44 protein-coding genes, 2 pseudogenes and 1 other annotated feature (1 of these 47 only partly in view) are annotated in these 42,608 nt (G+C 34.2%); of the genes and pseudogenes, 8 read left to right on the top strand and 38 right to left on the bottom strand.

From position 1 onward, the window contains the following. The 16 genes and pseudogenes from IEV35_RS12985 to IEV35_RS13055 all read right to left on the bottom strand — a co-directional run. Window positions 1-157, bottom strand: the 5' portion of a protein-coding gene (locus IEV35_RS12985; protein WP_188385084.1) for a hypothetical protein. The gene continues 11 nt to the left of window position 1, outside the view; the window shows 157 of its 168 coding nt (coding positions 1-157); its start codon is at window positions 155-157; its stop codon lies beyond the left edge, outside the window. A 74-nt stretch (window positions 158-231) separates the two neighbouring features. Then, a complete protein-coding gene (locus tag IEV35_RS12990; RefSeq protein ID WP_188385085.1) occupies window positions 232-918 on the bottom strand; it encodes an OmpA family protein in 687 nt (228 codons plus the stop codon). Continuing rightward, on the bottom strand, window positions 908-2,737 hold the full coding sequence (locus tag IEV35_RS12995) for a MotA/TolQ/ExbB proton channel family protein (protein ID WP_188385086.1): 1,830 nt from the start codon (window positions 2,735-2,737) through the stop codon (window positions 908-910). Before IEV35_RS12995 ends, IEV35_RS12990 begins: the two co-directional genes overlap by 11 nt. A 156-nt stretch (window positions 2,738-2,893) precedes the next feature. Next, on the bottom strand, window positions 2,894-4,102 hold the full coding sequence (locus IEV35_RS13000) for an alanyl-tRNA editing protein (protein WP_188385087.1): 1,209 nt from the start codon (window positions 4,100-4,102) through the stop codon (window positions 2,894-2,896). Window positions 4,103-4,296: 194 nt separating this feature from the next. Continuing rightward, window positions 4,297-4,437 (bottom strand): annotated as a pseudogene (locus tag IEV35_RS20465) (mechanosensitive ion channel protein); the annotation flags it as partial. Next, entirely contained in the window at window positions 4,391-4,660 is a 270-nt protein-coding gene (locus IEV35_RS13005) for a hypothetical protein (protein WP_188385088.1), read from the bottom strand. The pseudogene IEV35_RS20465 and the gene IEV35_RS13005, both read right to left, overlap by 47 nt. A gap of 141 nt (window positions 4,661-4,801) precedes the next feature. After that, window positions 4,802-5,335 carry an STM3941 family protein gene (locus IEV35_RS13010; protein WP_188385089.1) on the bottom strand — a complete coding sequence of 178 codons (534 nt, stop codon included), beginning with the start codon at window positions 5,333-5,335 and terminating at the stop codon, window positions 4,802-4,804. A 102-nt stretch (window positions 5,336-5,437) separates the two neighbouring features. After that, the gene (locus IEV35_RS13015; protein WP_188385090.1) at window positions 5,438-5,890 is read right to left on the bottom strand and encodes an NUDIX hydrolase; all 453 of its coding nucleotides are present in this window, start codon (window positions 5,888-5,890) and stop codon (window positions 5,438-5,440) included. A gap of 93 nt (window positions 5,891-5,983) precedes the next feature. Continuing rightward, on the bottom strand, window positions 5,984-6,181 hold the full coding sequence (locus IEV35_RS13020) for a PepSY domain-containing protein (RefSeq protein ID WP_188385091.1): 198 nt from the start codon (window positions 6,179-6,181) through the stop codon (window positions 5,984-5,986). Between the two features lie 159 nt (window positions 6,182-6,340). Next, the gene (locus IEV35_RS13025) at window positions 6,341-6,481 is read right to left on the bottom strand and encodes a YpzI family protein (RefSeq protein ID WP_188385092.1); all 141 of its coding nucleotides are present in this window, start codon (window positions 6,479-6,481) and stop codon (window positions 6,341-6,343) included. A gap of 108 nt (window positions 6,482-6,589) precedes the next feature. Beyond that, the gene (locus IEV35_RS13030) at window positions 6,590-7,348 is read right to left on the bottom strand and encodes a MerR family transcriptional regulator (protein WP_188385093.1); all 759 of its coding nucleotides are present in this window, start codon (window positions 7,346-7,348) and stop codon (window positions 6,590-6,592) included. Between the two features lie 222 nt (window positions 7,349-7,570). Next, complete coding sequence (locus IEV35_RS13035) at window positions 7,571-8,635, bottom strand: hypothetical protein (RefSeq protein WP_188385094.1); 1,065 nt, start codon at window positions 8,633-8,635, stop codon at window positions 7,571-7,573. A gap of 1 nt (window position 8,636) precedes the next feature. Continuing rightward, window positions 8,637-9,485, bottom strand: a complete 849-nt coding sequence (locus IEV35_RS13040) for a hypothetical protein (protein ID WP_188385095.1) — start codon at window positions 9,483-9,485, stop codon at window positions 8,637-8,639. Between the two features lie 483 nt (window positions 9,486-9,968). Next, window positions 9,969-10,700, bottom strand: a complete 732-nt coding sequence (locus IEV35_RS13045) for a metallophosphoesterase family protein (RefSeq protein WP_188385096.1) — start codon at window positions 10,698-10,700, stop codon at window positions 9,969-9,971. 10 nt (window positions 10,701-10,710) lie between these two features. Beyond that, window positions 10,711-11,094 (bottom strand): ribbon-helix-helix domain-containing protein, encoded by a 384-nt coding sequence (locus IEV35_RS13050; RefSeq protein ID WP_188385097.1) that lies wholly within the window; start codon window positions 11,092-11,094, stop codon window positions 10,711-10,713. 135 nt (window positions 11,095-11,229) lie between these two features. Then, window positions 11,230-11,703 (bottom strand): DinB family protein, encoded by a 474-nt coding sequence (locus IEV35_RS13055; protein ID WP_188385098.1) that lies wholly within the window; start codon window positions 11,701-11,703, stop codon window positions 11,230-11,232. Window positions 11,704-11,815: 112 nt separating this feature from the next. On the opposite strand from IEV35_RS13055, the gene IEV35_RS13060 reads away from it, so the two are divergent. After that, the gene (locus IEV35_RS13060; protein WP_188385099.1) at window positions 11,816-12,124 is read left to right on the top strand and encodes a hypothetical protein; all 309 of its coding nucleotides are present in this window, start codon (window positions 11,816-11,818) and stop codon (window positions 12,122-12,124) included. Window positions 12,125-12,171: 47 nt separating this feature from the next. Here the strand turns inward: IEV35_RS13060 and fakB are convergent, their stop codons facing one another. Next, complete coding sequence (gene fakB / locus IEV35_RS13065) at window positions 12,172-13,020, bottom strand: DegV family protein (RefSeq protein WP_188385100.1); 849 nt, start codon at window positions 13,018-13,020, stop codon at window positions 12,172-12,174. A 186-nt stretch (window positions 13,021-13,206) separates the two neighbouring features. Between fakB and IEV35_RS13070 the strand changes: the two genes are divergently transcribed. Further along, a complete protein-coding gene (locus IEV35_RS13070; protein ID WP_188385101.1) occupies window positions 13,207-14,763 on the top strand; it encodes an ABC-F family ATP-binding cassette domain-containing protein in 1,557 nt (518 codons plus the stop codon). A gap of 48 nt (window positions 14,764-14,811) precedes the next feature. Here the strand turns inward: IEV35_RS13070 and IEV35_RS13075 are convergent, their stop codons facing one another. From IEV35_RS13075 to argS, 4 genes are all read right to left on the bottom strand, one after another. Next, the gene (locus tag IEV35_RS13075; RefSeq protein WP_188385102.1) at window positions 14,812-15,147 is read right to left on the bottom strand and encodes an MGMT family protein; all 336 of its coding nucleotides are present in this window, start codon (window positions 15,145-15,147) and stop codon (window positions 14,812-14,814) included. Window positions 15,148-15,187: 40 nt separating this feature from the next. Beyond that, window positions 15,188-15,799 (bottom strand): class I SAM-dependent methyltransferase, encoded by a 612-nt coding sequence (locus IEV35_RS13080; RefSeq protein ID WP_188385103.1) that lies wholly within the window; start codon window positions 15,797-15,799, stop codon window positions 15,188-15,190. A gap of 153 nt (window positions 15,800-15,952) precedes the next feature. Further along, the gene (gene trhA, locus IEV35_RS13085) at window positions 15,953-16,591 is read right to left on the bottom strand and encodes a PAQR family membrane homeostasis protein TrhA (protein ID WP_188385104.1); all 639 of its coding nucleotides are present in this window, start codon (window positions 16,589-16,591) and stop codon (window positions 15,953-15,955) included. Between the two features lie 84 nt (window positions 16,592-16,675). Continuing rightward, entirely contained in the window at window positions 16,676-18,352 is a 1,677-nt protein-coding gene (gene argS, locus IEV35_RS13090; protein ID WP_188385105.1) for an arginine--tRNA ligase, read from the bottom strand. A gap of 41 nt (window positions 18,353-18,393) precedes the next feature. Further along, window positions 18,394-18,620, bottom strand: a binding site (T-box leader). A 109-nt stretch (window positions 18,621-18,729) separates the two neighbouring features. Between argS and brfA the strand changes: the two genes are divergently transcribed. Next, window positions 18,730-18,996 (top strand): ribosome rescue factor BrfA, encoded by a 267-nt coding sequence (brfA, locus tag IEV35_RS13095; RefSeq protein WP_188385106.1) that lies wholly within the window; start codon window positions 18,730-18,732, stop codon window positions 18,994-18,996. Here the strand turns inward: brfA and IEV35_RS13100 are convergent. Beyond that, window positions 18,923-19,399: a hypothetical protein gene (locus IEV35_RS13100; protein WP_188385107.1), complete on the bottom strand. Its 477-nt coding sequence runs from the start codon at window positions 19,397-19,399 to the stop codon at window positions 18,923-18,925. The two genes, brfA and IEV35_RS13100, sit on opposite strands and share 74 nt — an antisense overlap. Window positions 19,400-19,487: 88 nt before the next feature. Between IEV35_RS13100 and IEV35_RS13105 the strand changes: the two genes are divergently transcribed. Then, entirely contained in the window at window positions 19,488-20,990 is a 1,503-nt protein-coding gene (locus IEV35_RS13105) for a nitrate/nitrite transporter (protein ID WP_188385108.1), read from the top strand. A 53-nt stretch (window positions 20,991-21,043) separates the two neighbouring features. Here the strand turns inward: IEV35_RS13105 and narI are convergent, their stop codons facing one another. Genes narI through IEV35_RS13140 form a run of 7 tightly spaced genes read right to left on the bottom strand, consistent with a single transcriptional unit; the run spans window position 21,044 to window position 28,657 of the window. Continuing rightward, window positions 21,044-21,739 carry a respiratory nitrate reductase subunit gamma gene (gene narI, locus IEV35_RS13110; protein WP_188385109.1) on the bottom strand — a complete coding sequence of 232 codons (696 nt, stop codon included), beginning with the start codon at window positions 21,737-21,739 and terminating at the stop codon, window positions 21,044-21,046. Window positions 21,740-21,779: 40 nt separating this feature from the next. Beyond that, a complete protein-coding gene (gene narJ / locus IEV35_RS13115) occupies window positions 21,780-22,382 on the bottom strand; it encodes a nitrate reductase molybdenum cofactor assembly chaperone (protein WP_188385110.1) in 603 nt (200 codons plus the stop codon). Next, window positions 22,379-23,887: a nitrate reductase subunit beta gene (gene narH / locus IEV35_RS13120; protein WP_188385111.1), complete on the bottom strand. Its 1,509-nt coding sequence runs from the start codon at window positions 23,885-23,887 to the stop codon at window positions 22,379-22,381. Before narH ends, narJ begins: the two co-directional genes overlap by 4 nt. Then, window positions 23,877-27,554, bottom strand: a complete 3,678-nt coding sequence (locus tag IEV35_RS13125) for a nitrate reductase subunit alpha (protein ID WP_188385112.1) — start codon at window positions 27,552-27,554, stop codon at window positions 23,877-23,879. Before IEV35_RS13125 ends, narH begins: the two co-directional genes overlap by 11 nt. A 1-nt stretch (window position 27,555) precedes the next feature. Continuing rightward, on the bottom strand, window positions 27,556-27,825 hold the full coding sequence (locus tag IEV35_RS13130) for a hypothetical protein (protein WP_188385113.1): 270 nt from the start codon (window positions 27,823-27,825) through the stop codon (window positions 27,556-27,558). A gap of 47 nt (window positions 27,826-27,872) precedes the next feature. Beyond that, complete coding sequence (locus IEV35_RS13135; RefSeq protein WP_188385114.1) at window positions 27,873-28,190, bottom strand: hypothetical protein; 318 nt, start codon at window positions 28,188-28,190, stop codon at window positions 27,873-27,875. Window positions 28,191-28,240: 50 nt separating this feature from the next. Then, window positions 28,241-28,657 carry a hemerythrin domain-containing protein gene (locus IEV35_RS13140; RefSeq protein ID WP_188385115.1) on the bottom strand — a complete coding sequence of 139 codons (417 nt, stop codon included), beginning with the start codon at window positions 28,655-28,657 and terminating at the stop codon, window positions 28,241-28,243. 340 nt (window positions 28,658-28,997) lie between these two features. Between IEV35_RS13140 and IEV35_RS13145 the strand changes: the two genes are divergently transcribed. Next, the gene (locus IEV35_RS13145; protein ID WP_188385116.1) at window positions 28,998-29,585 is read left to right on the top strand and encodes a cell wall hydrolase; all 588 of its coding nucleotides are present in this window, start codon (window positions 28,998-29,000) and stop codon (window positions 29,583-29,585) included. A gap of 56 nt (window positions 29,586-29,641) precedes the next feature. Here the strand turns inward: IEV35_RS13145 and IEV35_RS13150 are convergent, their stop codons facing one another. From IEV35_RS13150 to IEV35_RS13160, 3 genes are all read right to left on the bottom strand, one after another. Then, window positions 29,642-29,953 (bottom strand): DMT family transporter, encoded by a 312-nt coding sequence (locus IEV35_RS13150; protein WP_188385117.1) that lies wholly within the window; start codon window positions 29,951-29,953, stop codon window positions 29,642-29,644. Next, window positions 29,953-30,294, bottom strand: a complete 342-nt coding sequence (locus IEV35_RS13155; protein ID WP_188385118.1) for a DMT family transporter — start codon at window positions 30,292-30,294, stop codon at window positions 29,953-29,955. The genes IEV35_RS13150 and IEV35_RS13155 overlap by 1 nt, the downstream gene beginning before the upstream one ends. Window positions 30,295-30,426: 132 nt before the next feature. Continuing rightward, window positions 30,427-31,008 carry a TetR/AcrR family transcriptional regulator gene (locus IEV35_RS13160; protein WP_188385119.1) on the bottom strand — a complete coding sequence of 194 codons (582 nt, stop codon included), beginning with the start codon at window positions 31,006-31,008 and terminating at the stop codon, window positions 30,427-30,429. A 179-nt stretch (window positions 31,009-31,187) separates the two neighbouring features. Here IEV35_RS13160 and IEV35_RS13165 point away from each other — a divergent pair, with 179 nt between their 5' ends. Next, window positions 31,188-31,655, top strand: coding sequence for a CBO0543 family protein (locus IEV35_RS13165; RefSeq protein WP_188385120.1), 468 nt, complete (start codon window positions 31,188-31,190; stop codon window positions 31,653-31,655). Between the two features lie 17 nt (window positions 31,656-31,672). Next, window positions 31,673-32,134 (top strand): CBO0543 family protein, encoded by a 462-nt coding sequence (locus IEV35_RS20470; protein WP_373284757.1) that lies wholly within the window; start codon window positions 31,673-31,675, stop codon window positions 32,132-32,134. A gap of 81 nt (window positions 32,135-32,215) precedes the next feature. Here the strand turns inward: IEV35_RS20470 and IEV35_RS13170 are convergent, their stop codons facing one another. Further along, window positions 32,216-32,641 (bottom strand): OsmC family protein, encoded by a 426-nt coding sequence (locus IEV35_RS13170; protein ID WP_188385121.1) that lies wholly within the window; start codon window positions 32,639-32,641, stop codon window positions 32,216-32,218. A 119-nt stretch (window positions 32,642-32,760) separates the two neighbouring features. Between IEV35_RS13170 and IEV35_RS13175 the strand changes: the two genes are divergently transcribed. Continuing rightward, the gene (locus IEV35_RS13175) at window positions 32,761-33,546 is read left to right on the top strand and encodes a nucleotidyltransferase domain-containing protein (RefSeq protein WP_188385122.1); all 786 of its coding nucleotides are present in this window, start codon (window positions 32,761-32,763) and stop codon (window positions 33,544-33,546) included. Window positions 33,547-33,659: 113 nt separating this feature from the next. Here the strand turns inward: IEV35_RS13175 and IEV35_RS13180 are convergent, their stop codons facing one another. The 5 genes and pseudogenes from IEV35_RS13180 to IEV35_RS20510 all read right to left on the bottom strand — a co-directional run. Then, on the bottom strand, window positions 33,660-34,520 hold the full coding sequence (locus tag IEV35_RS13180) for a CheR family methyltransferase (RefSeq protein WP_188385123.1): 861 nt from the start codon (window positions 34,518-34,520) through the stop codon (window positions 33,660-33,662). A 3-nt stretch (window positions 34,521-34,523) separates the two neighbouring features. Further along, the gene (locus IEV35_RS13185) at window positions 34,524-37,754 is read right to left on the bottom strand and encodes a response regulator (RefSeq protein WP_188385124.1); all 3,231 of its coding nucleotides are present in this window, start codon (window positions 37,752-37,754) and stop codon (window positions 34,524-34,526) included. Continuing rightward, window positions 37,751-40,228, bottom strand: a complete 2,478-nt coding sequence (locus IEV35_RS13190) for an EAL domain-containing protein (protein ID WP_188385125.1) — start codon at window positions 40,226-40,228, stop codon at window positions 37,751-37,753. Before IEV35_RS13190 ends, IEV35_RS13185 begins: the two co-directional genes overlap by 4 nt. Window positions 40,229-40,385: 157 nt before the next feature. Beyond that, window positions 40,386-42,212, bottom strand: a complete 1,827-nt coding sequence (locus IEV35_RS13195) for an EAL domain-containing protein (RefSeq protein WP_188385126.1) — start codon at window positions 42,210-42,212, stop codon at window positions 40,386-40,388. Window positions 42,213-42,535: 323 nt separating this feature from the next. Next, a pseudogene (locus IEV35_RS20510) lies at window positions 42,536-42,608 on the bottom strand (IS200/IS605 family transposase); the annotation flags it as partial.

Consider the following 42,608-nt stretch of genomic DNA (forward strand, 5'->3'; position numbering starts at 1 on the left):
CGCGATTACTTTTACGAGCTTTTTTTGCTTTTTCTTTATGTGCTTGATTTGCCTTAGCACTTCCAAATTCGGTTGAAAACTCTGTATCCTGCTTACTAGAATCAAACCCTTGTTTGTTTTTTTGATCAGGTTTATTTTTCTTTGTTCGTTTAGCCATCCCTTTCCCTCCTTTTTATTTAGTATGGAAAGGGAATTCTATAATATACAGTTAGGTAAAATCACATTAATAAATTACTCTCCTAGTAGCTCTCTAGTTCTATTTAATATTTCTTCATCTTTTAGACGAAACTTAAATTCCACTCTACGCGAAGCTTCTGGACTATACTCTCCATTTTCACCGGTTCGAGAATCTGTATATGATTTACTATTCACTGTTAATTTCTCTTCTAATTCAGACTGTATATTTTTATAGGGAAAATTATCTCCTAAAATATACGAAGCAACACTATAGGCACGGTTTTGAGCTAGTTCTAAATTATATAAGTACCCACCCGCTCTGTCTGTATGCCCCTCAATAATTATTTCAGCAACATACTCTTCATATTCACTTCCTAATAGTACATCCAAATATTTCGGAACAAATTCATCCAAAAACTGGAAAGATTCTTGTTTTAATTCAGCTTTATCAAATTCAAACAAAATATCTGTTTCAAATATGATTGCTCCAGTTTTTTCATCGACTTTAATACCAGTACCACTAAATTCTGTTTTTAAATCATTCACTAAATTTACCCTTACCCCCATTATTTGATCAATTGTTCGTTTCATTTCCTCAATTTGAAATGATTTAATGACCATCATTACAATAAAAATTAGTATAAAACAAAGTAATATTACCGTTAATACATCCGTAAAAGATGGCCAAAATTGACCTTCATCGCTCTCCTTTTTAAATAAACGTTGATATTTAGTATCCATTGTCATTCATCCCTATACCTGGTTGTCTAGTTGGAACTTGATTACTTACGACACTTAATTGTCTTATTAATGCTTGCATTTCTCTTGCTAACTCTTGTACCATTCTTTGAGTATATTGAGCATTGCCTTGTTGAATCTGTTCATTAATACGCTTAATGTCCATGAATTCACGTTTCATATTGTCATTTATTTGATCCATTACACTAGAAATATTTCGGACTACTTGGTCCATCCGATTACTAAACGAACCTTCAAAACTGGATACGTAATTTGAAAGTGTATCCTTTAAAATTCCAACACTTGTTTCAATTTGATTTTCTCTATGATTAAATCCTTGATTCATTTGCGATATTTTCGAATCCAGTTCTTGCATTAATTGATTATTTTTTATACTCACTTGTTCAAAAGTCTTCGTTACATCCCGTAAATTTCTTTCAAATGTCATTGACTCTGTTGTATGTTCTTTTAAATGATTACTAAATGTCCGATTAAAATGTTTCAGTTCTTCAAATCGATCAGAAAGTAAATGCTTATATTCATTTTGAGTTTGATTGATAATGGTAAGTGCTTCAGGTAAATTAGATATTGTTCCCCCAAGCCGATCAAAATCTCTCGATAGTTCAGCTAAATAATTCGAAATATCTCCCATTCTTGAAGATAAATCTGAACCAAAGATGGCTTTTAATTCACTATTATTAGTCTCCATTCTCTTTACTAACTGATTAGTTTGACTCATAATTTTACTGTAAGAATCAGAGACGGCTTTTTGTCCCTGTAAAATAGATGACGTAAAATTCTTTAGTTCTTCTACTGTATTAAGAAATTGAAGTAATGTTTGCTTTTGTAGTTCAGAGGCTTCCATAACCTTTTCATGAGTTCCTTCAACAACTTTGACCATTCGCTCATTTTTATCATCGACACGCTTAAAGTAATCAAAAAGGGATTCAAAATTATCATTTAATCGATTTGTTCCTTCACCGAATCCATGAGTTACATCTTTCATTTCATGGAATAAACGATGAAATTCTTCTAGATTGCTTTTTAGCCCTTCATTAAACAATGCTAAATCTTTCGCAGATTGTTGTAAGCCTGTTGTATATTCTTGGAAACCTGCAAATGCCTGTTCAATGTTCCCTAATGATTGTTGATTGGTATCTTGTAGACTAATAATCGAATCGTTTATTCTTTCTGAAACCTCGATAAGTTTAGTTAAATTATTGTCATGATGACCTTCTAATTGTGATTCAACTTTTAACATAATATCTGTCAGCATATGTTCGGTATTTAAGACTTTCAGTAAAATAGTCATTATTAAGGATGAGCCCATTCCTACAATACTCGTATAAAAAGCCACATCGATTCCAGTAAGAACTGCGGCAATATTTTCAATTAATTGATCTCCGCTTGAACTAATGTTACCTAATGAAATCGTTAGTCCAATGAAAGTACCAAGTACCCCAATTAAAATAAATACCGAAACAGTCATTTGAATCATTTTTATCAAATTGACTACTGGTAATCCAAATACGCGCCAACTTGAAAAACGTTCTTGAACAAAAGTTTCTACTGATATAGGTTCTTCTTTTACTTTTTCTTCATATTGTTTTTGAAATTCTTGTAATGGTTCAACATTAATTTGGTTTGTGTCACTTATGTAATTTCTTAGTTTTTTGAGTTTAGTATAAAGTGCAATATGTCCAATTAACGTAACAACAAAACCAATAAATAGAACCATAAAAATCAGTTCAATCAGTGGACTAGAAAGTATAGAAGCTGCTTTTTCTTCACTCGTAAACATCTCTAAGATAAACTGAACCATAACGACCTCTCCCAACAAAAAATCATTTATACATCCTATTCAAAGACAAGCAAAAACATGCTTTAAAGGTGTCTGACACCACCCGAAAAATGTCATATTGTGCCGAATATAAAAAAGCTTTTCATCGATAACGACGAAAAGCTCTAATTTAAAACACTAGTTTTTCATATCAAAAAATGTACTAACAATTAAATCAAACAATTCTTCCTTCGATTGAGTTTTTTCCCCTCCACCTTGAGCAATATTTTCATTGCCTCCCCCTTTTCCATTTATCTTCGGTAGTACAATTTTAATTAGTTGATTCATATTTATCGGTAGATTTTCTCCTTTTGCACAAACAAGCTGAAGCTTGTCACTTGTTTCATTTACTATACAAATGAATGATTCACTTGATAAATTTGCTATTTTCTTTGCCAATTGCTGAAGGACAGCCATTGGTTTATTCTCAGAAGATATCTTAATTACCGATTGGCCCTCTATTATTTCAGCCTTTTCAATATAAGTAGTTGCTTCATAATCAACAATTTCCATCTGTAATGTAGCGATCTGTTTTTCATATTCACTCATTTGAGCTAACATTTGTTCCGTAACAACTTCTAATTTTTCTTGTGGTGCACTTAGTAGTTTGGTTAGTCGTTGAATTACTTGATGTTTTGTGCGGAGTTGTTGTCTCACTCTTCTACCACATACAAAGTAAACACGAATATGCTTTTTATGTTTTTCCCAATGTAATACTTGAATGGATCCAACTTCACCTGTTGAACGAGGATGTGTTCCTCCACAGCCGTTATAATCAAATTCAGGGATGATGACAAGACGAATATTTTCCGTAACAGCTAATTCTTTTCTTAACTTATATTTATTAATTTCTTGTTTTGTAACCCATTTTGTTTCAATTGGACGATTCTCAAGAATAATTAAATTTGCCATTCTCTCTGTTTGGATAACTTCATCTTCAGTTAGAGAGTCTGTGTGTAAATCAATCGAACATAATTCAGTACCTAAATGAAAGCTTATCGTTTCATACTTATACTCTTCGGCAAAGGCAGCTGATAATATATGTTGACCAGCATGCTGCTGCATATGATCCATTCTTCTATCCCAGTTAATTTCACCGACACATAATTCTTCTTTATTAATTGGTTCTTCTATGTAATGTCTTATTTCTCCATCAATTTCTTCTACATCATAAACTTTTACTTCATTCAATGTACCTATATCATGCGGTTGTCCGCCACCAGTTGGATAAAAAGCGGTTTGCTCTAATATAGCAAAGTATTTGCCATCATCATCCTGTTCGATTTTTTCTACTCTAGATGAAAACCTTCCTAAATATTGATCCTGATAATACAATTTCTCCGACATTTAAACACCGCCTAATCCCAATAATCTTATGTATACTATAACTTTTCAACATAGAAAATTAAAGTGATGGTATGTTACTAATAGAAATGTGGTTGTGTAGCTTTAACAATGGAAGACAAGCATTGAAACCAAAAATTGTAGCATATTGAAAAAGGAAGTAACTTTGAAACATAGTTACTTCCCTTTTGATATTCCTACACCTGTTTACTAATATTCACTTGGTGTGGATACGGTATTTCAATATTATTTTTATCGAGTGCTTCCTTCATTGCTTTTCTTAATTTACGTTCAACTCCCCATTGCTCTCCGTTTTTTGTCTTCCCAATAGCTCGTAAAAAGTAAGAAATAGGCAAAGAGATTTTTCGAAATAGATTCTAATGTTTTCGCCCTACCAGAATTCATTTCATTTTGTTTTCGAATAAACACTCTTTCAATTGCCTTATTACCAATTGATTTAATGATAAAATAGGCAATTATTATGGCTAGGAGTTTTAGCGCAATAATGCCAATATCCAACAACAACTCTGACCAATTGATATGTTCTATCCATTCTAACATCCAAACACCTCTTCTATAAAATCTAGTAATCTGGCTATAAGTAGACTACTATATTAAGATTATTACCCGAAATCTATGAATATATAACACCATAAAAATGAGTAGAGCCAAGCACTTATTATTCAAGTGCTTGGCTCTACTTTAATTTAAATTATCTTTCTCGTAATCTTTTTTCCAAAAATAGCCTATCGCATCAATTAATTCATCTAGAGAGCAATCAAGTATTTTTATTGGAATATTAACTTGAGTTGCCAAAAGGCCTTTATTCATCTGATTAAGAAATCTCTTAAAAGGGGTTGAACGATTAATAATTAATTCAGGATCGATTGTGTAGATCCCTAAATATGTTTGACCACCAAAATTCACAAAATCAACATCTGCAATTTCACTCCACTTAACAAGCCCAGCCCCTATATATGTAGATTGATCGATAATACCCTCGTTATTCAAAATAATTGCCGGTTTTCGTTTCAACATACTCTTAATCCAATAGATCATACAAAGACCAAAAAAGATAAAACCTATTCCCCCAATTATAATTAATTTCCAACGATCATTACTACTGTCACCAAGACCGACTACTAGTAATAGTCCACTTACTAAGACGAAAAGAATACAGAGGATTCCATAAAGGACCAACTTTCCCTTCTTAGCATAAATAACTATTTCATTCATTCAGCATTCTCCTCTCTTTTGCTAGTATAACTTTCATACTAGATGCATCAAGGGAGAAAAGTCCGATTATATATAAGGACTTTAGTAGGAATAACAATTAGATTACTTGTTTGCCAGAAATTCTTCGATAATCTGTTTATGACTACCTACCATTCTCTCTGGTAACTCATCAGGACTAATAAAAGCACATTTTATCGATTCAATTTGGTCGATATCCATTTTTCCTTCGAATTCATTTGTATGATAAGCAACAGTAACAACATAAAATTGATCCCCATTTTCAGCTACAATAAAATGCTCCTTTCCAGAGTAAACATTTATGAGCTGTAGATGCCCAATTGTTAAACCAGTTTCTTCATATACTTCTCTTCTAGCAACTTCCTCTGTTGATTCTCCAAGCTCCATTAACCCACCTGGTAATCCCCAAACTCCATTTGGGAAGCGTCTTTGTTGCATTAGTATTCTTCCTTTATCATCTAATATAACTGCAACCGCGCCGACAAAAATAAGTGGTCTAGTCCCTACCAATTTTCTAAGTTCTTCTACGTATCCCAAAGTAACTTCCCCCTCCCCATTAATTCCTATAATTATTATAAATGAATATACGAAAAAAAGCGCCAAACCACTTGCGCTCTAAATCGTTATTATTTAATCTATTGTATTTTTATTAATGACGTTTCCAGTAAGTGCATCTAATTCAATACGAGTTTTTCCATGATAAGTTAATAGTTCTAGGTCATATATATCCTTATTTAGTCCCATTTCAACTACTATTCCATCAATAACACTCTCAGCAATTTCAATCGCTTGTAATTCAGATATTATATTTTTACAATTTGATTCCATGTTGTATCCCCCACGTCAATTTCAACTACATTACTTTAATAGTTGTATTGATTATACTCACACTATAACGCTTGAATCTGATAAGAAAATAAAAACAAGATTAGAATTTGATTAGAAAAAATCCCTCACTATACTATGCGAGGGATTCGAATAACGTATTTACTTTTTGCCATCATTTAATTCCATTGCTTCTTCGGGACTGGACATGATTGTAGAATTTTTATATTTTAAGCCAACATCTCTGTCTGATTCTACTCGTCTACTTTTCTTTAACTTTTTCTCCTGACGATCTCTTCCCATAAAAATACCACCTCCTAATAGTAAGATGGATTAATATTTGGGGATTATACTTGAGAAGATGCACGAAGCAATGAAAGAAGCTGACTTAACTTTAGTCAGCTCATCAAATTACATATTTATATAGTTATTAATCGCATCGCGTAAAAACTTTGTTCCACCTTTTACTGCTTTATCATAATACGCGGTAAATCTTTCATCAGCTACATACATTTCAGCAAGTCCTGCATGTGCCTCTTTAGTATAACTTGGCCAAGAGTACATTAACCATTCTTTATGTTTTTCAGCAAGTTTAAGAGCTTCCGGTGAATTTGGATCACCAGTTAAATATGCTTCTTTCAACAGTTCAAAAATCTCCTCGCCGAGCTTTGTCATGTTATCATAATCTTCTTGAGACATTCCTCTTAACTTCGCGTTACTTGCTTCTACCGTATCATCACCGTATTTTTCACGGTTCTCTTTTCCATATTTCTTTTCGTTTTCATTGATTAATTTTTCTTTAAATCCTTCAAATTTGTCTTTGTCTTGCATTGGGTTTCCTCCTTCAATACTGGCAATTGTCTTTTCTACCGTTGCCATGATTTTATCAAGACGGGCACGTTTATCCTTTAATTCTTCATAATGATTTTTTAGTGCAAGTTTTCGATCAAAATCAGGTTGATGGATTATTTCTTTTATATCCTCTAAACTAACTTCTAGTTCTCGATAGAACAAAATTTGTTGTAGTAAGTCCACTTCTTTTTGTCCATATATACGATACCCAGAGGAATTTACTCTTGCTGGCTTTAATAATCCAATTTTGTCATAATATCGGAGTGTACGGCCGCTAACTCCTGATATTTTTGCTAGTTTGTTCACTGTGTATTCCAACGTCTTTCCCTCCTGACATATTTCATGATAAGGGTTTACGTAACGTCAAGGTCAATACTTTTTATAAAAATCTTTTTTTATTACAGAATCCTTATATTTTCTATAATTAGGATAGCTAACTAATAATAAAAAAGACAATATTAAAGAGGCTTATGTACCCTTCATATTGTCTTCCATATTATTGCTAACCATTCAATCTAAAAAAGATTCATAAACGTAAATTTAGTCGTTACCACCTTTATAAAACTTCTCCAACTTAATTAAGTGTTTTTCAAGATCCGTATCTGATTGGATTTCCTTTATATCTTTCCACTTTAAAGAAATAAAATGGGAAGCATATTCTCTATATTCACTTCCAGGTTTACTATCCTTCCCCTTTTCTTCTAATAATGTTTCATCATAATACTTCACTGCAAGACGAGCTACTTGGATGTTTTGTTCCTTAAAATAGGTAATAAGTTCATAAATTTTTTCCAATTCAAGTTTAGGATTGTCAAAGTCCTCAAATACAAATAAATTTATCATATAGTTATAATCATTTGGGTATTTATCTTTTCCTTCATCAAATCCTATTAATTGTTCATTCTCTTTCAAGATAATATCTTTCTTGCCAGCCTTAATAGCAACTTTTAAATCAAACTCCCATATCTCTTCATATAAATTCTCAACAACTGGAGATACTGATTGAATTGCTTCTTCTTGCCATAAAAAGTCAATATACGAATCATGAATTGTTCCGTCCCTATATTGGTATACGCCAAAGACTATTTCCGGATTGGACTTAGGATATGCTTCAACTAAGTAATGCTCGTAATTTGAATTATATGATGCATCACCCAACACAAAGGATTCACGATATGTTTCTTCTAAATATTCTTCATACATCTTTTTTTCTTCCTGTAATTGTTCCTCTGATCCTCCCTCTTGTGCTGCTGATTGTTGTAAAGCAACAAAAACTATAAAATTATTGAAATTAGATGAAACGAAAACCATTGGAAAAATGATTATAATAGCAGCGCCAACTATTATGCTAGCTTTCTTTCCTTTATAGACAGTTAAGTCCTTCTTCCCTTTATGGACACGATAAGCAACAAAAGAAGCATCTAGGATACTTAAAAGCCAAATTATTCGATACAGGGTTACACTCCATAATTCTGTTGGGGCTAAATAAAGGATTCCAAGTTCGATAGCAATAAAGAATATCCCTTTTACCCATTGCCGATTAAACAATTGACCTATCCCTGGAAATATTAATGAAAATAAACCAGCCAAGATACTACGTTTCAAACTAATCACCTCTTTCAGTCATTACTAACTTTGGAAAACGTAAATCTTTTAAAGCTTCGTTTGTTACTTCTTCAATACTTTTTAGTAATGTATCTCTTGCAAGTGTCATGTGTCTATCTTTAGATACTTCTGGAGCTATTTCCGGATGAAAAGTTAAGTTCTTTATACTGTTGAATAGACTATCCTTACTTTTAATAAACTCTTTTAAGTACAGATTTATTTCAGAACTCACTAGTTTTTTTACGTTTCTATTCTTATTGGTTAATTTTTTAATGTATTCTAACAGTGGTATTGCATCATATTGCAAAGTAAACTGGGTATATTGCAAATATTCAATTTCCCATAAGCAATCTAATGTAAATTCTAGGTATTCATCTGTACAAAACTTTACTTCGCCTTTTTGAATTTTCTCTTCTTTTTGATGAAAGCTATTATATATTTCTACGATTCGATCTTGTAGATTTAGATTGCTTTGAATACTTCCAAGACATTTACTGACTACCTGTTTATCTTCTTCATCTACTACTAGTAAAATATTGTCTAAGAATCTCTCAATAATCCTAAAAGATTCCATATTAATTCTGGCTCTAAATCCACCATTTGTGGATAAATTTGCACGTATTTGTGAACTTCTTGCTAAATAGTGAAATGCTTGTTTATATTCATCCTTATCCATTACTTCGTTTGGTGATATAACCGCATGACCAACCATTTTACCTAATCTATAATAATTCACCCAATAAAATTCATGGTTATTTATTAAACAGCCACCGGCATTAATACTATAGCTCTCAAATAATCTTTTATATTTTTTTGCAATATTATGTAGCTCAACTGAATGAATATCCATGTAGATCACTCCTAAGAAAGTAGCTAACTGATTACAGCCTTTAGTATATATACATGAATTAATTTGTTTTGGTTTCATCATGTATTTTCAATCACGTTTTAATAACAGGGCTTAATGCCTAAAATGTTGTAAACCACAAAATAACAAGCTGAAAACATATGACATCTTTCCTATATATAACGAATAAAATCTCGCTTAAATTGTTCAAAACTAAAAAATCAGGACTTAATAACCTTTTTTCAAGAATACAAAAAAATGCATCCAATGAATGAAAAATCGATACACTTTGCGCTAATTTATAAGTATTGTTTTACAGAAGAAGACTAGATAAAAAGAGATTTGTAAAATAAATTAACAGAAAAACAAGTAGGCTAACCCCCCATTGCTACTACATTTATGAGGGAACAGAAATAGTAAAGACGAATTATTAAGGAAGGTTACAAAAAATAAAGCGCTAGACCAAATCTAGCGCAAATTTTACTTTTATAAGTGTAGATGCTGATTACCATGAAAATTTTTTAACACAAATTCATATGCTGGAAACTTTAATCGTTCAATTTCTCGAAGAAATCCTGTGTTATCATAGGGAACTTCTTTAAATTGGACGTTTATCTGACCTTCTCGACCAATTTCAATGATTCCATATGGCGCAAGTGGTGAATGCCCACATCCAAGTGAACCTGGATTTACATAGAGTCTGTTAGCAGTTTTAAAATGATGAATCGTATGATGGTGACCAAAACAAACGATATCTATATCGGTATTTTCATAGATTTTCTCTAATTTCTGCTCTGTTGGTTCTGTGTCTAATGGAAGAAATCGATTATTCTCAAATAAGTGGTAATGAACAAACAGTAACTTTTTTCCTGCTATTTCTCTTTCTAATCGTTTTGGTATCATAGCCAGTGATTCAATATATTTTGGGTCTAAATTATTCGCTATCCACTCATGGTGCTGTTGTACAATATCATCGCTATCATTAATTACACCATTAACTATTTTTAAAATCGATTCCTCATGATTTCCTAATACAAAGGAAATATTCTCTTGAGAAAAAAGTAATTCCATCACTTTATTAGTCTCATGTCCAATCGCTACCATATCACCTAAACAATAAATGTGTGAAATATTCTCTCGTTCTATATCATCTAATACCGCCTTTAATGCTTCACTATTACCATGAATATCAGTTATAATTGCAACTCTTTCCCCCATACTCTCCCTCCTATTTCAATTCATCAAGCGCTTTTCTTACATCCGTTGAAGCTCGTAATACTCCTAGCACTTTAAGTGAATGAATAGATTTTCTCACTAACTCTGGATCTACATCATCTGCAATAACTAACATACCAATTACTTTTATGTCTAGCGCTTTCTTAGATGCAACAACCTCATCTAAATCTTTTTTTGAATAATAGGAAACACCAAGTAAAAGCTTTTTATCTGAAATAATTCTGTCCACAGTATCAGCATGTTCGGACAATTCGCTTCGAATGGAACTTTTAATAAAGTCTGTCCTATTCGAATAGAATCCTTGTTCCACTAGCAAATCGATTTTACCTAAATCAACTACATTCACATTAATTGTAATTTTTTCCGTTTCAGCCATTATGTTACCTCCCATATTTTTCTAATATTATAACTCAATTATATTCTCATTACCATCCATGCGGAAGGTGTTTTTTCGAAAAAAGGAAAACAGCAAGAAAAAAAACGTTTTCTCGCTGTTTGGTATATTTATATATTATGCTTGGTCTTCCTTCGTTGGTCCCATCACACCAGGAACTATAAGGCCAGCCTGTCTTAACAGAACAGTCATTTGCCCTCTATGATGTGTTTGATGGTCAATCATCATTCGGAGTAAGGCTCCTCTTGGAATATTACCAGCAAAACTTTCTAGCACTTCTACCATTTGCTCATCTGTTAATTTTTCAACTTTAGATTTTATTTGTTCAGATGCTTTCTTATATGTAGATACAATCTCTTGTGCACTGGTAGGTACATCACTTGGATTACCAGTTGCTTCAATTTGAAGACCAGCTTGACCACCAAAGAAAGCTGGTGAAGTTGCTAAATGCCAGCCAAGCCAACCAAGTGTACTATGTCCTTCCACAATTGCCTGTTCTAACTTATTATCAGTCATTGCTTCGAGCACTTGTATTGTTCCTTCAGTTGCATGATTCCAATCTTGTATAAAATCCTCTTTTAATCTGTACATAGAATATTTTTCTCCTTTCACTTCTTTAAATGATATTTTAACCAATTTAACCATTATTTGCACAGGACATGCATATATATTACATAATCAAAACTGTGGAAGGAGAAATTATATGAAAGAAAAACTAGCAATACTAGGTGCTTTATTAATTATCATCTTAATGACGATGTTAGACTCGCCTCCTACTGACACATCCATCTATTATAATATTCCGAGTGATGAAACAATTGATGCTGATGCACAACCTACAACAAGATCCGTCTCCTATACTTATAATTATTTACTTGAAGAAATGAATGAAATAAATGGAAAGATCGTAGAAACTTATCGAGAATATGAAACACATTTAGATTCGGAAGGAAATGAGATTATCCGGATCCCTACTTCTAATTATCAATATATAACGTATCAAAAGGAGTAAGAAAACGACATAGGAATATCCCATGTCGTTTTTTATAGATGCATATTTTACTTTTGCCAAAATACTGCAATTGCTCCTTCACCAGCGTGAACAGCTAGGGATGAACTTACATCCCCGATAACGATATTTAAATTAGCAATCTGAGATAATAGTATCTCTTTTAATGCTTTAGCCTTCTCTAATGAATTAGCATGAGCAATGGCAATTTTCTTAATCGAATGCTCTTCATATGATTTTTTAATTAAATCTACAATTCTACGGGTCGCTTTTTTCTCGGATCGAACTCGTTCTACCAATCCTAATTCCCCATTTTCAAAGATAGAGAGTACTGGTTTAATGTGTAACAAATTACCGATAACAAATTGTGCACCAGACATTCTTCCACCTTTAAATAATTGCTCTAGTGTATCAAGTAAGACTAAGTTCTGATTTTGTTTTACTGATTCACGTAATTTGGTAGCAATTTCTTTACTAGTTAACCCTTCTTCTGCTAAAGCTATTCCTTGTTCAAGTAAGAAAGTAATCCCGAATGACAATGTATGAGAATCAATTAATTCTACTTTAACATTTGCTTGTTCAATCCCCGCTTTTGAACTGGATACTGTTCCACTTAATTTAGATGATACATGGATAGCGATGATTTCCTCATAATCTTCTTTTAACTTTTCATATATTTCTATGAATCTACCAACGTTCGGTTGGGAAGTTTTTGGAACTTCTTTTTCCGTTCGAATGATTTCATATAGTTCATCTGTTGATAGGTCAATTCCATCTTCATATTCTTTTCCATTAGAAATGATGATAATTGGGGCAACATAAACATCGGGATGCTCTTTTAACTCCTTCGTTAAGAATGCCGTACTATCTGTTACAAATGCAATTTTTCTCTTTCCCACTATATTACCCACTCCATTTCAATCCTTTTATAAAATTATTATACAATTTAATTAAAATTATACCAAGTATTATTACTTGGTATTAATTGAAACTATTTATATTTTTTATTCCTTTTCCTCTACCTATTTCTTTTGATGAAACGTATAATAAGAAAGAATGCAGTTAGGAAGGAAAAGGTGTTTTTTATGAGTTTATTAACAGTTAAAAATTTAAGTCACGGATTCGGCGATCGTGCCATATTTGATAATGTATCATTCCGTTTATTACAAGGAGAACATATTGGTCTTATCGGTGCTAATGGTGAAGGTAAGTCCACTTTTATGAATATTATTACAGGAAAATTAGAACCTGATGCTGGTAATGTCACTTGGGCCAAACATATTCGTGTCGGATATTTAGATCAACATGCAGTCTTAAAACAAGGAATGACGATAAGAGATGTGCTTAGAACTGCCTTTCAATATCTTTATGATATGGAAGAAGAAATGAATCAACTCTTTGCAAAAATGGGAGAAGGTGATGCGGAAGAACTCGAGAAACTTTTAGAAGAAACTGGTCGTATACAAGATGCTTTAACGAATAATGACTTTTATATTATTGACGCTAAAGTAGAAGAAGTTGCTAATGGTCTTGGATTAAATGACTTTGGTTTAGATCGTGATGTGCATGATTTAAGTGGTGGACAACGGACAAAAGTTCTACTTGCAAAGTTACTTCTAGAAAAACCAGAAATATTACTTCTCGATGAGCCGACCAACTATTTAGACGTGGAGCATATTGAATGGTTAACCCAATATCTTCAAGCATACGAACATGCCTTTATACTCGTATCACATGATATTCCATTTTTAAATTCTGTAGTTAATTTAATCTATCATGTAGAAAATCAAGAACTAACAAGGTATCCAGGGGATTATAATGAGTTTCTACGATTACATGAATTAAAGAAACAGCAACAAGTAGCTGCCTTCAAAAAGCAACAGAAGGAAATTGCTCATTTGAAAGATTTTGTTGCTCGTAATAAGGCAAATGCAGCTACAGCTAGAATGGCGATGTCTCGTCAGAAAAAGTTGGATAAAATGGAAGTCATCGAACTAGATGCAGAAAAACCAAAACCAGAATTCAACTTTAAACTAGCTCGCACTCCTGGTAAATATTTATTTGAAACAAAAGATCTTGTCATAGGGTATGAGGAACCGCTATCTAGACCATTAAACTTAAGTATGGAACGTGGTCAAAAAATAACTCTATATGGAGCGAACGGAATTGGAAAAACTACGTTGCTTAGAAGTATCTTAGGGGAAATCCCCCCTGTGTCAGGTTCTGTTCAGCAAGGTGAACATCTTCATATCGGTTACTTCGAACAAGAAATCAAAACAGAAACAAATAAAACTTGTATTGAAGAAATTTGGGATGAATTTCCTCACTTTACACAATATGAAGTTCGGGCAGCACTCGCAAAATGCGGATTAACAACCAAGCATATTGAAAGTAAAGTACAAGTGTTAAGTGGTGGAGAAAAAGCTAAGGTACGACTTTGTAAATTAATGAATCGTGAAACAAATTTACTCGTTCTAGATGAACCTACAAACCACTTAGATCATGATGCAAAAGTAGAATTAAAACGAGCATTAAAAGAATATAATGGTAGTGTTCTACTCATCTCTCACGAACCTGATTTTTATGATGGTGTTGTAACAGATGTATGGAATTGTGAGGATTGGACAACGAAAGTATTTTAATAACAAATCGCTGAAAAACTTCATTCGAGTTTTCCAGCGTTTTTTTCTTTATTCCAATGGTTTTTCAAGTAATAATTTAGTCGGTTCCCATCGGAATTGCTCCAGGTCAATTTCATCATGCAATCCCATTTCTACACCTTCCGCCTCAAGATTTAGAATTTGTTCCCTATAATTTGCTTCGTCTTTAATAGCAATTTGGCCATTTGCATTCACTACACGATGCCAAGGAAGTTCGTATTTTTTACTCATAGAATGAAGAATTCGCACTACTTGCCTTGCAGCTCGTGGACTACCTGCTAAACTAGCAATTTGTCCATATGTCATGACTTTTCCTGATGGGATTTGTTTTATGATTTGAATTACTTTTTCTGTAAATGGTGTCAATTGCAAAACCCTCTAAACTATTATTTTAAAAAGATGAGTATTAACTACTTGGTCTAGCCCAAATTAAACGAAAGATACCTGACCAGTAATGTTCTACATTTTCTATTTCAAGTTTTGATTGTTCAATTAGTTTCATAATATCGCGATTACAGTGGCAACCCGATACTTTTCGGTATAAAGGATCAATTAACTTCTGTGGAACAGATAATAACGGATTCGTACTCAGTCCATGTTCTAATAATAGTACATAGCCATCTTTTTTACACCATTTATTAAAGTTATTTAATGTTTGGAGTGGATTTGGATAACTACATAAAGTTAGTGTAGAAACAATACAATCAAAAGATTCTCTATCCATGTCTAACTTATCTACGTCTTGTTGGATAAAATTAGCTGGAATACCTGTTTGTAAAGCCGTCTTTTTTGCACTTTTTATCATTTCAGAACTAAAATCTACGCCAATAACTTCTGTAACCTTCGCTTTATTATAATATAAAAAGTTCGCACCTGCTCCAACACCTACTTCTAATACACGCCCTGAAGCACTTGCAAGTATTTTCTTTCTCCATTTTGCAAGCGTTTGGTTATTAAGGTTTTTCTCATACATCTGAACTTGGCTGTCGTATTTTTTTATTAATTTCCCTTGTTTCACTTAATCACTTCCCTTATTAGAAGTGGTGATCATAAAATATGTTATTCTGTTACTATATTTTACCATAATATATGCAAGACTCATCTAGATAAATGTATTAATATTTCGCTTTTCATGAAAATGGAGTTAAGAGTAACTAACTCTTAACTCCATCTAAACTAAATAGATTATCACACAAAAGAAGTGACAAATGGAACCGCCCAATACAAAAATATGCCAGACCATATGATGATATTTAAACGCACGCCACATATAGAAAATGGTTCCTATCGTATAGCATAAGCCACCTACAACTAGTAATACAATTCCACCATACTCTAGATTTTCCGTAATCTTGTTCCAACCAAGCACTACTAACCAGCCCATACCTAAGTATAAAATTGTTGAAGTAAATAAAAACTTTTTCACATAAAAAGCTTTAAAAATGATCCCCGCAACTGCTAGTCCCCAAACGATGCCAAACATTGTCCATCCTAATGAGCCTTTTATAACTAACAAAGTAAATGGAGTATATGTTCCTGCAATAAATAAATAGATTGAAGAATGATCAAAGATTTCAAATAAATCTTTAGCTCTACCAGGAGGAAGTGCATGAACAAATGTGGATGATGTATAGAGTAACACCATTGATACTCCAAAAATAGTAAAACTAACAACGTGTAGTGCTGTACCGTTTAATGCAGCTGTAACAATTAATAATACAAGCCCCGCAATACTTAATAAACCGCCAATTCCATGAGTAATAGCATTTGCGATTTCTTCACCTTTTGAAAATGTATGTGTATCAGCCAAGTCTATCATCCCTTATTTTTTACTTCATTCTTTTTGTATTTTATCATATCAGACTTTACAACAACAAAGGCGAGGTATGTCCCTTTACATTTCTTCTGGTGATGCAATACCTAGTAATCTCAGTCCCTCCTTTAATACGACTTTTACAGAATAAACAATGGCGAGACGGTTGCCTTCTTCCTCATTTAATATTTTTACAGTAGCATAATAATGATTAAATGCCTTTGATACGTCCAATAGATATTTAGCAATTTTAGATGGGTCATATTCCTCCATCGCTTGATTAATCACCTGAGGAAAGTTTTGCAATAATTTAATAATCGGCCATGCTTCTTTGTCTAGAAAGCTAAGTTGTTGGTTATCTCTAATTTGGAATTTTCCCTTTTTAAGTAGGGTAGACGTTCGAGCATGTGTATATTGAACATATGGGCCTGTTTCCCCTTCAAAACGAAGCATGTCTGCAAGTGAAAATTCAATATCATTTAAACGATAGTTTTTCAGGTCATGGAAAATGATTGCACCAATACCCACTTGTTTTGCTGTTTCTTCTTTATCTATCAGTGTAGGGTTTTTGGCTTCAATATTTTTTAAAGCTAACTGTATTGCTTCCTTAATAACATCCTCCAATAAAACAACTTTCCCTTTACGAGTAGACATTTTTTTACCATCTTTTAAAATCATCCCAAACGGAACATGAGCCATACCTTTACGCCATTCGAATCCCATTTTTTCAAGTACAGCAAAAAGTTGTTTAAAGTGTAATGATTGTTCGTTTCCAACAACATAAACAGATTTATTAAATTGATAGGTTTGTTGACGGTATATGGCTGCTGCAAGATCACGTGTAGCATATAACGTCGTACCATCTCGTTTTGTAATGAGGCACGGTGGAAGGTTTTCTAGTTCCACTACTTGTGCACCATCCGATTCAACTAATAGACCTCTCTCTTCAAGCATTGTCACAACCGCATCCATTTTATCATTATAAAATGCTTCCCCATGATACGAATCGAAGCGAATACCTAATTGATTGTATATTTTCATAAATTCTTTTAACGATTCATCACGGAACCATTTCCAGAGAAAAAGTGCATCTTCATTTCCAGATTCCAACTGTTTAAACGCTTCTCTCCCATGATCATTTAAACTTGCATCCTCTTCTGCTTCCATGTGGAATTTTACATATAAATTAAACAACTCTTTAATTGGGTTTTTGATTACGTTCTCTTTCTTTCCCCATTTTTTATAAGCAACAATAAGCTTACCAAATTGAGTTCCCCAGTCCCCTAAGTGATTAATTCTTACAACATCATATCCTTGTTTTTCAGCAATTAATGCTATTGAATTTCCAATAACTGTCGATCGTAAATGCCCCATAGAAAATGGTTTAGCTATGTTCGGAGATGATAGATCAATTGTCATCGTTTTCTTCTCAGTGTGAACTTTGGAACCGTAAGCTTCCTTTTCTAATAAGACCTTCTTTATTGTTTCCCATGCTATCGTTTTCTTTTTTAGAAAGACGTTTACATAACCACCGACAGCTTCCACTCTTTCATACTTAGAATGATCTAATTTACAAGCAATTTCTTGGGCAATTACATGAGGTGCTTTTCGGTAATGCTTTGCAAGTTCAAAACATGGAAACGCTAAGTCTCCTAACGTCTCATGTTTTGGTATTTCGATCAATCTATTTAGAGTCTCCTGGCTAAATTCCTTGCCTAACACTTCTTTTAAACTAGTTACTAATAGTTGTTTTAACATCGACTTTATCCCTCCATTAAAAAAACTCCCACCTCTTCTAATTAAGAGGCGAGAGTTTATATTCCCGCGGTACCACTCTAATTGTTTTTAAGTATACTAAAAAACCACTTCATTCATTGTTAACGAGGGTTCTCCCCGGCAAGTCCCTACTACTATTTCAGGAAAGCATCTCCAAAGTCCGGTTCGCTGTCTAACCATGTACTAGGCTTCCACCATCCCTAGCTCGCTTGCCATATTAAACAGCTACTCTCTTTTTCATCGATTTTAAGTAAATTTTTATTTATTATAACAAGGATTGATCATGATGTCATTATTTTGTTACTATTTAGAAGATAATTTAGTATAATATACTTACTTTAACAAAAGGAGTGATATCAATGAGCAAATCAAAAGCTCAGAAGAAACGGGAGAAATTAATTAGAGAAGGAAGACTGAATCCCGAAATTAACCGCAGTCCATTTGCTTCACTTGACCTACGAACAAGAAAAACAAAAACTAAAAAGGATCATCAATATCGTATGAAACACAAGAACCGCCAACCAAAACAATGGGAGAACGGTTCTTTTTATTTTACATTAAAATATGTACTAAAATCAGGAAGAATAACATCATTCCATTATAAAGATGAATATACCGTAAGTTAATTGTTGGTTTATACAAACGTAACCAGCCGGTAAGAATTTGCAAAGTTAATCCAATTAAAGCTAATACTCCAACAACCATTTTAATATTATTTAAACTGAATCCATATGTTGATATGACCAGCAATCCATGAATTACGATTGCTAATAATGCTATATTTCCTGTCCATCTATGAATCGTCACTACTTTTCTAGAAAACCTCGCTAGTGCCACCTTTGTCTTTCTACTTCTTACATTCCGGATTGTTTCAAATACTGCATTCCTTGTCCAATTATAAAGAAATATTAGTGCACCTATAACTCCAAATACAATATGAACCGGTAATCGGGGAAAAGAATAGTGCCCAACTACATTCCAAACAATTACAATTAATAAAACAAAATTTAAAAGAAACCATTTACTCATGAAATTTCCCCTTTTTCTCATACTATACCTATGAAACTTTTTATCACCTATTAAAAATATCACATTAAGTAGAAAGGCATGTTTTGTAATGAAAAAACCCGGTTTGCAATTATCACTACAGACATCCAGTTTAGTGATTGGATTTATGGTATGGGTTCTCATTTCTTCCTTAATGACCTATATCCAAGATGACATTGCGTTAACAAGTGGACAAGCATCTATTGTAACTGCAATACCTGTTATCCTTGGTTCGTTAATGCGTATACCAATCGGTTTCTACACCGATCGAGTTGGTGCACGTTGGATGTTTCTCATTAGTTTTATTATTTTACTTTTCCCTGTTTTCTATATTAGCATAGCAGATACATTTGTCGATTTAGTAATAGGTGGACTCTTACTTGGAATAGGTGGTGCAACGTTTTCCATCGGTGTTACATCTCTACCTAAATACTACCCAAAAGAAAGACACGGTTTTATCAACGGTATTTACGGTGTCGGTAATATTGGTACAGCTTTAACTACATTTGGAGCGCCAATGATAGCCGAAGCTACCAGTTGGCAAACGGCAGTACGTTTATTTCTATTTCTGCTCATACTATTTGCGGCCTTGATGTTTATATTAGGCGATAGAAAGGAACAGAAATCGAAGAAATCAATGGTAGAGCAAATAAAAGGTGTCTATAAAAATGCCATACTTTGGTTCCTTTGCTTATTTTACTTTATAACCTTTGGAGCGTTTGTTGCATTTACGATGTTCTTACCATCTTTCTTAGTAAGTAACTTTGGTTTAGATCCAATTGATGCAGGTATTCGAACTGCTATTTTTATCGTAATTGCAACGATACTTCGTCCAATTGGAGGACTATTAGCAGATAAGTTTAATGGCTTCATCATAATGATGATTGTATTTTTAGGTGTAACGTTCTCAGGAATATTACTTTCCTTCTCCCCGGGAATTGAATGGTATACAGTAGGAGCATTATTAGTAGGAATTACTGTTGGAATCGGAAATGGTACTATTTTTAAATTAGTTCCGTTATATTTTTCTAATCAAGCTGGAATCGTAAACGGAGTAGTTTCAGCAATGGGAGGTTTAGGCGGATTTTTCCCTCCTCTTCTTTTAACAGCAGTAAGTAATATAACAGGGCATCATGCAATAGCGTTTATGCTTTTATCTGAGTTAGCATTAGTAAGCTTCGTTATCGTCATCTTCATGTACTATCAAGATAAAGTGAATGTGGAAAGACATATTATTGAAGGTGCTGCTGAAGGGATTATGGTTACAAATAAATCTGGAGTTATACAAAATGTGAATCCCGCCTTCACTCGTATCACTGGCTATACACTTGAAGAAGCTAAGGGCAATACACCAAGATTACTACAATCAGGAAAGCATGATAAACAATTTTATGAAAAGCTGTGGCAATCTGTTAAAGAAAATGGATACTGGGAAGGGAGAATTTGGAATAAGCGAAAAAGTGGTGAACTGTACGAGGAACTCCTAACAATTAGTCCAGTTAAAAATAGTGTTGGAGATATCGTATATTATGTCGGCGTATTTAATGATCTAACAGTTGCAAATAATAAGTGATGAAAAAGAATCCTAGGCTTCTTGTTAGCTTAGGATTCTTTGTGAGCTTAGAATTATAGTCCCTGTCTACGGTAATTTGAACGGTGACGGTATTGCTGAGGTGCACGAGCAGGATAACGAACAGGGAAGCTGAAAATATGAACTAGTTTAGTAAATGGAATGGAAGCAAATAAAGCAAACGCAGATGCAACATGGATTTTAAAGATTAATGGGACACCAGTCATTAGCCCGTAAGCTGGTGTAAGTGTAAATAAACTTCGGAACCATGGTCCAATTGTTTCTCTATATTCATATGCTACCACTGTTGTATTGTAGATAAGCGTCATATATGTACCTGTCCCAGCTACAAAGATTAACATCAGTACGGTAAAGAAATCTGCAAATGTAGCGTGAACTCGTACCGGGTCAATCGTCGCTTTACGAATTAACAATATAATTAAACCAGCTACAACCATTAATCCAGCAAGTCCTCCACCTGCAATTGCTCCTATATGGTATAAATGATCAGATACTCCAATGGACAGATAGAAATCATGGGGTATGACCATCCCCATGACATGGCCAATAAAAGCAATAATAATTCCCCAATGAAATAATGGTGATCCTATTTTCAACCACTTTTTCTCAAAGATTTCAGTTGAAGGTGCGGCCCAAGATAATTGTCTAAAAGCGTACCGATATAATAACCCTAAGATCATGATAGTTAATGTAATATACGGGAAAATGACCCACCAAAAAATGTGAACCATTATTATCCCTCCTTTTTGTGAAATTGGACTGCCTATACCATTATTGATACATGATTGGGTATGGCAATTCTTCTAAGTCTGCTTCTTCTCGGTTGTTTTCCAATTGTTCTATTTCTTCTTTGGAAGGGTTTGGAAAAACATGATTCATTAATATTTTTAGTATCCTACTATACGGTGTATGTTGTGCTAAATTTTCACGAATACGTTGGAGTACGACTGCCAACCGATATTCCAACCGATCTTTTTCGTTTGAATCTGGAGCAACTGCTAAAAATTCCATGAGCATTGGAATATAATCTACCAGTTCTTCACTAAGACGCTCGAATCCAGCCTCGTTAATTATCTTTTGTAATTTAATTAAAGCTAGACCGCGTCTATTACTATCTCCCATTTCATGTGCTGTCAAATATAGGCCAGTTTTTGTTTTCAGGTCAAAGGTTTCTACATATAGCTCTTGAATATCCCTTAATGATTTTACACTTAGAAATTTAAGTGTTTCTTGGAATTCTTCTTTTATTTCAGTCGATTCAATTGCATCTTCAATTAGTAATTGAATGTCCTTTAATTCTTTCACAAATTGATCTGAAGGATACCCTAGTAACCGCGATGCGATTACTAGGGTAGCTTGCTTATCCTTACTCATAGATTTTCTCTCACCTTCATATATCCGTATGCAGGATTTACTCCTTCTCGAGGCGCTAATTCCTCAAGACTACAAGTACCTTGTTGTTCATATAAATCATCATCCATTTCCCTACGTCCTGTCGGGATTACAAAGCGTTCGTTATATTTAGCAATACCAAGTAGACGTGCCATGTCTTCAATTTCCTCTGGACTTGTTGCAGCTTGTGTAACTAATTCACTTTGTCTAAATTCATCAATCCCACCTACTGTTTTTCCTCTCATATAAACGCGCATTGCAGTTAGTTTCAGTAGAACTTTGCGTATCACGTTTGTATCACCTGCTGAAAGAATGGAAGCTAAATACTCTACAGGAATTCGCATTTGATCAACGGCAGGAATATACCCATCTGTATTTAACTCATCTTCATTGGTAATATGATTCATTATCGGGCTTAATGGTGGAACGTACCACACCATTGGCAACGTCCGATATTCAGGATGAAGTGGTAAAGCGATTTTCCATTTCATCGCCATTTTATAGACAGGGGATTCTTTAGCCGCTTCAAGCCATGCATCATTAATTCCATGTTCACGAGCTTTTTCTTGAATTTCTGGGTCAAACGGATCTAAGAAACACCCTAATTGAGCTTCATATAAGTCTTGTGGGTCCTCTACAGAAGCTGCAGCTTTCACTTTATCCGCATCATATAGAACTACCCCGATATAACGAATACGACCAACACATGTTTCCGAACAAATAGTTGGAAGTCCAGCTTCTGTTCTTGGATAACAGAAGTTACACTTTTCTGCCTTATGTGTTTTCCAGTTATAGTACACTTTGTGATATGGGCAACCATTTTGACAAAATCTCCAACCACGACACGCGTCATGATCAACTAACACAATTCCATCTTCATCACGCTTGTACAATGCTCCAGCTGGACAAGAGGCTACACATGATGGATTTAAGCAATGCTCACAAATACGTGGTAAGTACATCATAAATGTCTTCTCATATTCCATTTGGATATGTTCTTGTAATTTTTCCACGTTTGGATCAAGAGGGACTATCTCACTTCCACCTGCTAAATCATCATCCCAGTTAGAACCCCATTCTGGCTTGTCAATATATTCTCCCGTAATTTGGGAAACAGGTCTTGCTACAGGTAAGTTTTCACTTTTCGGACTATGAATTAAGTTGTCATAATCATAAGTCCATGGCTCATAAAATTCGTCTAACTTCGCCATATTTGGGTTATAGAAAATATTAGCTAGCTTAGTAATCGGACCACCTGCACGGAGTTTTAATTCTCCGTTATGTAATTTCCACCCACCTTTATAACGATCCGTATCTTCCCATCTTCTTGGGTAACCTGGTCCAGGTCTTGTTTCCACATTGTTAAACCACATATATTCCGTTCCTGACCGATTTGTCCAAGTGTTTTTACAAGTAACAGAACAGGTGTGACAACCGATACATTTATCTAGGTGCATAACCATTGCTACTTGCGCTTTAATTCTCAAGCCAATCAACCTCCTTCAGTCCTCGTATAATTGCCATTGTGTCACGTTGTTGGCCAGTTGGCCCATAATAATTAAATCCGTAACTTAATTGAGAGTATCCACCGATCATATGGGTTGGTTTTAATGTAATTCTAGTAACACTATTGTGGGTCCCGCCCCGTTTTTTCTGTATTGCCGTACCTGGTACACCCATCGTTCTATCTTGAGCATGGTACATGTAGGCCATACCTCTAGGTATTCGGTATGTTAATACAACTCTCGCAACGATTGCACCATTTCGGTTATATACTTCTATCCAATCATTATCTTTTAATCCAATCGATGCTCCATCTTCCTCATTCATCCAAACAACCTGCCACCCTCTAAACAATTGAACCATTGGGGTTGACTCCGTAAACATGGTGTGAATGCCCCACTTTTGGTGTGGTGTAAGGTATCTAACCGTAATCGATGGTGTTGTTTCCTCTATAGATTTCTCCCCCTTCATGAAAGGCCCTTTATTTAAAGGTGGCAAGTACAATGGTAAAGCTTCTCCAAAATCAAGAATCATCTCATGGTCTAAATAGAAGCTTTGTCTACCTGTAAGGGTTCGCCAAGGAATGTTATACTCCTTATTTACGGTAAAAGGGGAATAACGTCGATTGTCTTTTTCCATTCCGCTCCATACTGGTGTTGAGATAGAAGTTCTCGGCTGAATGGTAAGTGCATCTAATGTATAATCCTCTTCTTCTCTTGCTTCTGCTAACTCGGTTAATTGTTTACCAGTTTTAGCCTCTAGAGAACGCCAACCTTCTACTGCACGCTTACCATTTGTCGCACCTGACATAAGTAATATCGCATTAATTGCTTGTTTGTCGGAAAATAAATCTGGATGACCTTTTCCAATACCTTCTCGTTTCGAAGTACCTAGCCTGTCTAATAACTCGGCATATACTTTTTCACCTGGTATGGTTACGCCTTTTCCTCCATATCCCTTTTTCAGATGGTCGCCAATTGTCGTCATTTTCTGAAACACATTCGGATAATCCCGTTTTACAATATGGAAATTCGGCATTGTCTTACCTGGTATCGCTTCCACTTCTCCTGTACGCCAATCTTTAATTTGCCCATAAGCTTGCGCGATTTCACCAACTGTATCATGAGCGAGTGGCCGAATCACAAGCTCTTCTTGTGCTGGAAGATGTTCTTCTGCCAACTCAGAAAACACTTTTGCTAGCTCTCTAAAAGAATCCCAGTCACTCTTAGCCTTCCAAGGAGGAGAAATAGCCGCATTAAACGGATGAACAAATGGATGCATATCGGTACTACTAATATCATGTTTTTCATACCAAGTGGCAGCGGGTAAAACAATATCAGAAAATAGCCCAGAACTTGTCATACGGAAATCCATTGCTACAAATAAATCTACTTTTCCTTCTGGTGCTTCTCCTTCTACTTTGACATGTTCAGGCTGCCACGAGTTAGTGGTATCAGTTAATACTTGACTATCACCACCGATTAAATGCTTTGCAAAATACTCATGGCCTTTTCCGCTATCTCCTAATAGATTGGAGCGCCAATTAAAGAATAGTCGAGGGAAGTTTTGCGGATGATCTGGATTCTCAATTGCCCATTCAATTTCACCAGATTTAATACGTTCCACAACATCCTTCACAATTTCCTCTTCTGACGTTGCTCCACGTTCTCTACTTTCTTTTACCAACTCAATAGAGTTCTGTGTAAATTGCGGATAAGATGGTAACCAGCCTAGTCGCGCTGATAAAGCGTTTACATCTGCTGGGTGCATATTATTGTATTTACCACTCCACGTTGTATTTGATTTATTAATTTCATCTTCATATCGGAATTGATCCGTTGCGAAGTAAAAGAATGACGTTCCATTTTGTAGGCGTGGCATATTACCCCAGTCCCCTGCAAATGATACTTGTTGCCATCCTTCCGTTGGGCGAACTTTTTCTTGTCCAACATAATGGGCCCAACCACCACCATTTACACCTTGTGAACCAGTTAACAAAATTAAATTTAATATAGAACGATAAATTTGATCACTATGATACCAATGGTTTGTTCCACCACCCATTGCGATCATCGATTTACCTTTTGTTCTTGCTGCATTATCGGCAAATTCTTTTGCAACAGTAATGACATGGTTACGATTAACGGATGTAATACTCTCTTGCCATGCCGGAGTGTAAGGTTTTGGATCATCATAATTTGCAGGATAATCTCCAGGTAGATTTCTATTCACACCAACATGTGCCATCATCAAATCATAAACAGTTGTAACTGTTAGTGTATTACCATGCTTGTCTTGAATTTCTTTAACAGGTACACCTCTAGAAATCTTCCCACCATTTTCATCTGCAAAATAAGGAAACGTAACAAGTTCCACTGAATCTGCTGTCTCCATGAAACTTAACCTAGGTTTTATCGTTGAACCGTCCTCTTTATCTAGATCCAAGTTCCATTTGCTTCCACCGTCCCACCGAAATCCTTGGCTACCATTAGGTGTATCTACTTGATTCGTTAGTTCATTCCAAACAACTGTTTTCCATTCACCAAGTTTATGTTCATCGGTAAAATCGGCACTTCGAGCAAATCGGTCTGTTCGAAATTCTCCATCATGCTTTTTTAGTAAGACAAGGAAAGGTAGGTCCGTATACTTCTTAACGTAATCCATGAAGTATGGTTCCTGTTTCTTCACATAGAACTCAGTCAAAATTACATGTGTCATTGCCATGGCTAATGCACCATCTGTTCCAGCACGTGCTGGCAGCCATATGTCAGCGAATTTGTCATACTCTGCATAATCAGGACTAACGCCAACTACTTTCGTACCGTTATAGCGTGCTTCCACCATGAAATGAGCATCTGGCGTCCGTGTTTGCGGAAGATTCGTACCCCAAATAATGAAATATTTCGTATTGTACCAGTCAGCACTTTCTGGAACATCTGTCTGTTCTCCCCAAACTTGTGGAGATGCTGGCGGAAGATCCGCATACCAATCATAGAAACTCAATAACGTTCCTCCAAGTAAGGAGATAAAACGAGCGCCCCCTGCATAACTTACCATCGACATGGCAGGAATAGGGCTAAAGCCTACAATTCGGTCTGGACCATATTTTTTAATTGTATGTATAGCGGAACTAGCAATAATCTCACATACTTCACGCCACTCCGCTCGAACAAAGCCACCTTTTCCACGGGCTTTTACATAGGCCTTGCGCTTATTAGGGTTTGAGACAATATTTTCCCAAGCTTCAACAGGATTGTGTCCTGCCTCTCGCTCCTTCTTCCAAAGTTCCATTAAATCTCCACGTACATATGGGAATTTCACACGTGCTGGACTATATGTATACCAAGAAAAACTAGCTCCCCTTGGACATCCTCTTGGTTCATATTCTGGAAAATCATCACCTGTTGAAGGGTAATCTGTTTGCTGTGTTTCTTGCGTAATTATTCCGTCTTTCACATATATTTTCCAACTGCAAGAACCGGTACAGTTAACTCCATGTGTCGAACGGACAATCTTATCATGACCCCAACGATTTCGATAAATATCTTCTGTATCTCTTGATTTTGGACTTTCTTCTGTCCAACCATCATTAATCGTATTGCCACGTTTTAAATATTTAAATGCTTCTACTAATTTGTTATTCCGCTTCATGCTACAACTCACCTTCTTTTAAGGAACTTAATGGATTAAAACGATCCCCAACAATTCGAAAACTTCCTTCTTCTTGCAGTTCTTCCATGAATACCTTAAAGGTTGGAGCATTTGCAGCAACTAATATGAGTCTTTCTAACGTATCTAACTTATCTATCTCATATATCCCTTCAATTATCTCAGGGCTTATATCACCGAAGCGCATTCTTAAAATAGAAAGTAAATCTTCCCGATCTTGTACTAAATCTGCATCTTCTTCAAATAAGAACATAGGCTTTCCTCCTTTGTATTCTCGCTTTAGCATAGCTAAAACAAGTTCTATGGTGCGTATATTTTGAAGTAATCATCAATTAATACTTCTGTACAAGCCTCACCTGTTTTATTAACAAAATCTAAAATCTCATTGCTTAAGTTATCAATTTGCTCATGTGTGAAGAAGTTTGCTTGTTTATGAGAAAATGTTTCACCGTATCGGATAATTACCTGTAATCCGTCTTCTTTCTGTTCCGCATCCATCTGCAAGTCATACGAATGAATATTATATGTTTCTTGAAGTATATCTGTTATGTAGTTATATAGCTTTGGTGAAAGGAATCGTAAAGACTTTAGATTTAGTTGCTTGTTCTTATTAGTCAAATCAACACCTCCAAGCAGAATGTATAATATTGATAAAGTTTTTAAAAACACTAATGAGAAGGTAGAATACGCTCTTCTTCCATATTGTGGTAGACATCTACATGAACTAATGTATAAAACTGTTGTAATACTTCATCTGTCATTCCTTCAGAATCTAGTGTCTCTTTAATATTTTTAACAAGGAAACGCAGTGTATCATGATCACGTGTAAGCGCAATGATGGAATCTTTTAAGGCAGCATTTTCCTCCACTAACTCCTTATATAATCCTCTTTCCTCTGCATCTGCATGACGGAGTGTTCTAGTCTCCCAATGCTCTACTGCAACAAACGCAATTTCTAATGCTTTTTCTAAGTCGTTATTTTGTAATAGCTTTGCCATTATCTCATTTAATTCTTTAGCTTCATTTAAAGCAGCCTCATGAATAGCGGCATGACTATCGACATGTTTTAATCCTGGACCTGACATTATATACCCTCCTAATTGGAAATACCTGCTAGTAAAAATACATATATTCCATTATTAGGAACTAATGGTCTTTTTATACATCATTATTCCCTTTGTCTATTTATTGTCGAATAGTCAAGTAATACGCCTGTAATATTTGTTAATTTGGAACCTCTGGTTGGTAAAAATACCATTTTTTAGTTGATTTTTTGTATTTGGAAAATACTCTCAAAACATATCAAACTTCAACTAGGGCAAGCGTTAGAAGAATTAAATTAAAATTACCATTTTTTACTACTGATAAAGTATGTTACATCTAGTAATCTCATATTGTAACCAAAACAACTAGGAGGTTAACAATATGAATAAATTCAAAAAGATAATCATTTCAGCGTCATTAGCGCTTTCTATAATTACACTACCAACAATCGGAAATGCTGCATCATATACCGTTCAAAAAGGCGATACATTTTGGAGTATTGCTGAAGACTATGGAACTACCGTAGCAAATTTACAAATTGCAAATAAACGTTCCGGTTCGTTAATCTATATTGGAGAATCCATTAATGTTCCAGATTATGTTTCAAAGGCAGACAAAGAACTGATGGCAAAATTAGTCCATGCTGAAGCAAAGGGTGAACCTTATGCTGGTAAAGTTGCTGTTGCAACAGTAGTATTAAATCGTGTGGATCATAAAGAATTTCCAGACACCATTAAAGAAGTAATCTATGAAAATGTAGGTGGTACTTACGCCTTTACTCCAGTTCAAAATGGTCACATTAATAATGGATATACTTCTGAAGATATGAAAGCTGTAAATGAGGCGATTGCTTTTCGAGGACAAGGTAATGGTTCCATTTACTTCTACAATCCAAAAACGGCAAAAAGTGATTGGATTAAAACACGTGAAGTTACGGAAACAATCGGTAATCACCGTTTTGCTAAATAATACAAAAAAGCCAGATATCATATTTAGATACCTGGCTTTTTTGTATTCATATATTTTTATACTACCTTTAATCCGGTAACACCAATGATAATTGCTAATAAGCTTACCATTCTAATTATGCTTTTTGACTCACCGAAAAATAACATATTCATTAATACAACTCCACCAGTTCCAACTCCGGTCCATGTTGCATATGCAATACTTGTTGGTAAGTAATCAAATGAGGCATAAATAAACGTAAACGAAAGACCAAGTCCACCAGCATATAATAGAGCGTTAGCAATGTTTTTCTGTTTGCTAAAACGATTTAATCCCCATACACCAATTAATTCATTGACTGCTGCTAACACGACATAAAACCAACCCATTATTCTACCACTCCTTTCGTTTCCTTATGATCATCTGATAATTTCAATCCAATAACTCCAGCAATAATGAGTAAAATAAAGAATACTTTAGAAATGCTAAATTGCTCATGGAAAATAAATATATCCATTATAAACGTTCCAACCGTACCGAATCCTGCAAAGATTGCATATACCGTACCAGTCGGAAGCCCTTCACATGCTTTCGCTAAAAAATGTAAATCCAATAAAATAAATGATATGATTAGAACCCAATGCCACCATGTAGATGCTGTATTAAATCCGTAAATCCACACCAATTCGGCTAAACTAGTTAACACAACATATATCCATGATTTATTCATACTAACACTCTCCACTTTCCGTGACTGACATTCAGTCATTTTATGCGTAAAAGAAAATTTCCTAGTTTGAAGGAAATAATCTATCTTAAACTATTAAACTATCGCATCTAATGGCATTTTAAAAAAATCAATTTATTGGGGTCTAACTCCTAAACCATACATCGAAAACTCCAATACTTCCTTTTTCTTAATGGCTTCCATATCTTTATCCCCATGGGAATATAAGAAGGTTTGCTCAGCTGCCGATTCAATTAAATCAATTAATAATACAGCAGTTTGGTCCGGGTCTAAATTTTGACGTAATGTTCCAGCATCTTTTGCTTCGCTTAAAAATCTACTCATCCAAGAATAATATTGGGAGTACAGTGCTTCCCATTCTTGCAAGTAATCTGTAGAGGCTAAGCCAGCATATACTAATGCAAAGATTTGACGATATTCTTTTGTAACGGAAAATGCTACATCAATAACATCTTTCATTTGATCCTCAAAAGGATCTTTCTTATTCACTTTTTTCATAATTTCATTTAACGTCTTCTCAACCATTACTTCTGCAATGGATGGAACAACTGATAGTTTGGATGAGAAGTAAATATAGAAAGTTCCTTGTGCAATGCCTGCTTTCTTTACAATGTCAGAAACCTTTGTTTTTTCTAGTCCCTTTTCCGTAAAAACTTCCATTGCTGCGTGTATTATCCGTTCTTTTTTATTGTCCATTTGCTTCCTCCACAAAATGACTGATTGTCATTCATTATACAGTAATTTTCAAAAAAGTCAAGACGATTACTGATTTATCGCCTTTTAATAATCGACAACTTTTTCTTCACAATATAATTTGGTATAAATTTACACTTCCAATTACAAAATAGAAATAATTAATTGCGAGGGGCGACTATATGATTTTCGCTATAATTTCGGCTTTTATCTTTTTAACCATTGCTTTTGTTATTAAAAAGAGAATCTATGTTGTAGAGCTGTACACAACTTCGCTATTTGCTATGGTATTCCAATTACTTGTCGATAATATCTTAGAATTTAAGTATGACTTTTATGGTTATTTTGAAAAGGGAGTAGACTATGAAACGTTCATCGTTATCCTCCTTATATATCCACCTTTAAATATTATCTTTCTTAATTATTTCCCATTAAATAAAAAGCTCCTAACCAAATGTTTATACATTTTAGGTTGGTGCGTATTCTCTGTATTGTACGAGTATTTGAGTGTTAAGATAGGGTTTTTTTATTATGAGAAATGGAGTATATGGTATTCTGCCATCATCTATCCATTCGTATATGGTTTACTGTTAGTTAACTTCTTCTCTATTAGAAAACTACTACATTTATATAAACATAATAACGTCTGATACATGGAGAGAGATTAATGCATTTTTTCTATATTTTTGGTTTTTTAGCAGCAGGAATAAAATTAGCTAATTGGCATGATTGGAAAAGGTATTATCCGACGATACTGTTCTTCATATTATGTGATTTATTTGCTAATATAATAACAATCAAACAACCGTTATGGCGGTATCAAGAAACGATATTCGCAACTGAAATTTTACAAAATCACACGATTATTTCACTACTCATTATGCTAATTGTATATCCCGTAACTATATTGATTTTCCTTGATCGATTCCCCAAAGAGATGTATAAGAAAATAATCTGGGTATTCATATGGGTCCTCTTATATGCTACTGTTGAATATATCAATTTGAACTATTTTTCATTAATTAGGCATGAGAATGGTTGGTCAATGATATGGTCGTTCTTTTTGATATTGTTATGTTTACAACATTATGGGCTCATTATCATAGACCTTTGGTCGCATGGATATTAGCTACTATATGGTCAATGATAATTATATTTCACTTTCAAATTCCTTTATCTCTTCTACCATAAATATAAAAAAGGAGAAAGCTTAAATGCTTTTCTCCCCGGTGTTGCCATTAAGTGAATAGGTAGCTGTTATTTCAGCACTAAGTGAATGAGAAACAGAACAATATTTATCCATAGATAATTCAATTGCTCGAATTACTTTATCTTCTGGAATATCTCCTTCAATTGCATAATGAATTGTAATCTTTGTGAATTTTTTTGGATGATCATCTGCTCGGTCACCAGCTATATTCATTTGAAATGATGTAGGGGTATGACGCATCTTTGTTAATATTGATACAATGTCTATCCCAGTACACCCTGCTACAGCACTTAATAGTAGCTCTGTTGGTCTTGCACCAGTATTTTCACCACCTACAGATTCAGCTGCATCCATTTTTAATTTATGTCCAGATGGAGCAAATCCTGTAAAGGCCATTTTTCCATCCCATTTTACATTCATTTCCATTATGTTCCCTCCAATTATTCGAACCTTTATTTATAGTTTCCCAGAAAAACTCATATTTACAACCATTTTGATTTTATAATACAAACTAGTTAATAATTTCTTATTAAGGAGAATTTATCTTGAAGCAGCCTATTATAGAAAGATTAGAACAAATTGAAAAGAATTATTATGTTAAAATTTTATTTGCTTGTGAAGCCGGAAGTCGTGCTTGGGGATTAAATTCAGATAGTAGTGATTATGATGTCCGATTTATTTATATACATCCGCCGGAAGTTTATCTAAGTATTGATCCAATTGGCACAAAGAACAATCGCGATGTCATTGATGTGCAAGAACATGTAGAACTGGATATACATGGTTGGGAGATAACAAAGGCACTACGATTGTTGAGGAAGTCCAATCCTTCTCTTTTGGAATGGTTACATTCCCCAATTGTTTATTACATCAACAGTTCATCTACAGAAAGAATGAAGAGATTATTACCAAAGATACTGAACCAAAAAGCTTGTATGATTCATTATGTAAATATGGCTAAAAATAATTTACAGCAGCTCCAAAGAAAAAATCCTGAAATAAAAACAGTTATTAACATTATTCGTCCTATACTCATTGCTAAATGGTTGGAGAAAACTAATCAGTTTCCTCCTATGGATTTTATACAACTATGTGAAACATTAGTAACTGATGGAGAAATCCAAAATGAATTACATACTCTCATTCATCAAAAAGTTACGACAAATTACAACCATCATGTTAACCATTTTGACAAACTACTAAGGTATGCTGAAAGTGAGTTAATTCATTTAGAAGCAACCATTCAGCAATTAAAAAATCCAACGGGCAAACAAGTTACTGAAAAATTAAACAGGTTATTCCGAAATGCTTTAGATGAGTTTGAAATGTAGATGTCAATAAATAACTAAATGAAGAGGCTGGGAAAAATCATTACGTTAAATTTTTTAACCACGGATTACCGTTGACAGAAATACTGTTGTCCCAGCCTCTTACAATATTAAGTTTATTTTATTTTTCGATATAATTTTTCTTGTACACTTACAGGCTCATATACATCTGCATAGTTTTTATTGTATATAGTTTCTTTACTACCCAATCCAAGAATACCAAACATCCCTAAACTATCATAAAATAGCTGATGAACTTTTACCTGTAATTCTTTATTGAAATAAATCAATACATTTCTGCATAAAATCACATGAAATTCATTAAATGATTTGTCCGTAACTAAATTATGTTGTGCAAATATAACATGTTCCGTTAAAAAGGGTTTAAATACTACCCCATTATCTGTAACCGTATAATAATCGGAAAATGCGCTTTTTCCACCTGATAGAATATAATTATTCGTATACTTTCTCATATTCTCAATTGGAAAAATACCTCTTTTCGCTTTTTTAAGCACTTTCGTATTGAAATCGGTAGCATAAATCTTTGTCTTATCATAAAGCCCCTCTTCATATAAGAGCATTGCCATAGAATATACTTCTTCACCTGTTGAACACCCCGCATGCCAGATACGAATCGATGGATATGTTCGAAGCATTGGAATTACTTTTTCACGAAATTGCAAAAAAAATGATGGATCACGGAACATTTCAGTAACATTTATTGAGAAATTCTCTACTAACCGCTTTAGTGTGGCTGTATCATGTAATACTTTATCAAGTAGTTGAGTAATAGATGATAGATTCTCATTTTGCATTCTATGGATTACCCTTCTTCTAATAGAATGATAAGCATACTCTCTAAAATCATATCCATACATGTCATATATTCCCTGCAATAACAGCTGTATTTCAATTTTTTCTAAATCAATCTCTTGATATTCGGAACCTTCAAATGAATCGAATTCCTTCACCATCCATCAATTCCCTTCACTCTGATATAACCAAACTTTTATTAATGAAACTAACTGATCCGGATCGATTGGTTTAACGATATAATCAGAGGCACCAGCTTCTAAACACTTCTCGCGGTCTTCTTTCATCGCCTTAGCAGTTAATGCAATGATTGGAAGGGTATGATATGTTGGATTACTTCGAATAACACGCATTGCTTCATAGCCATCCATCTCTGGCATCATAATATCCATTAACACAATATCAATTGAAGGATTAGTAGCTAAAGCTTCTATACTTTCTTTTCCGTTTTCGGCAAAGGTGATTTTCATTTCTAACTGCTCTAATATACTAGATAAAGCAAAAACATTTCTCACATCATCATCGACTAATAGCACTTGTTTTCCTTTAAGAATTTCATATTCCTTCTTGGAGTGCACTTGAAAACTACCTGTATCTAATTTTTCCAATTGTTGATTCTCACCTAAGAACAACTGCAGTTCTTCCTTTAAACGACTTGGAGAATGTTGGTCTTTAATAATAATCGTATGTGCATGCTTATTTAATTGCATTTCTTCTTTTGCAGTTAATTCTCTACCCGTATAAATTATTACTTTAATATTTTTTGTTTGTTCGGTATCCTTAATGAGCTCTAATAGATCAAATCCAGTCGTGTCCGTAAGACCTAAATCAAGAATAATACAATCGAAATAATTATTCTTCAATTGTTCAGCAGCTTCATACCCAGATGAAACAGCCTTCAACACAACATCCATATCCCCGATTAATTCCATCAGACTATTCCGTTGAACCTTATCATCATCGACTATTAAGATTTGGCCTAGCCCTTCTGATTCTGGTTCCACATTTTCTATTTGAGGAATCGAGATAGGGTCTTCTACCTCTACTAGCTCTGTCGTAACAGCTGACTCCCTCATACTAGAATGAACAACATGTTTTGATGCCTTAAAGTTTCCAACATTAAAAGTAAATATAGTGCCTTTTCCTACCATACTTTCTACTTTAATATCTCCTCCAAGAAGGTTTGCAGATTCCCTTGCAATAGAAAGTCCTAAACCAGTTCCACCATATTTACGACTAGTCGTTCCATCCGCCTGTTGGAATGCTTCAAATATTATTTTTTGTTTTTCTTTTGGTATACCTATTCCTGTGTCTTTAACAGAAAAGGTAATGATTTCCTGATTATTCTCGTCTATATGAACATCTATTTCAAGTTGTACTTCACCTTGTTCCGTAAACTTAAATGCATTAGCTAGCAAATTTTTTAAAACTTGTTGAATTCGAATTTCGTCACTATAAATAGTAGTTGGCACATGTTTATTTACTGTAATATGAAAATCTAATCCGTTTATCTCTGCAATCGATTTAAATGAGTTTTCGATGAACTGAACTAAATGCTTAATATTAACATTGCTCGGTTGCACTTCCACTTTACCTGATTCAATCTTAGCTAAGTCTAGTATTTCGTTTATCATCGCAAGCAGATCATTTCCTGATGAATATATCGTTCGAGAAAAGTCTATTTGTTTTTCTGATAAATTGCCCTCTTTATTATCCGCTAATAGTTTCGATAAAATTAATAGACTATTAAGTGGTGTTCGCAACTCATGAGACATATTTGCTAGAAATTCTGATTTATATCTCGAACTTAGTGCAAGCTGTTCAGCCTTTTCCTCAATTTCCATCTTAGCTGCTTCTACTTCTTTATTCTTACGAATGAATTGTTTATTTTGCTCTTCTAAAATCCTTGTTTTTTCTTCTAAATCCGCATTAATTTCTTCTAGTTCTTCTTGTTGAGACTGTAATTTTTCTTCAGATTGTTTCAATGCTTGAGTCTGTTCTTCAAGTTCTTCATTTGTTGCACGTAATTCATCCTGTTGAGTTTGTAACTCTTCTGCTTGTGCTTGTGTTTCTTCCATTAATGCCTGTGACTCTTCTAACAATGCTGCTAGTCTAATTCTACTCATCACACTATCTAGAATAACTCCTAAATCGGCAATCAAATCTTCTAAGAACTGTTGCCCAGATTGTGTGAATGGTTTGAATGAAGCGATCTCGATGACTGCTTTCACATCCCCTTCGAACTGAATTGGCAATACATATACACTGATTGGTGTAGCTTCTCCTAACCCAGATCGAATTCGTATATAATCATCAGGTACATTAGTTAAGATAATTGGTGATTTCTCTACTACAGCTTGTCCAATTAATCCTTCCCCCGGGCGGAAAGTATTAGTTAAATGTTTTCTTTCTTTAAAAGCGTATGATCCAACTAACCGATAAACGGGATCTCCTTCCATCGTTTCTTGCACATAGAATACCGCGTGGCTTGCACCAACTGTAGGGACAACTTTTGATAAAAATGTTTGAGCTAATGTTTCCATATGTTGTGTTCCCGTTAGGCTTGTTGTAATATTAGCGATATTCGTTTTAGCCCATGTCAAATCTTGTTCTTTCTCCATTTGGGCATTTAATGAGGATGTCATTCGATTAAATGCTTGGGCGACTTCACCAATCTCATCCGTGGTGTTCACTTCAACTTGCGTATTTAAATCGGTATCACCATTAGCAACTTTCCTCATTATATTGGCAACAGTTGTTAGCCGATGGGTAACCTTCCAAACAGTTCGAGTTAATAATAGGAATATTATTAGAAGAAAGAGAGAGAGTACCAGGATAGTGATTATTTGTTCCTTATTGAAACCTGAACGAACTACATTAAATTCACTAATCATATTTGTTTCAAACATCGTCGTAATCTCTTTTATTACCGAAAAGAACTCCTCGTGCAAACTTAGAGAGTTCTCCCCGATTAGTTTTAACGCTTCTTCTTTATTCCCTGCCTTAACTAGTTCAATAACTTGTAAAATATAATGATTAAATTCATTATTTAACTGTTCCAGCTCTGCAACTGCAGTTTGCTGACTTTCACTTTGTACAATACCTTTTAATGTTGTAATATTTCTTGCCAATTCTTCTTTCTCTATCTCAATATTTGCAAGTTCTTTTTGAATATATTGCTCGTCATTGAAGATAACAATATTCCGTAATGATATTCCTTCATCTTTAATATCTCGATGGATTTGTTCAGTTAAGATTGTTAACTCATAATTAGTCTCTAACGAATCACTTAAATCATTAATTGTGGAGCGTTGATTCAAACTAAAAGCAATCAAAATAACTAAAAATATCGGAAGAGTACTTAATGATAGTAGTATTTTTGTTCTTATTTTCATTCTAGTGCCCCTTTAATATGTTCACTTCTAAATGTTTGATATAGTATCGTTATTGCATGAACCCTATCATTAACACCCATTTTATTAAAAATTCTTGTCACATGATTTTTCACGGTATGTTCGCTAATATATAGACTTTCAGCAATTTCCTTATTACTTGAACCTTTTAAGATTAACTCGAAAACATCCATCTCGCGAGATGTAATATTATACTTAGTTTGTAATTGAATCATTGCCTCTTGTAGGGAAACATTTTCTTTCCCATTAATTGCTGGAGCTTCGATATTATTAGTTCGAGTCATCTTGTTATCTAGTGAATCGAGATTGATTGTAAAGGGTTTACCACTTAATATTTCTTCCGGTTGGCTATAATCAAATCCTCCATGAACCGCTGGACCTGACACAATACAACAACCTAGCTCTTTTAAGCGAACCAACTGTTCCGCATCCTCTACATCAGTTGCTATGACCTCAATTTGTAATACGTTAATAAAGCTTTTAATCGTTGTAATAAATAAACTCGCTTCTCTATTCGTTGATGTGAGTCTATCAGCAAAAGACTTCTCCATACTAATCCCTTTAATAGGGAACTGACTAACATACCTCACCGACAAATGCCCTGAACCGAAATTATAAATGATAATTCTAAAACCTATTTGATTTAATTGGTCCAACACTTTTTTAATTACTACTTCATATTCTTGTATCATACATTCCAAAATTCCAATTTCTATTAGAGTCGGATCAACCTTTGTTTCTAGGATAATTTGCTGTATCGTACTAAATAAATCTTTATGCAAAAATTGTTGATTAGAATAAAAGACCCCTGTTCGAACAGAGGGATAGCCTTGAATTTTCCATTGTGTTATTTGTTCACATACTTTTCTAAAGTACCATAACCAAACATCTACTATTACACCAGTTTCCTCTAACATTGGAATCAATTCTTTTACGGAAACGGTTCCCCAATTTGGATGATTCCATTGAAGTAGTGCATCGAACCCTGCAATCGTACCAGTTTCTAGATTTACTTTTGGCTGATAGTTTATCTCTAACTCATTTCTAGAGAGAGCCTTTCTCAAATCATTTTGCATTGTAAAGTTACGATACGATTGGATATTTAACCCCGCATGATAAAACTGATATTGGTCACTGCCTAGCTTTTTAGCCCGATTTAATGCAATATCGGCATTCTTAATTATTTCTACAGGACCATCTCCATCGTAAGGAAAAACACTTAGACCAATACAAGTAGATATAAATAGTTCATATTGATCAATGTAAAAAGGTTGTTTGAAAGCATGAAGGATATTCTCAGCAATTTGTAATGCCTCTTCACGTGAACTATCCGGTAACAGAATATTAAACTCGTCACCACCAATTCTTGCGACTACATCGTTTTCCCGCACTACCTCTAATAACCGCCTGGAAACTTCAATTAACAGCCTATCCCCTATCAAATGTCCAAGTGAATCATTGATGAACTTAAATCGATCTAAATCTAAATACATTAGCCCAAAAGTTTGATTAGAAAACTTCGCTTCTTGAATTTCACTTGCAAGCTTTTCATTAAAATACGTTACATTCGGTAGCTCGGTTAATGCATCATGATATGCCATAAATCTAGTCATCTCTTCATGCTTTTTTCGTTCAGAAATATCACGAATGGTACACGCAAGAATTAATTGATTATTAACTAGTTGTCTACCAAAATGAATCTCAGCATGAATTGATTGCCCATCTCGACGATATGCAACTCCAGATTTACGTATATTTGATCTAGTATCATAAATATCTCTACGAACAGATGCCATATCAACATCTTGTAGTAGTATAGTAATAGACTTGTCTAACAATTCATCCACATCATATAACAATATATCTTTCACTGCTGGATTGGTCTGTAATATCGTTCCTTGTTCATCTAGCAGAATCATGGCATCTAGTGAAGTATGTTGAATAATGTTTGCAATCGCTTCAGATTTACGCAATTCAGATGCTAGCTTCACTAATTCCTTATTTTTTTCTATTAGCTCGTTATTCTTCTCTTCTAAAGCCTTTGTTTGTTGTACCAATTGAACATGTAAACGATATATATCTATAAATCCATCTACTTTGGATTTTAATACAAATGGATCAATTGGCTTTAATATATAATCAATAGCTCCAACAGAATACCCCATAAATATATGTTCAGATTCCATATGGTTCGCTGTAATAAAAAGGATTGGTATATGTTTTGTTTTTTCTCTTGCTTTTATTATTTTTGCTGTTCTGATTCCATCCATTCCCGGCATTTGTACATCTAATAAAATTGCAGCAAAGTCATATTTTAATAGATATTTTAATGCTTCTTCACCAGAATTCGCTTTAATAAGATTATATTCTTCACTCTCTATAATCGCCTCCAGTGCCAGTAGATTCTCTGGACGGTCGTCAACGAGAAGGATATTAATCATATTTTCATTTTCCATCGGTAATCTCCTCTTGACAAAATTCATTAAAATAATGTAAATAAATCATACCATATCGATTTAGGATAGCGTTATCTTATTTTTAATGGTTAATATTCTCAAAACATGATAAACAAGGCAATCCCAACCGTTAGTCGAAATAGCCTTGTAAATGCTTTTATTTTGAAGTTGCTACTTCCTTCAAATATTGGAAACGATCAACAGCTAAAATATTACATTCCGGAACAAATGGATTCCTTCTAAGTTGTGATGAAAAATGATTTAAAACACCAATTAATCTATCACGGTCTATTTCATCTAGAATAAATTGAATACCATATTTGTAAATTCCATGTTCTTCTTCTTTCCATGAAATTTTCCCATCATAATTGTGGGGTTTTCCCAATATAATAAACTTAAAGTTACAAACTAAGTCCGGTCGAACTGGTAAATTCAACGTAGATAACATGCGAATGCCACCAGCACCAATGTCTTCTACTAATACTTCTGAGTTACCTATTTCTAAGCTTCTTCCTCCTACTTTTATGATTGACATTTTTGAAAGCATCGGAAATTGTAAATGCACTCTAAAATATTTCCTTCTATCCTTGGCTAGTTCAGCACTCTTCACAGAGACTGGTTTTAGTATTTTTTTCTTTAGTAATGTACAGAAACTATCTTCTGATACCGGTTTACTAAAGATAAAACCTTGGATTTCTTCACATTCTTGCTGTTTTAAAAATGACAATTGCTCAAAAGTCTCAACACCTTCCGCTACAAGATTCAATTCAAGACCTTTTGCCATGTATATTAATGATTTGATAATTACCGCTGATTCTTTTGTTTCCGTAGCCTTCCGTACAAATGAACGATCGATTTTTAACGTATCAATTGGAAACTGGTTCACATAAGCCAATGATGAATACCCAGTACCAAAGTCATCTAATGCAACTTTAACTCCTAAATCCTTTAGTTCTTGCATTGCTACTTTTACAGAATCCTCATGCCTTAATAAAGTCGCTTCTGTTATTTCGAATTCAATAAATTTAGAATTGACATTGTTTTTTTCTAACTCTACTTGGACTTGCCTTTTGAAATCCTTTTTGAGTAATCGTTGTGCAGAGATATTGATTGAAATTGGAACAATTGGTATTTTTGCTAGTTCCAAACGATGGATAAAAAGACAAACTTCAGCCAGTACCCAATCACCAATAGCATTAATTAATCCGATTTCTTCAGCGAGCGGAATGAAATCAAGAGGGGAAATCATTCCACGTTCAGGATGTTCCCATCTGATTAATGCTTCTGCAGCGATAATCTGATTAGTAATAGCAGATACTCTAGGCTGGTAGTGTATGACGAATTCATGATTAGTTATCGCTCTTCTCAACTCTTTCTCTAATTCAATTGGATTAGAAGGGGTTGAATTATCTATTGCTCTATAGCAGTGAATATTATTGGCACCATCTTTTCTTGCAGTATAAAAAGCTTGCCATGCATGACGAATCACTTGATCCTTTGTTTGGTCATCCGTCCATTTACAGATACCAATACTCGTTGTTGCAAATAGATCGTTTGTTCCTAGTACAAAGGGAATCGTTAATGACTCTACGATACGTTTCGCTAATCCCTCTGGAAGGTTTTCATCGTCATAATCCCATATAACAAGAGCGAATTTATCCGCAAAAATTCTATTAAAAAAGCAGTTCCTTGGAAGGAGTGAATTTACTCGGTTCCTAAAATGTTCAATAAATGAATCTCCTGTAACCACTCCTAACGATTCATTAATAACGCGTAACCTTCCTAATTCTAAAATAAATAATGAAAATGGTTTATTTACCTTAATCAGTTCCCCTATTTTTCTTTCAAATGAATAGCCACCAGATTGTTTCATTCTCTGATTAATTGGTTCTAAATCGATTTCATTACAAAATGATATCGTTTCTTTATCTCTTTTATATGTAGATTCTTTCTTTTTAAAGTTAAATAATGAATTAAGTCTCATGAACTGTTCTCCCCTTTGTTTACCTCAGTGCCTATACACGGTTGTAATCTAGTTATATTTTCTCTGTTTACTTTAGAATTGCCTATCACCTTTCATTCTTAATTTCCAGGCTTACGATAGGAATACAGTACTAATTTACTAGGAATCACATGAGAATCAGGAGCTACAAACCTACTAATTGTTATTATCATAATCAAAACCACCAGTGTGAACTGGTGGTTTGCTCTGCGGCTTGAAGCCTCTGTTACCGGCCTTGGCCTTAAAGGCCTACTGAATGGTTTCCCCTTACGCACCACATCCACACACTGATTCTAAAGAATCTCTTATATCTTTCTATTTTTTTCTCCTGTGAACGGATCAAACTCTTCGAATAACGTTAATTGATCTGCCATATAA

Source organism: Ornithinibacillus halotolerans (assembly GCF_014637405.1).
GTDB classification, from domain to species: domain Bacteria; phylum Bacillota; class Bacilli; order Bacillales; family Amphibacillaceae; genus Ornithinibacillus; species Ornithinibacillus halotolerans.

Coding starts and splice junctions, on each gene's coding strand:
- IEV35_RS13165 (WP_188385120.1), top strand. CDS start 31,188: ATGATTTTCGCTATAATTTCGGCTTTTATCTTTTTAACCATTGCTTTT.
- IEV35_RS13125 (WP_188385112.1), bottom strand. CDS start 27,554: ATGAAGCGGAATAACAAATTAGTAGAAGCATTTAAATATTTAAAACGT.
- narI (WP_188385109.1), bottom strand. CDS start 21,739: ATGGTTCACATTTTTTGGTGGGTCATTTTCCCGTATATTACATTAACT.
- IEV35_RS13195 (WP_188385126.1), bottom strand. CDS start 42,212: ATGAGACTTAATTCATTATTTAACTTTAAAAAGAAAGAATCTACATAT.
- brfA (WP_188385106.1), top strand. CDS start 18,730: ATGAGCAAATCAAAAGCTCAGAAGAAACGGGAGAAATTAATTAGAGAA.
- IEV35_RS13005 (WP_188385088.1), bottom strand. CDS start 4,660: ATGTTAGAATGGATAGAACATATCAATTGGTCAGAGTTGTTGTTGGAT.
- IEV35_RS12990 (WP_188385085.1), bottom strand. CDS start 918: ATGGATACTAAATATCAACGTTTATTTAAAAAGGAGAGCGATGAAGGT.
- IEV35_RS13150 (WP_188385117.1), bottom strand. CDS start 29,953: ATGGGTTGGTTTTATGTCGTGTTAGCAGCAGTCAATGAATTAATTGGT.
- IEV35_RS13105 (WP_188385108.1), top strand. CDS start 19,488: ATGAAAAAACCCGGTTTGCAATTATCACTACAGACATCCAGTTTAGTG.
- IEV35_RS13170 (WP_188385121.1), bottom strand. CDS start 32,641: ATGGAAATGAATGTAAAATGGGATGGAAAAATGGCCTTTACAGGATTT.
- IEV35_RS13190 (WP_188385125.1), bottom strand. CDS start 40,228: ATGGAAAATGAAAATATGATTAATATCCTTCTCGTTGACGACCGTCCA.
- IEV35_RS13025 (WP_188385092.1), bottom strand. CDS start 6,481: ATGGGAAGAGATCGTCAGGAGAAAAAGTTAAAGAAAAGTAGACGAGTA.
- IEV35_RS13070 (WP_188385101.1), top strand. CDS start 13,207: ATGAGTTTATTAACAGTTAAAAATTTAAGTCACGGATTCGGCGATCGT.
- IEV35_RS13010 (WP_188385089.1), bottom strand. CDS start 5,335: ATGAATGAAATAGTTATTTATGCTAAGAAGGGAAAGTTGGTCCTTTAT.
- IEV35_RS13160 (WP_188385119.1), bottom strand. CDS start 31,008: ATGGACAATAAAAAAGAACGGATAATACACGCAGCAATGGAAGTTTTT.
- IEV35_RS20470 (WP_373284757.1), top strand. CDS start 31,673: ATGCATTTTTTCTATATTTTTGGTTTTTTAGCAGCAGGAATAAAATTA.
- IEV35_RS13050 (WP_188385097.1), bottom strand. CDS start 11,094: ATGGCTGAAACGGAAAAAATTACAATTAATGTGAATGTAGTTGATTTA.
- IEV35_RS13180 (WP_188385123.1), bottom strand. CDS start 34,520: ATGGTGAAGGAATTCGATTCATTTGAAGGTTCCGAATATCAAGAGATT.
- IEV35_RS13045 (WP_188385096.1), bottom strand. CDS start 10,700: ATGGGGGAAAGAGTTGCAATTATAACTGATATTCATGGTAATAGTGAA.
- IEV35_RS13145 (WP_188385116.1), top strand. CDS start 28,998: ATGAATAAATTCAAAAAGATAATCATTTCAGCGTCATTAGCGCTTTCT.
- IEV35_RS13155 (WP_188385118.1), bottom strand. CDS start 30,294: ATGAATAAATCATGGATATATGTTGTGTTAACTAGTTTAGCCGAATTG.
- IEV35_RS13140 (WP_188385115.1), bottom strand. CDS start 28,657: ATGTCAGGTCCAGGATTAAAACATGTCGATAGTCATGCCGCTATTCAT.
- IEV35_RS13000 (WP_188385087.1), bottom strand. CDS start 4,102: ATGTCGGAGAAATTGTATTATCAGGATCAATATTTAGGAAGGTTTTCA.
- IEV35_RS13130 (WP_188385113.1), bottom strand. CDS start 27,825: ATGTTCTTATTTGAAGAAGATGCAGATTTAGTACAAGATCGGGAAGAT.
- narJ (WP_188385110.1), bottom strand. CDS start 22,382: ATGAGTAAGGATAAGCAAGCTACCCTAGTAATCGCATCGCGGTTACTA.
- IEV35_RS13185 (WP_188385124.1), bottom strand. CDS start 37,754: ATGAAAATAAGAACAAAAATACTACTATCATTAAGTACTCTTCCGATA.
- IEV35_RS13055 (WP_188385098.1), bottom strand. CDS start 11,703: ATGTACAGATTAAAAGAGGATTTTATACAAGATTGGAATCATGCAACT.
- IEV35_RS13020 (WP_188385091.1), bottom strand. CDS start 6,181: ATGGAATCAAATTGTAAAAATATAATATCTGAATTACAAGCGATTGAA.
- IEV35_RS13040 (WP_188385095.1), bottom strand. CDS start 9,485: ATGGATATTCATTCAGTTGAGCTACATAATATTGCAAAAAAATATAAA.
- IEV35_RS13060 (WP_188385099.1), top strand. CDS start 11,816: ATGAAAGAAAAACTAGCAATACTAGGTGCTTTATTAATTATCATCTTA.
- IEV35_RS12995 (WP_188385086.1), bottom strand. CDS start 2,737: ATGGTTCAGTTTATCTTAGAGATGTTTACGAGTGAAGAAAAAGCAGCT.
- argS (WP_188385105.1), bottom strand. CDS start 18,352: ATGTTAAAACAACTATTAGTAACTAGTTTAAAAGAAGTGTTAGGCAAG.
- IEV35_RS13100 (WP_188385107.1), bottom strand. CDS start 19,399: ATGAGTAAATGGTTTCTTTTAAATTTTGTTTTATTAATTGTAATTGTT.